Here is a 56,666-nt window from a genome sequence, read left to right on the forward strand (position 1 = left end):
ACGGCGGGAGGTGCGGTGATCCGGGTCGCCGTCATGGGCGCGGCCGGGTACCTGGGCGGCGAGCTGCTGCGGCTGCTGACCGGGCATCCGGGCGTGGAGGTCGTGCAGGCCGTCTCGACGCGCTTCCCGGGACGCCGCGTCGACTCCGTCCATCCGAACCTGCGCGCGCAGACCGAGCTGGTGTTCAGTCCCCCGGACGAGCCGGCCGCGTGCGATGTGCTGTTCACCGCGACGCCGCACCGCACGACCATGACCCTAATCCCGGGGCTGCGGGAGCGGGCCGGAACCGTCATCGACCTGTCGGGCGACTTCCGGCTGCCCGACCCGGCGGTGTACGAGCGCTACTACGGCGTCGCGCACGCCGCGCCGGAGCTGCTCGGCGCGTTCGTTCCCGGCATTCCCGAACTGTACCGGGACGAGCTTCGAACGGCGGATCTGATCAGCGTTCCGGGGTGCATGGCCACCGCGGCGATCCTGGCGCTGCGTCCGCTCGCCGGGCTGGTCGAGCCGGACGTGCAGATCGACGGCCGTACCGGGTCCAGCGGCTCGGGCGCCCTCGCCGGGGACGGCAACCTGCACGCCGAACGCAGCGGCGCGATGCGCGTTTTCGCTCCGGTGGGGCACCGGCACGAGGCGGAGGTGTCCAGGTTGACCGGGCTCAACGCCCGGATGAGCGCGACCGGTGTCGAGGCGGTGCGCGGTGTGCAGGTCGTCTGCCATGCGACCCATGCGACCGGGAAGGCGGACGAGCGGACCGTCCGGCGCGCCTACCGCGACCTTTATGCGGACGAGCCGTTCGTCCGGATCGTCGCGCATCGGCGCGGCACGCACCGGCTGCCCGATCCGAAGCTGCTGTCCGGGTCGAACTACTGCGACGTCGGGTTCGCCGTGGACGGCGACCGGATCACCGCGATCGCCGCGCTGGACAACCTGGTCAAGGGCGGGGCGGGCGCGGCGGTGCAGTGCCTCAATCTCCGGACCGGCCAGCCCGAGACCCTGGGCCTGGGGTTCCCCGGCCTGCACCCGATCTGATGGGCGTCGGCCGATGGGCGTGATGGTGGTCAAGTGCGGCGGCGCCGTCCCGGCCAGGCCGGTGTGCGCCGATCTCGCGGGGCGTGCCGGTGAGGTCGTGCTTGTGCACGGCGGCGCACCGGAGATCGAGCGGCTGTCCGCAGAGTTGGGCGTGCCCGCGCGGACGCTCCTGTCCCCCAGCGGCGTGACCAGCCGGCACACCGATCCGGCGATGCTCGACGTCGTCACGCTCGCCCTCACCGGACGGGCCAAACCGCGGCTGCTGCGCGAGCTGGCCGGCAGCGGCGTCCCGGCCGTGGGGCTGACCGGGCTGGACGGCGGGCTGCTGCAGGCCAGGCGCAAGGCGGCGCAGCGGGCCGTGCTGGACGACGGGCGGACGGTCGTCGTCCGCGACGACCACAGCGGACGCATCACCGGGGTGCGTCCCGAGGTGCTGCGCGTCCTGCTCGGCGCCGGGTTCGTGCCGGTGGTGTCGCCGCCCGCGACCGGCGAGGACGGCGCGCCGGTGAACGTGGACGCCGACCGGGCCGCGGCGGCGGTCGCGGCCGCGCTCGGCGCGGAGCGGCTCGTCCTGCTGACCTCGGCGCCGGGCGTGCTGCGCGACGCGTCCGATCCGGGCAGCCTGCTCGGCCGCTGCGCGCTGCCGCGCGAGGGGCCGGTGCCGCACGCGGCGAGCGGCGGCATGCACCGCAAGCTGGTCGCCGCCCGGGAGGCGCTGCTCGGCGGCGTCCCGCGGGTGGCGGTCTGCGACGGGCGGCTCCCCCGTCCGGTCACGGCCGCCCTCGGCGGCGCCGGCACCACCCTGGAGATCGCATGAGCCGGGACCGGATGGGCGCGGGACCAGACGGGCACCGGATCCGATGAGCGCGGAGGGCACATGAGCACCCCGGTCGACCTGCTGCACGAGATGCTGGCCATCCCCTCGCCGTCCGGCCGGGAGGACGAGCTGGCGCGGTTCCTGGAGAAGGCCATGGACGGCCTCGGCTTCGCCGCGCGCCGCGACGAGGCCGGAAACGTGATCGGCGACATCGGCGCGGGGAACGGCCCGCTGGTCATGCTGCTCAGCCACCTGGACACCGTGGACCGGCCGCTGCCCGCGCGCCGCGACGGCGACCGGCTGGTGGGGCGGGGCGCGGTGGACGCCAAGGGCCCGCTCGCCGCGATGATCAGCGCGGCGGCGGCGCGGCCGTCCTTCCCCGGGACGGTCCGGGTGGTCGGCGCGGTCGAGGAGGAGCGGCTGTCGCGCGGCGGCGAGCACCTGGCCCGTACCCTCCCGGCGCCGGACGCGCTGCTGGTCGGCGAGCCGAGCGGCTGGTCGCGGGTGGTGCTCGGCTACAAGGGCAAGATCGACATCGGCTACCGGGTGACCCGGCCCGCGACGCACTCCACCAACCCCGCCGCCAAGGCGACCGAAGTGGCGCTGGCGTTCTGGCACGACCTGCTGGAGGCGCTCGGCCCGGAACGCGACCACGGCGCGTTCGGGCTGCCTGCCGCCACGTTGCGCGGCATGCACGGGGACGCGGTCGAGGCGCGGCTGGACATCGACTGCCGCATCCCCGTCGGTTACGACGTCGCGGCGTTCGCCGAGCGGTTGCGCGGACGCGCGCATGGGGGCGACGTCACGATCGTCCGGGATGTTCCGGCGGTGCGCAGCCCGCGTTCCGATCCCATGGTGCGGGCGGTCTCGGCCGCGATCCGGCGGCACGGCGGCGAGCCGCGGCCGACGCTCAAGACCGGGACGTCCGACATGAACACCGTCGCGCCGCACTGGACGATGCCCATGGCCGCCTACGGGCCGGGGGACGGGTCGCTCGACCACGGCGACGACGAGCACATCACCATCGCCGAGTTCCTGAAGGGCGTGGACGTCCTCACCGCGACGCTCGACGAGCTGGCCGCGACGCTCTGACCGTCAGCGGATCGGCTGCCGGTCAGCGCGTCGGCTGCCGGTCAGCGCGTCGGCTGCTGGTCGCCGCGGACGATCCAGGCGGCGATCTGCGCGCGGTTCCCGAAGCCGGTCTTGGTCAGGATGTTCTGGACGTGCGTGTCGACCGTCCGGGTGGAGATCGTCAGTTTCTCCGCGATGGCCCGGCTGGTGAGGCCCTCGGCGACGAACCCGGCGATCTGCCGCTCGCGGTCGGTCAGCGCGGTCGCGGGCTCCGGATCGCCGGAACCGGCGTATGCGTCGGCGGTCCCGGCGGCGGTCGGCTCAGGCTCGGTGAGCGCGAAGTGCAGGGCGTCGTCGCGGGACATGGCCCGTCCGGTGGCGAACGCCTGCTCGAAGCGGGCGTCGCCGAGGGCCTCCCGGCAGCGGCCGATGTGCACCTGGTGCGGCAGGCCCGCCGCGAAGTCGGCCGTGGTGCCGATCCGGTCCCAGAACGCGTCGGAGATCCCGAACAGGGTCGCGGCGCGGACGTGCTCGCCCTGCCGGTCGGCGACCCAGGCCAGGGCGTCCAGCCGGTAGGCGAGGCCGTGCTCGTCGCCGGTCTGGAGATCCAGGCGGAGAGCGGCGGTGGCGGCCTCCCGGGCCGTCCCGGCGTCGCCGAACTCGACCTCGACGATGGCCCGCCCGAACAGCGACATCGCCTGGTAGAACAGGTCCCCGGCGGCGGTGCAGACCTCGTTCATCCGCACCAGCGACCTGCGCGCGGCCACCGGGTCGCCGTCCATGTACGCGACCGCGACGCCGTGCACGAACAGCGGATGCAGCTCGTCACGCAGGTAGCCGTGTTCGCGGAAGATCGCGCAGGCCGTGTCGGCCAGCGCCACGGTCCCGGGCTGTGCCGTCAGGAGTGCCGCGAACGCGCGGACGTGCGCGATGCTCCCGGTCACGGGCGATCCGTCCGGCACGAGGCTCTCCGCCTGGACCAGCAGGTTCTCCACCTTCTCCAGGTCGCCCTGCCAGAGGACGTAGAGGGCGCAGCGGCACAGCGCGAGCGCCCGGTCCGGGTCGCCCGGCGGCGCGGCGGCGAGGGCCCGTTCGAGCCAGGTCCGCGCCTCCCCGGGCAGCCCGCGCAGCAGCCAGAACTCCGGCAGGCGGGCCGCCATGCGCAGCGCGGCCCCGGCCTCGTCCGGCCGGGAGAGCGACCGCGCGAGCGCCGCCCGCAGGTCCGGGAGCTCCTCGCGGAGCCGGCCGACCAGCTCCAGCTGCCGGTCGCTCACCCAGTCCCGCTCGGCCTCCTCGGTCAGCTCGTCGTACCACTGCCGGTGCAGCCCGGCGACGCGGTCCTCCTCGCCGTCCCGGCACAGCCGCTCGCGCCCGTACTCGCGGACGGTCTGCAGCATCCGGTACCGCACCCCGCCCGCCTGCTCGCGGCGGACGAGCACCGACTTGTCCAGCAGGCTGTCGATCAGCGCGAGGACGTCCCCGGCGTCGATGCCGTCCGCTCCGGCGGGTTCCGGGTCGGCGCACACGCGCTCGGCGGCGTCCAGGCCGAACGAGCCGGCGAACACCGACAGCCGCGCCCAGGCCCGCCGCTCCTGCGGCGTGCACAGCTCGAAGCTCCAGTCCAGGGTGGCGCGGAGCGTCCGCTGGCGCGGCGGCACCGTGCGCGGCCCGGAGGTCAGCAGCCGGAACCGGTCCGCCAGGCGGTCGGTGATCTGCTCCGGCGACAGCGAGCGGACGCGGGCCGCCGCCATCTCGATCGCGAGCGGCAGGCCGTCGAGCCGCAGGCACAGCTCGGTCAGGACGCGCTGGTCGTCCGCGGGTCCGGGGCCGGCGCCGGGACCGCGGCCGGGGCCGTCCGGTGGCGCGGACGCGTCGACCGAGCCGGGCCACACGGCCGCCGCTCGCTCGCGGAACAGCCGGACGGCGTCCTCGATCGGCAGCGGCTCGACCGGCACCACCCACTCCCCCGGAACCTGGAGCGTCTGCCGGCTGGTCGCGAGCAGCACCGCGCGGCGGGTGCCGGTCAGCAGCGCGGCCGCCAGCTCGGCACAGGCGTCGATCAGGTGCTCGCAGTTGTCCAGCACGACCAGCGTCGCGCGGTCGCGCAGGTGGTCGGCGATGGCGCGGGAGACCGGCGCGTCCCCCAGGTGCCGCAGCCCGAGCCGATCGGCGACCAGGTGCGGCACCAGCGCCGCGTCGCGCAGCTCGGCCAGCTCGACGAACGCCACGCCGCCCGGGAACGTCCGTGCCTCCCGCTCGGCGACCCGCGCGGCCAGGCGGGTCTTGCCGACACCGCCCGGCCCGGTCAGCGTGACCAGCCGGGACGTGCTGAGCAGCCGCCGCACCTCGGCGGTCTCCCGCTCGCGGCCGACGAAGCTGGTCACCGCCACCGGCGGCGGCGTGATCATGACCGCGGGCCGCGCGCGGGCGCCCCGGACGCCCTCCCGGCCCGTCCTGTCGTCCCCATCAGCACCACCCGCTCGGTCGTGACGCGGGTTCACGGTAGTGGACGGCGCGACCGACCGCCAGGCGACCGCGACCGGCGAAGGGCGGGCGGGCCAGAAGCATGCCCCGGACCGGCGGTCCGCGCCATCGGCAGATCTACGTAGTCACCGCTGCGTGTCCGGTTCGTCAGTTCTACGGTTGCGCCCCTGGTCAGGGCGCGTCTACCGTGCTCGGACCACGGGACCGTCATGACCTGCGTCACACCGGTCCCGGGCGAGCGGACCCGGGTGGGCGGGCCCGCCGCCGACGGGTCCTGCCGCCTTGGCGGCGGGAGGGATGGCGATGCAAATGGAGAGATGCGCGCCGCGAGCCAGAGGGCCCGCAGCGGACGAACCGGCGCGGAGCGCCAGAGGTCTGCCGGACGCCGATCTGGTCGCGGCCGCGCGGGCGGGCGACGCGGGCGCCTCAGCCGAGCTGTTCGCGCGGCACCACCGGGCCGTCCTGGCGTACGCGTACGGGCTCGTCCACGACGAGCACACCGCCCAGGACCTGACCAGCGAGGCGTTCGCGCGGACGCTGGCCGCCCTGCGCTCGGGCGGCGGCCCGGTCACGGGCCTGCGGCCCTACCTGTACGCGGTGGTCCGCAACGCGGCCGTGGACTGGGCACGCAAGGCCCGGCGGACGGTGGTCACCGACAAGGTCGGCACCTGGGCCGACGAGTCGCCGGGCGCCGACGCCGCGTCCGCCGGCGGGATCGCCGACGCGGCCGAGCGGGTGACGGTGGTGCGCGCGTTCCGGTCGCTGCCGCACCGGTGGCAGGTCGTCCTGTGGCACACGGTGATCGAGGACGAGGGCGTCCGCGAGGTGGCGGGAACGCTGGGCCTGAAGCCGGGCGCGGTGACGCAGCTGTCCTTCCGCGCCCGCGAGGGGCTGCGCCGCGCCTACCGAGCGGCGAGCGCGCCGGACGACCCCTCCGCACCTTCGGCCTGAACCGCCCGGCCATTCCATTTCCGCAAAATAAATCTTCACTCTTTTGACTCGCCATTGACCACACGAAATGGCTAATTGACATTCGTCGCCGCCGCTTTTTATCCTCTCCAGGTTTGTGAATTTCGTTCAGGTCCGGCCGAGGGGAGGAAGCGCGTGGCAGCCGAATGGACGGTGCCCGGGTACCGGCGGATGCGGAACCTCGGGACCGGCGGCACCGGGCGGGTGGAGCTCGCGGTGGAGACGTCCTCCGGGAAGCCGGTCGCGATCAAGTACCTCGACGGGCGGCTGCTGGCCGACGCCGGGTTCCGGGCGCGGTTCCGGCGCGAGGCGGCGCTGCTCGCCGACCTCCGGCACGCGCACATCACGCGGCTGCACCGCTATGTCGAGTCGTCCGAGGGCGCCGCGATCGTCATGGATTTCGTGGACGGCCTGTCCCTCGCCGACCTGCTCCGGCGCGAGGGGCCGCTGCCCGTCCTCGCGGCGCTGGCCACCCTGAAGGGCTCGCTGCTCGCGCTGGCCGAGGCGCACGAGCGCGACATCGTCCACCGCGACTACAAGCCCGCGAACGTCCTGGTCACCAAGGACGGGACGAGCAAGCTCGTGGACTTCGGCATCGCCGTCCGCAGCGCGGCCGAGGAGCTTCCGGCGGGCACCCCCGCCTACATGGCCCCCGAGCAGTGGCAGGGCACGCCCGCCGTCCCGGCCACCGACGTCTACGCGGCGACCGCCGTCTTCTTCGAATGCCTCACCGGCCGCCGCCCTTACGCGGACGACGAGTTCGCCGCACTGCGGGACCTGCACATCTCCGGAGCCGTCCCGGCGGCCGAGGTCCCGCCGGAGGTGCGCGAGCTGGTGGACCGCGGCATGGCCAAGGCCCCTGCCGACCGTCCGGCCACCGCGTGGGAGTTCCTCCGCGAGCTGGAGGAGTGCGCCGTCCGCCGCTACGGCCTCGGCTGGGAGCAGCGCGGCATCGCACTGCTGTCCGGACTCGCCTTCATCAGCATCGTCGGAGCCATCGCCCCCGGCGCCAGCACCGCGCCAGGCACCGCAACCACCCGAACGAGACCCCGCGCCCTCAAGCGCCTAGCCACCCCCAAATCCCTGGCAGCCGTCACCGCCATCGGCCTAGCCATCGGCGCCGCCACCGCCCTACACCCCACCACCTCACAACCCTCAGCATCCCCCCAAGCCCCCACAACCCCACCCGCCCCCACCACCCCACGCACCGCCCCCAATCCCCCCGCCAACATGCCCGCGTCCCCCCAGCGCCCCGCAAGCGCAACGGCGCCCCGCACCGGCACAAATCCCCCAACCGCCAAAGCCCCCGCCCCGGCCGCCAACCCCATCAACGCAAGTCACGCACCTAGCGGGCCCCCCGTGACCGTCCAACCTCCCGCGCAAGCCCAACAGCCCAGCGCCACAAAGGTCCCTACTCATGGCGGACACCCACCAACCGCGCCCGCCGGGCCCCCCGTAACCGCGCAGCCACCCGCACCCGCCGGGCAACCCGTGAACGTTCAGGCGCCCGCACGCGCACAGCAGCCCAGAGACACGCGGCTTCCTACCCGTGACGGACGTCCCACGACGGCGACGGCCCCCGCACCCACCGGGCAGCCCGCGAGCGCACAGCCTCCCGCGACCGGCGGGCAACCCGTGAACGTTCAGGCGCACGCGCGCGCACGGCAGCCCAGCGATACGCGGCTTCCTGCTCGTAACGGACGTCCCACGACCGCGACGGCCCCCGCACCCACCGGGCAGCCCACGAGCGCACAGCCTCCCGCGACTGGCAGGCAATCCGTGAACGTTCAGGCGCACGCGCGCGTCCAGCAGCCCAGCGGCACGCGCGTTCCTGCCCATGACGGACGTCCCACGAGCGCGACGCCTTCGGCGCCCAACGGGCAGCCCCGGAGCGCACAGGCCCCTGCACCCAGCGGGCAGCCCCTGAGCGCGTGGCCTTCCGCGCCCGGCGGGCGGCCCGTGAACGTTCAGGCGTCCGCACGCGCACAGCAGCCCAGCGACACGCGCGTTCCTGCCCATGACGGACGTCCCACGAGCGCGACGGCACCCGCACCCAGCGGACAGCCCGCGAGCGCGCAACCTCCCGCGCCCGGCGGGCAGACCGTGAATGCCCAGGCACCCGCACACTCGCAGCAGCCCAGCGATACGCGGCTTCCTACCCGTGACGGACGTCCGGCGGGCGCGACGGCTCCCGCGGCCGATGGGAAGCCCGGGAGCGCACAGGCTTCCGCGCCCGATGGGCGATCCATGGGCGCGCAGCCTTCCGTGGTCAGTGGCCGGCGGCCTGCGGGCGGTCGGAAGTCCGTGAACGTTCAGGCGACCGAACGCGTCCAGAAAGCCAGCGATGCGAGGGTTCCTGCTCGTGGGGGACGTCCGACGGCTCCCGCGGCCGATGGGCGGGCTTCTGGGCGGGTGGAGCGGCGTGAGGTCGGGACGGTCTCGGGGCGTTCGCAGCGGGCTGGTGCGTCGCCGTCGGGTTCGGAGGCGGCGCAGTCGAATGGTGGTGGCGAGGCTCGGCATGCGCGGGCGTCGGCGTCCGGGCGGGGTTCGTCCGGTTCCGCGGGTGAGCGGGACGAGCGGCCCCGGGTGACCGTTCGGGGACATGCGGGTTAGTCGGCTAGGGGGAGGGTGAGGACGAAGTGGGCGCCGCCCTTGTGGTCGGCGGCGTAGAGGTCGCCGCCGTAGCGGCGGGCGATCTGGCGGGCTATGGGGAGGCCGAGGCCGCTGCCGCCTGGGTCGCGGCGGCGGGCGTCGTCCAGGCGGACGAAGCGCTCGAAGACCCGCTCGGCCTCGGCGGGGTCGATGCCGGGGCCGTCGTCGACGACCTCCAGGAAGGCGTGCGGCGGCCGGACGGTGACGCTGACGTGGACGTTGCGGGCATGCCGGGCGGCGTTGGCCAGCAGGTTCCCCAGGACGCGGGCCAGCCGGATCCGGGAGGCGAGCACGACCGCGCCGGGCGCGAGGTCGGTGGTCACGGCGAGGCCGGCGGGGACGCGGGCGACCTCCTCAGCGACCAGCCGGGACAGGTCGACCGAGTTGACCGTCGCCTCGGCGCCCGCGTCCAGCCGGGTCAGCTCCAGCAGGTCGTCGACGATCTCGCCGAGCCGCAGCGCGTCGGCGAGCAGCGCGCGCAGCACCGGCGCGGGGTCCTCGGCGGCGGCGTCCTCCAGCCGGGTGACCAGGCCGGTGATCGGGCCGCGCAGGTCGTGCGAGGCGTCGGCGACGAAGCGGCGCTCGCGCTCCACGACGCGCTGCACCTGGTCGGCCCACGCGTTCGCGGCGCGGCCGAGCGCCTCGATCTCGTCGCCGGTCGCCGGGACGCGCAGCCTGGCGGTCAGGTCCACCTCGTCCGCGGCGGCGAGGGCGTTGCGCATCGCGGCGACCGGACGGAGAGCGCGCCCGCAGATCCGGACCGTCGCGTAGGCCACCAGCGCGACCACGGCCAGCGCGCCGAGCAGGCCCAGCGCCGTCCCGAGGGCCGGGTTCGGGCTTAGGAGGCCGAGCGTCAGCGCGGCGGCGATCGCGAGGACCGCCGTCACCGGGACGGTCAGCGCGAGCAGCCGCCGGCGCGTGGCGCCGAGGGGCGGTCGGGCCGGATCCCGCGATCCACGCACAAGTCCCCCCATACCAGGCAGGATTCCCCGCCGGAGGCCCGGCGCCCTGCGTGCTGACCGTCCCCAGCCCGAATCTTGACCCGCTCAGGAATCGGCGGAGTCCGCTGTTCGGCGGCGGTGGGTGCCCGGTGTGTCCTGGGAGCCGCGGCTGAGCCGGGCGAGCAGGCGGGCCAGGGTCCGCAGATAGGTGTCGCGGGCCGCGCCGGAGTCCTCCAGCATCGCGAGCGCCTCGTCGATCTCCTCGGCGGTCAGGCCCGTCCACCTCGTGCCGTACCGGTCCCACAGCGCGGAGCGGTCCATCCGTCCCTCCTTCTCCCGCGCGCCCGAAATGCACGGGCGCGCCTGCGTCGTCACCATCGAGGAGGGGAAGGGCGGCGTGCGGCGGCGGACTCGGCCACCCCCGGACGCGAGACCGCGCGCCGCAGCCGTCACCAAGTACAGCGAGTGGCGGCGGTTGCGATATCCGTGAGATCTGACATCACCGATTCCCATACTCTGCGGGTATGGAGGCACGGCATCTCCGGTACGCGCTGGCCCTCGCCGAGCACGCGCACTTCGGCCGGGCGGCGGCGGCCCTGGGCATCGCGCAGCCGCCGCTGTCCCGGCAGATCGCCGACCTGGAGCGGGAGCTCGGCACGCCGCTGTTCCGGCGCACCGGCCACGGGGTCTTCCCAACGGCGGCCGGCGAGGCGCTGCTGGCGCGGGCCCGGGCCGTCGTGGCGGAGCTGGAGGCGATCGGCGGCGACGTCGGGCGGGCGGCGCGCGGCGAGTCGGGCGAGCTGCGGCTGGCGTTCGTCGGCTCGGCGCTGGCCGACCTGCTCCCGACCGTCCTCACCCGGTTCGGGACCGAGCGCCCGCGGGTCCGGCTGCGGCTCCAGGAGCGCTCGTCCGCCGGTTGCGCGGTCGCGCTGGCGGACGGCGCGGTCGACGCGATCGTCACCCGGGGCGCGCCGCGCGGTCCCGGCGCGGAGCGGACGCGGTCGGTCGTCGTCGGCCACGACCGCTTGGTGGCGCTCGTCCCGCGCGGCCATCCGCTCGCCGGGGCCGGGCCGCTGCGGCGCGACCGGCTGCGCGGGCAGACGCTCATCACCGCCCCGCCGGACGAGGAGCCCGCGACGGCCGACACGATGCCCGCCTTCAAGGCCGGGCGGATCGTCCACGCGCACGACGTGCACACCATCGCCGGGCTGGTCGCGTGCGGGGTCGGCCTCGGGCTCGGGCCGTCCTGCGTGCGGCGGGTGATCCGCTCGGACGTCCTGGTCCGGGAGCTGGACCCGCCGGCCGAGCTGCCGCCGCTCGTGCTCTCCCACCGCGACGACGACCCGCCGTCCCCGGTTCTGGAGGCGTTCCTGTCGGTCCTCTGGCAGCTACGCGTGCCGCCCCGGTAGGGCCGCCTCGCCTTCTCCAGGCCGGTCAGTGCCGCGCCTGCTTCAGGCCGGTCGGTGCTGCGCCTTCTCCGGGCCGGTCAGTGCTGCGCCTGCTTGAGGATGTCGAGGTGCTTCTGCATCTCGGGGATCGCCTGCTGGGCCATGCCCTTCACCACCGGGTCGGAGCCGTGGTTCACCTCGTACTGGGTCATCCCGATCGCCTGCTGATGATCCGTGATCAGGTCGGCGACCAGTTCGTTGTCGAAGGCCGGCCCGGTGAGCCCGGCGAGCTCCTGGCGCTTGGCCGCCTGCTCGGCCGTGGGCCCCGGCGGGAGCTTGACGTCGAGGCGGTGCGCGGTGGTGACGAGCGACTGCTCCATCTGGGTGTGGGCGTCCACCAGCATCGCGCCCTCGGACTGCACCTGCGGGCTGGTGCTCTTGCTGCGCGCCAGCTCGCCCAGCTCGCCCTCGGCGAGGTTGCCCTGGTGGGCCTGGCCGAGCCAGGTCCGGTCCTGCGCGGTGAGCTGACCGGTGGGCAGCGGCCGCACCGGCGAGGACGACGGCTGGGCGGCCGGCGCGCTCGCGCCGTAGCCGCAGGCCGCGCCCGCCATCACGATCACGGCCGCCGCGGCGGCCGCGGGCCATCGGGTGATCGACATGATCGGTTCACCTCACTCCCTCTCCTGATACCTGTCCCGCACCCGGGCGTTAAACGCGGCGGAAGCCGGGAAGGCACCCGGGATCACCCATGCGAAGGCACAGATCTGGAAAACCACGTTCAGGCCCCCGCGACCAGGAGGATCGTCACGATGTGGTCCAGCCGCTCGGCCGCATCTACAGTTGACGCCGTGAGGAAATCGACCGCCCGTTTGGGTGAGGTCATTCGAAAGCTGGAGAACATCCAGGCGTTCACCGACGAGGCGTTCTCCCGCATGAACGTGGAGGAGTTCCTCGACACCCTGCTGGAGCGCGTCCAGGAGACCCTGGAGGTCGACACCGCGGCCGTCCTGCTGCTGGACCGCCCGGGCGGGCACCTGGTGGCGACGGCCGCGAGGGGACTGGAGGAGGAGGTCGTCCAGGCCGCGCGGGTGCCGGTCGGGCAGGGCTTCGCGGGCCGGATCGCCGCCGAGCGGCGCCCGGTCGTCATCGAGGACGTCCCCACGGCCCACGTGTTCAACACCCTGCTCATCGAGCGGGGCCTGCGCGCGATGCTCGGCGTCCCGCTGATCTCGGCCGGCCGGCTGCTGGGCGTCCTGCATGTCGGGACGACCACGCCGCGCCGGTTCACCGAGGAGGACACCGAACTCCTCCAGGTCGCGGCCGGACGGGCGGCGACGGCCGTCCAGGCGCTTCTCGGGCAGTCCGAACGCGCCGCCGCCCTGGAGCTGCAGCGCAGCCTCGTCCCGGCGGCGCCGCCCGCGCTGCCCGGGCTGGAGCTGGCGGCCCGCTACCGTCCGGGCGCGGCGGACGTCGGCGGCGACTGGTACGACGTGTTCCCGCTGCCCTCCGGGGACGTCGGCATCGTCATGGGCGACGTCGCCGGGCACGGGCTCGGGGCCGCCGTCGTGATGGGCCGGATGCGCAGCGCCCTGCGCGCTTACGCGCTGGAGACCACCGACCCGGCCGTGGTGCTGAACAAGCTCGACCGCAAGATGCAGCATTTCGAGCCGACCGCGACGGCGACCGTCCTGTACGCGGTCTGGGATCCCGCCCGGGAGCGGATGCGGTTGTCCTCCGCCGGCCACTACCCCCCGATCCTGGCTTTGCCGGACGGCCCGTCGAGTCCTGTCGAGATGCCGAGCGACGTCCTCATCGGCCTGGACGACACGGTCCCTCGGCGCAGCGTCACGCTCGAACTGCCGCCGGGCGCCGTCCTGGCCTTCTACACCGACGGCCTGATCGAACGCCGCAACGCCTCGATCAGCGACGGCGTCGCGCGGCTGTGCGCGGCGATGCGCGCCGGCCCGCCGGAGCTGGTCAGCGCGTCCGTGATGGGCGCGATGATCGGCCGCCACCAGGCCGAGGACGACGTCGCCCTCCTGGTCATGCGCCGCGCCGCCGAAGGCATCGCCTGACATTCGGCGGTCCCGGGTCGTCGTATCGGCGAGAAGCCGAGATTCCAAAGGGAAGGCATAGCGATGACCACGACGGACGAGACCGAGCTCCGGCAGCACATCGACAAGGTGGTCGAGGGGATCGGCGCCAAGGACATCAAGGCCCTGGAGCGGCTGTACGCCCCGGGCGTCGTGTCCTTCGATGTCGAACCGCCGCTGCAGCACGTGGGGCGGGCGGCCAAGATGGAGAACTGGTCGCGAGCGTTCGCGTTCTTCGACGAGATCTCCTACGAGGTGCGCGACCTGGCGCTCACCGCGGGGGCGGACGTCGCGTTCGGGCACGCCTTCGGCCGGCTCAGCGGCACCCTCCGGCACGGCACGCCGACGGACGGCATGTGGGTGCGGGTCACCTTCTGCTTCCAGAAGATCGACGGCGCCTGGCTGATCGTCCACGACCAGGCGTCCGTCCCCTTCGACATCGCCACCGGCAGGGGCGTGTCCGACCTGGAGCCGTGACCGGCCGCAAGCCCCTTCGGCATGCCGGGCCGCCCGGGCTCAGGCGGGTTCGAGGCGCAGCGTGGTGCCCCGTGGACCGGGCTGCGTCATCGGCTCGGCCCACGGCGTGCTGCCGTACTTCTTGAGGTAGGCCGCGTCGATCTCGTCGTTGACGAACGGCTCGGTGGTGTTGACGAACGTGACGTCCCGGACCAGCCCCGCGACCTCGATCCTCCCGCGGTGGCTGGTCTCGGCCGTCCGGTACCAGTGTCCCTCGGGCCCGTTGGCCGAGCGGACGTACAGGTCGTCGCCGTTGCGGACGACCCAGATCGTGGTCGGGCGGCGCGCGGCGCCGTCGCGGCCCTCGGGAGCGATCCGGATCTCGGCCGCCTCGCCGATGCGGGTCAGGTCTTCAGCGCTCCATGTCTTCATCCCGGGGTGATTCCCCGCGGGCGGTAGGTTGCGGTCATGGCAAAGGCACGGCGCGGTCCGTATTCGAAGGGCATCGCCCGCCGTGCGGAGATCCTCCGGGTCGCGCTGGAGGCCTACCAGGCGTCCGGACGGCAGGGGCCGTCCCTGAAGTGCATCGCCGACCACGCCGGGCTCACCGAGGCGGGCGTGCTGCACTACTTCGGCAGCAAGGACGAGCTGCTCGTCGAGGTCCTGGTGGCGCGGGACCGCGAGTACGCCGAGAAGTACGACCTCACCACCGCCGAAGGCACCTGGGCGCTGCTCGCGCACACCGCGCAGACGCCCGGCCTGGTCAAGCTGTTCGTGGACATGACGGCCGCGGCGGCCGACCCCGCGCATCCGGCGCACGCGTTCATGCAGCGCCGGACCAGCGCGATCCTCGATCTGATCGCCCGCCGGTACGGGCCGGGCAAGGAGTGGGAGGCGCGCGTCCTGCTCGCCGCCGCCGAGGGGCTGCAGATCCGGTGGCTGCGCGACCCGTCCACCGACGTCATCGGCGATCTCCAGCGGCTGACCGTCGCGCTCGGCCTGGAGACCGGCTCCCCCGAACCGCTGTGAACGCCCGTCCGGACGGTGACGGGCATTGCCATCCAGACGGTGGCGGCCGTGGCCGCGCGGGCGGTGACGGCCGTGGCCGCGCGGACGGTGACGGGCGTCTCGGCGGCGGCATAAACCTAGCGGCGCAAGGTTTTTGACTTTAGGGTGGGCGGGCCGCGAACCAGGACGCGCGTTGGATCATCCCAGGAACGGGGACCCCATCCGCCCCACGGATGCGGGCCCGGCATGGACGGCGTACGAACCCGAGCAGACCAGAACGAGCTGGAGTGGGCCTATGACGCGCAGCGACACCGATTTCGACCGGGCCGGACGGGCCGGGTTCCGCGCCGCGCGGCCGCGCTGAGATCCGCGCGATGTATCAGGTTCAGCTCCTGGGAGCGCTCCGCCTCACCCGCGACGGGCACGAGCTGCGCCCGGGCGGTCCGCTGCAGCAGGCCGTCCTGGCGATGCTGGCACTGCGCGTCGGGCGACGCTGCGGGCCGGACGAGCTGGTCGACGGGCTGTGGGGCGACGCTCCCCCGAACCACGCGCTCGGAACGCTGCGCAACTACGCCTACCGCCTCCGCACGGTCCTCGGTAAGGACCAGGACGTCCTGGTGTCGGTGCAGGGCGGGTACCTTCTGGACCTTCCCGCCGACACAGTGGACGTCGTCCGGTTCGAGCGCCTGGCCCGCGACGCCGAACGGGCGCGGTCCGACGGCGACCTCGTCCGCGCCCGCCGCCTCTACGACGAGGCGTTGCCGCTGTGGCGGGGCGTCCCGCTCGCCGGTGTGGCCGGTCCGCATGCCGAGCACCAGCGCGACCGGCTCCGGCACCTCCATCTCGACACCCGCCTCGCCGCGCTCCGCTGCGTCGACGACCTGGGCGACCACGCGCGGGTCGCCGCCGACCTGGAACCGCTGATCGCGGCGCATCCGCTGCGCGAGGACCTGCGGGCCCTGCGCATGCGGGCCCTCTACCGGGCCGGGCGCACCGCCGACGCCCTGGCCGCCTACACCGAGGCGCACGAGGTGCTGTCGGACGAGCTGGGCCTCGACCCCGGGCAGGAGCTGTCGGAGCTGCGGGACCGCATCCTCGCGGGCGGCAGCCTGGACGAGGCCAGGACGGCCCAGCCCGTCCTCCCGTCCGAGGTGCCGGTCGGCGCGGTGCCGACGCCGCGCCAGCTGCCGCCCGTCCCGGCCGACCTCACCGGACGCGCCAAGCTGCGCGAGGCCGTCGTGGAGGCGCTGGCCCCGGACGAGGGCTGCGTCCCGGTCGCGGTGCTGACCGGGATCGGCGGTGTCGGCAAGACCACCCTCGCCCTGGACGCGGGCCACCGGCGCAGCGCCGACTACCCCGACGGCCAGCTCTACGCGGAACTGCGCGGCGCGGGCCCGGAGCCGGTCACGCCCGACGGCGTGCTGCTGGACTTCCTGCTCGCGCTGGGGATGCCCGCCGCCGAGATCCCGGCGTCGCTGGCGGCGCGCGCGGCGTCCTACCGGTCCCTGCTCGCCGACCGGAAGGTGCTGGTGGTGCTGGACAACGCGGCGAGCACCGCGCAGATCCAGCCGCTGCTTCCCGCCACGCCCGGCACCGCCGTGCTGGTGACGTCCCGGCGCCGCATCCTGCCCGTGGCCGGTGCGCGCCGGTTCGAGGTGGGCTTGCCGCCGCGCGCCGAGGCGCTGGCGATGCTGTCCCGGTTCGCGGGGGCCGATCAAGTGGCGGCCGAGCCGGAGAAGGCGGCCGAGCTGGCCCGGCTGTGCGGCTGGCTCCCGCTGGCGCTGCGCATCGTCGGCGCGCGGATCGCCGCCCGTCCCGAACGCGGCCTTCCGGCGATGCTCGCCCGCATGACCGACGCCGGGCGCCGCCTGACCGAGCTGCGCGCCGGGGACCTGTCGGTCGAGGCGTCCCTGGACCTGGGGTACGCGGCGCTGACCCCCGACCAGGCGCACGCGCTGCGCCGCTGCGCGCTGCTTCCGGGCGCGGGGTTCACCGTCCCGGTGGCCGCCGCGCTGCTCGACCAGCCCGAGCACCAGGCCGAGGACCTGCTGGAGCACCTGGTCGACGCGGGACTGCTGGAACCGCACGGCGCCGACCGGTTCCGCCTGCACGACCTGGTCCGGCTGTTCGCCCAGCGGCGCGGCGAGGTGGAGGACGGCGCGGACGAGCGCGACGCGGCGCTGCTGCGCGTCGGCGGCTTCCTTCTGGACGCGCTGGGCCAGGCGCTGTCGGCGCCCGCCACCAGCCTGGCGGTCGTCGCGCGGCTGTTCGCCGACGGGCGCGACGAGGCCGGTTTCGCCGACGGCGCGCAGGCGCACGCCTGGCTGCTCGCCGAGCACGACCTGCTGTGCTCGACGCTGGAGCTGATCCTCAAGACCGTCCCGGCGGGGCTGCGGCAGGCGGTGGACGCGCTGGCGCTGCTCGGTATCAGCGGCCTGTTCGAGGGCGGCGCCCACCAGGACGCGGTGGAGCGGCTCGTGGACCGGGCCGTCGATGTGGCCCGGGCCGCGGGCGACCCGACCGCCGAGACCCGCGCCCTGCACACCCGCGCCTGGGTGTCCTACCTGAACCGGGACATGACCGAGGCCGAGGCCGACCTGCGCACCGCGCTGCGCCGCGCGTCCGAGCACCGCGTCCCGCTCATCCCGCACATGTCCGGCGTGCTGCTGACGGTCATGCTCGCGGAGCTGGGACGGGTGGACGAGGCGGGCCTGGCGTTCGCCGAGGCGTCCCGGCACCCCTGCGGGGAGCTGCGGCCGGTCTCCACGGCGAGCACGTGGCGGAAGCTCGCGAGCCGGGACGGCCGGGAGAGGCAGGCGTGCGCCACGCCCGGCTGACCCGTCCCGCGACGCACCGCCGGCCGCCGCCCTCGCCGGGGGCGGCGGCCGGTCAGAGGCTGCTGCCCGCAAGGGAACGGCCGAAGAACTCGATCTCGGTGATGCCGACCTGGACGGTGGGTCCGGCGCCGTAGGCGGCCTCCAGCGTCAGCCGCGCCTTCACCACCTTGCGAGCCCGCAGCCGCAACTTCTGCGGGCCGGCCGCGTCGTCCAGGCGGAGCGTGCGGGTGACCGTCTTGCCGTCCGACGAGGTGAGCAGCGCCTGGATGACCTGCGGCCGGGCCTGCTTGGCGAACTGGTCGGGCTGCTTGGACACGCCGGGCGTGATGATCACGTTGAGCAGGTCGCGCGGCTGGCCGAACGTCACCTCCAGGAACTGGCCCGCGCCGCTGCCGCCGTAGCCGTCCCCCCAGAACGTGTCGTTCAGCCCGTCGAACGCCAGCTGCGGACCGTGCACCGGATCCGAGTGCGACGCCTTGGACGTGCTGACGCTGATCGGCGCGCGCTTGGCGAAGTGCGCGACGACCCCGTTCACGGCATCGTCGGAGTAGGCGACGCCCGTGCCGACCACGCCGACGCCGAGGATCGCGGCGCAGGTCATGCCGAGCACGCGGCCCAGCCCGCGGCGCAGGCGCGGCCGCTCCCCCGCCCACGGCGTCTCGGTGTTGCCGGGCTCCAGGATCCGCCGCCACCACGGGCGGGTGCGCGAGCCCGCCGGGTCGGCCGCGGTCAGGCTCATCGCGCACTTGCGGCAGAAGTGGCGGTCGCGCGGGTTGGGGGTGTCGCACCAGGGGCAGACGATGCCGCCGATGACGGGCTGGTCCTCCAGCATCCGCACCTGCGGACGGGCCGGTTCGGGCCGTCCGGGCAGCACCGGCGCCACGTGCGGGGCCCGCTGCGCGGCGGGCCGCTGCTCCTCCAGCGGGACGAGCAGGCTGCGCGCCCGCTCAGCGGTCTCGGGGCCCAGCTGCCGGTTCGAAGCGTCCTGGCTCGACTGCCGGTCCGCGGCGTCCTGGCTTGGCTGCCGTTCAGCAGCGGCCTTGTCGCCGGGCCGACCTTCCGGAGCCTCGGGGCCGAAGCGGCGGTTCGCCGGCGCCTCCGAGCCGGACGACGCGTCCGAGCCGGGCGCCTTCGCCGGAGCTGACGGGAGCCGCAGGTCCGCGCGGGTTTCGATGACCGGAGGGTTCGCCGACGCGGACGCGGGCGGGAAGGCGGTGGCGGCGGGCGGTTCGCGCCGGACGGGTGTCGGCTGCGGGCCGTCCCCGGCGAGCGCCCGCGAGATGGCCGACTCCCCGGCGGCTGCGGGTTCCTCGGCCGGGCCGGGCAGCGTCGGCGCCTCGCTCTCGGGTCCGGCCAGGGACGGCTGCGCGGGCTGGGCCCGGTCGCCCCAGTCCAGCACCGCGCCGCAGATGTCGCAGAACGATCCGGACTGCCGGGTCGCCCCGCATTCCGGGCAGGTGTCCTTGGCGGTCATCGCCCGCTCTCCTCGTCGGTCGTGGTCGCAGCGTCAGGGCCGGTCGCAGCGCCGGGGCCGGTCGCAGCGTCAGGGCCGGTCGCAGCGCCGGTGGCGGCCGCCCGCCGGACCGGCGCGGTCAGCGGCAGGACGTGGACGCGGTAGGGCACGTGGGCGGGGCGCGCGGCGGCCACCAGGTCCTCCAGCCGCCGCACGTCCACAGCGCCGGGGTCGGGCACCTTCAGGAAGACCTCCAGGCGCGGCTCGGGCTCGCCGGGGATCACGCCGAGCGGGCGGGCCGACCAGGCGGCCCCGCCGCTTTCGATGATCTCCGGGTCGACGCCGAACGCCAGCCGGATCGCGGCGGCGAGGCCGCGCCGGGTGCCGCGCAGCCGGTGCAGCCGGGCGGCCATCGCGACCGTCCCCCGCGCCTGCAGCTCCGGTTCGTCCCCGGACAGCTCAGCGCCGACCCAGCCGCCGAGCCACGTGACGAAGTCGGGCGGCGCCAGGTGCGGGGAGAAGTAGGCCTCCAGGCAGTCCAGCACCGACAGGACGGGGGCGAACACCTCGTCCAGTCCGGCGGTGAAGCGCTGCGCCAGGTCGTCCTCGGCGAACACGGCGGGCAGGTGGTCGGCCAGCGGCCACGGCGTGCCGAGGCCGTCCACGCCCTGCCTCACTGCTTGCCGCCCAGCACGCGGACCTTGTGGTCGTGGGAGAACAGCAGCGCGGCGGCCGAGATGTCGATCCGGTCCACGGCCTCGCCGCGCTTGCCGGTGAGCGGGTCGGCGGCGTGCAGCCGCACCTCGTCCACCAGCTCGACGCCGGGGACGCGCTGCAGCGCCGCGAACACCTCGCCCGCCTGGAGCGGGCGGCCGAACGGCCAGCCGCGGCCGTCCGCGCCGCCGGTCAGCGGGTCCAGGTGCGCGTAAAGGGCGGCGAGCGCGGCGGCGCGGACCCGCTCGGCCTCGGCGGAGGCGAACGCGTGCAGCGTCGCGACGACCGTGACGCCCTGGTAGAACGGCGGCCCGACGGCCAGCCGGACCCCGATCGGACGCCGGTCGTCCAGGTAGCGGGTGATGCGGGCGAGCAGGTCGTCGCCCGGGACCAGGTGCTCGAACCGGAGCCGCCCGCCCGCGTCGGGGACGGCCTGCGGCACCACCAGCACCCGCACCGCGCCGACGCCCGCCTCGTCCACCGGCAGGCAGCGCAGCCGGGCCGCCTCGGGCGCGGCGCGCCGGGCCAGCTCCTCGTAGTCGCGCGGGGTGACCGCGCGGTCCTGGGCGCGCAGCGTGATCGGCGCGCGGCGGCGCGCCTCGTCGAGCGTCTCGGCGTCGACGCCGCCGCGCGCCGCCTCCCGGTTGGTGACGCGGGCGACGTACGGGATGGAGCTGCGCAGCACGCACAGCGCGCCGCGCGCGACGTTGCCCGCGTGCCCGCCGCCGGTGCGGTAGGACCGGGCGCGCAGCACCGCGCCCTTCTCCGGGACGGCCCCGTACTGCCGCAGCCCGCCGTCGGCGAGCCGCACCGCCGGGCCGAACGACACCTCGCCGGTCGCCGAGTCGAGGCGGACGTGCCGGTCGTCCGGGCCGGACGCGGCGAAGTGGTCGACGACCTGCCAGGTCGTCCAGCCGTCGGCGGCCGACGACTCCAGCACCAGCGGCGGCGATCCGGCCACGACGGGCGTGCGGGACAGCTCGAAGCGCTGCCCCGGCACCCCGGCGGACTCGCCGAGCGGCTCGTCGGTGACCAGCTCGGCGTGCACGGCCCCGGTCGTCCCGCCGATCGTGGCGGCCTCGGCCGACCGGACGGTCGGCGACACCGAGTAGAACGGCTGGCCCGGACGCGGCTCCAGCACGCGGCAGCGCAGCCAGCCCGCCTCGTGCGCGCCGAGCCGCGACACGATGTGCCCGGCCGGGACGTGCAGGACGATCTCGCCGGGCCGGTTCAGCCCGCCGGTGCCGTCGCCGTCCACCTCGCACTCGCGCCAGCCGGTCGCCGTCCACGCCTCCCACACCAGCGGCGGCTGGCGCGGGTCGACGCCGACGCCGTCCACGCGGCTGTCCAGGCGCAGCAGCACCGCGCAGGACGGCACCGCCGCGGTCAGGCCGAACGCCAGCACGTCGCCCGGGCGCGGCGGCCCGCCGAAGCAGTCGACGTCCTTGCCCTCCAGCAGGTCGGCGGTGCGGTCGGTGAGCGGGCCGTCCTGGCGCTGCACGCCGAGCCGGTCCAGCTCGCACGGGACCACCTCCAGCGCGTCCTCGGTGGTGAAGACGGTCGACTCCTCGGTCTCGGTGCGCGCCGTCGCGACCTCGGTGTGCGGCGGCAGCGTGACCGGGAGCTCCTGCGGCGCCGACAGCCAGAACGTCACGTCCGTGCGGGCCGCGGACGGCGGCAGCAGCGTGATGCCCAGCAGGTCCAGGAACGCCAGGTAGTTCTTGTCCGGGACGCGGTTGAGCCGGTAGACGATCTGGTCGGCCATGTGCGCGACGGCCTCGATCAGCGTCACGCCCGGGTCGGACACGTTGTGGTCGGTCCACTCGGGCGCGCGCCGCTGGATGTAGCGCTTGGCGTCGTCGACGAACTGCTGGAAGTGCCGGTCGTCGAGGTTGGGCGAGGGCAGGGCCATCAGCCGGCAGCCCTTTCGTCGGTCGCGGAGGGGTCGGCGGGGTCGGCCGGGCCGTCGTGGCGCGGGATCACGTAGAAGGGGAAGACCAGGTTGCGCGGGTTGTTGGTGCCGCGGATCCGGTACCGGACGTCGATGTAGAGCACCCCGACGTCCTCGGCGTCGGCGGTGACCAGGACGTCCTCGACCTCGATGCGCGGCTCCCAGCGGTCCAGGCTCGTCCGCACCTCGTACCCGATGCGTCCGGCGGTCTCCTCGTTGACCGGGGCGAACACCATGTCGTGCACGGCGCAGCCGAACTCGGGGCGGGTGGGCCGCTCGCCCGGCGCGGTCGCCAGCACCAGGCGCATCGCCTCCTCGATCTCCCGCTCCCCGGTCACCAGCGCGATGCCGCCCGAGGCGCTGACGCGCATCGGGAAGCCCCAACCCGCGCCGACGAACTGTTCCCCCATCGTTCCCTCTCGTCCTGTCCTTGCCGTGCGCCGTCCGCTGCCGCCGCCGGTCAGGCGGGGATGACCATGACGGGCATCTCGTTCTGCTGGATCACGCCCATCACGTTGACCTTGCCCTGCACCTCGACCATCCCGGTGATCTTGAGCATCGCGGCCTCCATGCCGATCTCGGCGCCCTTGATGTCGATCGCCGCGCCGTTCACCTGCACCGTCGCGCCGCCGTCCACGGTCACGCCGCGCGCGCCGCGGATCTCCACGGTGCCGTCGCTGTGCACCTTGACGCGGGTGCCGAGCTCGTTCAGCTCGACCGACATCCGGTCGTCGCCGCTCGACACCGTCACGCCGCGCTTGCCCGGGGCGTCCAGCATCTCGATCCGCTGGCCGCTGCGGGACGCCAGCGCGCGCCAGTTCACCTTGCCGCCCGCGCCGACCAGCGGGAGGCGCTCGTAGCGCGGCGGCTTGTCGACGCCGTTGTAGAGGCCGCCGAGCACGTACGGGTGGTCGAGCGCGCCGCGGTCGAAGGCGACCAGCACCTCGTCGTTCACCTCGGGCATGATCAGCGAGCCGCCGCCGCGGCCGCCGAACTGCACCACCCGGGCCCAGTCGCTGACGTACTTGTCGTCCAGCCAGGGGAAGCGCAGCCGGACGCGGCCCTGCCGGCGCGGGTCCTGCACGTCGGTGACGATCGCGATCACCACGCCGTCCATGCGCGGCGCGGGCTGGCCGCCGCCGGACGCGAGGCCGAACAGCGAGCGGTGCTGGCGTCCGGTCACCGTCACGTACGACTCGTACCGCTCGCCGCCCGCGAACACGTGCCGGACGGTCGTGACGGTGTACTTGCCCTCGAACGGCTTGCCGATCCCGTTCAGCGCCACCGGCAGCCCCGGCCGCAGCTTCGGATCGCCCCGCACGATCGCCTCCACCTCGGCGAACGCCGCGCTGACGTCGGCGGCCAGCGCGTCCGCCGCACCCTTGACCTCGGCCTGCCGGTCGTAGGGCACCGAGGTCTCGACCAGCGTCGCCGGTCCGAACTTCCCGATCGCCACGCCGCCGGTCGTGCCGATCTTCAGCTCGGGGTTGCTGGTCGCGGGCGCGCGGGAGGTCAGCGGCTGCTTGCCCGCCACGTCCCAGCCCCGGACCTCGACCTCCTTGACCTGGTCGGACGCCGTCACCCCGGTCCGGACGCGCAGCAGGTTCACGCCGAACTCCAGCACGTGGTGGCTGTCCTTGGCGTGCGTGCCCGCGCCCGGCGCCCCGGACGCGTCGGCGGGCTTGACGAACTGGAACCGCCCCTTGTCGTCGAACGACATCTCCACGTCGTTCTCCTGCGCCAGCCGGGTCAGGAAGTCCCAGTCGGTCACGTTCGGCTGCGTGATCAGCTCGTAGACGGTCTTCGTCGCGTCGATCTTGCCGATCTTCAGCCCGTCCCGGGCGGCGAGCCGGCGCGCGATGTCGGAGGCGGTCATGTTGACGTAGCCCTCGACGCGGCGGTGCCGCAGCAGCCGGTGGCCGGGGTCGTGCCCGCGCACCACGCTGTACTTGCCGGTGCCGTCGCAGTCGGCCTCCAGCGCCGTGACCTCGCCGGTGAACAGCGGTGAGCCGCCGTCCTTGCCGACCGCCAGCGCGCGCAGCACCACCTTCGACCCGATCGTCACGCCGAGCCGCCCCAGCACCCTCTGGTGCGGGTCGCGGAAGGTCAGCTGGAACGCCGCCGGGACGTTCACCGACGCGTCCACCCAGCCCTCCACCAGCAGCGGCTTGACCGTCGCCGGCAGCGGCGCGCCGTCGATCGTGACGGCGAGCAGGTTGGTATAGGTTCCCTCGGACATGTGCCCCCCGGTTCTAGGCGTGGATCTCGTCGGCGGCGGGCAGCAGCAGCTCGCGGCCGGGCCGCAGCCGCATCGGGTCGTCGATGCCGTTGGCCTCCGCGATCACCCGCCAGGCGGTCGCGTCGCCGTACTCGCGCCAGGCCAGCGAGGCGAGCGTGTCCCCCGCGACCAGCCGGTGCACCCGCTTGGCCGACAGCGCCCCCGACGTCGGGTTCTGCCCGGCCGTCAGCTGCGGGATCTCCGCCAGGCTCAGCCGGCACGTCGCGCGGACCGGCTCGCCGGTCGTGTCGAACAGCGTGTAGGACGCGCTGACCTGCTGGACGTACGCGACGAACCGGACGGTGCTGAACTTGCCCCACTCGAAGATCACCCACGGCGGGGACGGCCGGTCCGGCAGGCTGGACGGCGTCACCCGCAGGCACGAGAACAGCGTCTCCACCGCCTTGCGGACCTTCGCGTCCCCCGGCTTGTCGGAGCTGTCGAGGAACATCTCCAGGTCCAGGCTCTGCTGGTCCGAGCCGAGGAACTCGGCCTTGCCCGCCACCCGGGACGCCACCGTCGGCGTGTAGCTCCACTGCGCCGACCGGGTGATCTCCAGCTGCGCCGGGTTGAACTGGAAGGGGATCTTCTTGATCACGCCGCCCGGTGTGGTGGAGTCGCCCGCGGGCGGCTCGTGCACGCTGAGCGTCGCCTTGACGTGGCTGGTGCGCCCGCCGGCCATCAGGCGCCCCCCGCCCCGGTGAAGCCGTGGTGCGCGAGTTCGAGCACCTCGGTCGCGACGGTGTTGGCGCTCGGGTCGAGCGTCGGTCCGGTCCAGGTCACCGGCAGCACGTCCAGCAGGCCCCAGCGCGCGACCAGCTCGCCGTTCGCGCGCAGCGCCTCGATCTGCGCGGTCGGCCGCTTGATGCCGGTCGACACCGAGGAGATCCAGGTCATCACCTTCACGGTGTCCTCGTTGATCGGGCGGGTCAGCCGCACGTTGGAGTGCCGCACCCGGGTCGGCAGCTGCCACACGTGCCCGTTGTTGCCGCCCTCCTCGCGCAGCTCGACGTCCACCTGCGCCGCCAGCCCGTCGCAGCCGTTCCAGCTCCCCAGCGACTCGCCGTCGATGGACAGCCGGAAGTACAGGCTCGACCCCGGGTCCTTGGTGGTGCTCATCGTCGTTCCTTCTTCTCTGTCGCCTGGGCCGTCCGGCCGTCACCGCCGCGGATCACGCAGCCTCCCCACCCGTTCGCGGTCCAGCCGCAGCTCCGTCCGCAGCAACCGGGAGAGCGGTCCGACCAGGCGGCGCGCCAGCTCGTCCAGGTCCGGCTCCCGTTCCTTTCCGTTGCCGCCGCGCTTCGGCTCGTTGCCGCCGCTCCGTTTCGGCGCCGGGGACGACGAGGCTCGCGTCACCGTCTGCCCACCGCCGCCTGGCGGATCGTGCGGCGGACGGGAGGACTCCGCCGGGATCGTCCGCTGGAACGCCATCGGCGGCGGCGCCTGGACCGCCGGGAAGGACGGACCGGCGTTGCTCCCGCTGCGGTCGTGGTCGCGTCCGGCCGTCCGCTGCACCGGCAGGCTCGCCGAAGCCCGCGCCGTCGCCGCGACCGAGCCGACCGACGCGCTCCGGTTCAGCGGGACGACCATCGAGGGCGCCGCGTCCTCCCGGACGCTGCCGCGCCGGGGCCGAACCACGGCCCGCTGAACCGGCGCGTCACCCGCCGTCTCGGTGCTCGCGGGCGGGACGCTCGGCTTCCCGCTTGCGGGCTCGGACGTCCGGGACGCGCTCGACATCGCGTCCAAATTCCTCTGGATCGGCAAGCGCCGCGACGCAATCGGCACGACCTGCGCCACCGGCCCCGTCCCAGGGACGGCCGGGCTATGCGTCAACGGCATCCCGAGAACAGGCCGCGCCGCAACACGCCTGGACGCCCCGGACGTTGTCGCGTCCGCCGTTCCAGCGCCGGCCGCTTCGGGCGAAGCCATCGCCTGCTCACTCGTCGCGTTCAAAGGCGAGGCAGTGTGTTCCGTCCGGGACACGCTCGGAATGGCCCCGCCCGCGCTCACCTCGCGCTGGACAGGCATGCCCTGGCTCGCGCCAGGTTCCGACGGCTGGACTCCGTCCAGTGGACGGCTTCCAGCGGGCGGCCCGCTCAAGGGCGCGCCCAAACCAGAAAGCGCAGGGCTGTTGCCCGCACGCCGCGCACGCTGCACCGGCATCCCCGCCTGCGGCGAGGACCAGCCGGATGTAGCGCCACCCGCGACGTCGCCACCGCTCACACCCGGACCGGACGCGCTGCCCACCGAGTTCGGCGAGGCGGAAGGCGTCGAGTCGCGCGGGACCGATGCGTCCCCGCTGGCGCGAAGCCCGGACGCCTGGCCACCCTCCAGCGGACCGCTTCCAGCGGACGACCCGCTCAAGGGCGCACCCAAACCAGAACCCGCGGGGCCGTTGCCTGAACGCCGCACCCGTTGGACAGGCATCGGACCGGACGCGCTACCTGCCGAGTTCGGCGAAGCGGAAGGCCTGGACTCGCGCGGAACGGATGCGTCCCCGGTGCCGCTAGGGCCGGACGCCTGGGGGCCCTCCAGCGGACGGCTTCCAGCGGGCAGCCCGCTCAAGGGAGCACCCAAACCAGAACGCGCAGGAGCGTTGCCGGCACGCCGCACACGCTGCACCGGCATCCCCGCCTGCGGCGAGGACGAACCGGATGCAGAACCACCCGGGACATCGCCACCGCTCACACCCGGACCGGACGCGCTGCCCACAGAGTTCGGCGAGGCGGAAGGCTTCGAGTCGCGCGAAACGGATGCGTCCCCGCTGGCGCGAGGTCCGGACGCCTGGCCACCTTCCAGCGGACCGCTTGCAGCAGGCGACCCGCTCAAGGGCGCACCCAAACCAGAACCCGCGGGGGCGTTGCCAGCACGCCGCGCACGTTGCACAGGCATCGCCCCACCCGGCGAGGCCGAGCCGGCCCCAGCGGAGGCGGAGCCACTCGGCGTCCCCTGTCCCGCCACGCTCGGACCGGGCGCGCTGCTTGCCGAGTTCGGCAGGACGGAAGGCTTGGTCTCCCCTCGATCGGGCGCGTTCTCGGTCCCACGAGCCTCGGACGCCTGGGCACCTTCCAGCGGACGGCTTCCAGCGGGCGGCCCGCTCAACGGCGCACCCAAACCAGAACGCGCAGGGCCGTTGTCGGCACGCCGCACACGCTGCACCGGCATCCCCGCACCTGGCGAAGACGAGCCAGCCGCGGCGGAGGCAGAGCCGCCCGGGGCATCGCCGCTCACACGCGGCGTCCCCTGCCCGGCCACACCCGGACGAGACGCGCTGCCTGCCGGATTCGGTGAGGCGGAGGGCTTGGAGTCGCGCAAGCCAGACTGCGGACCACCCTCGCCACCACTTGCGTTCACTTCGCGCGGGGCGGGTGCGTCCTCTCTGGCGCGAGGTCCCGGCGACCCGGTTCCATCCAGCGGACGGCTCCCAGCGGGCGGCCCGCTCAAGGGCGCACCCAAACCAGAACGCGCAGGGGCGTTGCCACCACGCTGCGCGCGTTGCACCGGCATCGCCGCGCCCGCATCCTGACCGACCGGACTCGGGGCGATCGACTTGGTCACGGGCGCGCCGGGTTGCGCGGCGCTCCCGCTGCCACTTCCGCGTGTCTCCCGCTGGACCGGCTCGCTCAACGGCGCGTCCAAGCCAGGACGGGCGGGGCCACTGTCCTCACTCCGTGCCCGCTGCACTGGCATGCCGCCAGAGGTGTTCGATGCGGGCGGCGGCGTTCCTGCTGGTCGCGCCGTCCGACTCGGCCGCGCGCTGCCTACGGCGCTCAGTCCGGGCACCTCCGGGTCATGGCTCACGGGGGCGGCCTTGCGTTGCACTGGGGCCGTCCCGGTCGGGGCTGTGGACGGCGGCGTGCCGTCCGCCGCGGAGCGGGGAGCAGACGCGGCGGACGTGGCCGACGAAGGCCCGGAGGTGCCGGAAGCGGGCGTGGCTGCGGCACGGACGCGGCGGAGCGAAGGCTGGTTGACGCGCGCCGTGGTCAGCGGCGTCCGCCCCGTCGTCCGCCGTACGGGCCGTGCCGATGGCGATCCACTAACGGCAGCGTTCGCTGTCGCGGGAGCTGTCCCGGCTGCCGCGGGCGTCCGTGCCGGGACGTCTGCCAGGAGGGAGGGCGCAGGTGCCGCCGGGGCATGGTTCGGCCGGGCAGGGGAGGTCGGCAGCTGGCCACGGGAAGTGGGCGTGCTGGTCGGCGGGCGCGCCGGGGACGCGGGAAGCGCTCGTGGCGCGGACGACGCGCCTGGCGTTGCGCGGAGAGGGGTCGCGCCGGGCGTCCGGGACGCGGGTGAGCGCGGCGCGGACGTGGTGGGCGCGGTCCTGACGTGGCGCAGCGGGACGGGCGTCGGGCGCGGTGACCAGGGGGTCTCGGCTCCTGCGGCGCTCGGCGCGGTCTCGGCGCGGGCAGGGCGGACCAAGGGCAGGGCGGCGGCGCCCGGGCCGCCGAGCGCGACAGGGCCGCCGACAGGACGGGCCATGCCGCGCACCAGCCCGGACGGCGCCTCGGGACGCACCAGGTGCGTGAGGTCGCCGGACAGCAGCGGCCGCTGCCAGGTGGACAGGGCCGCCCCGAAGCCCGGATCGGCCACGGGACGCAGCGGACGGACCGGTGCCGGAGCGGCAAGCCGCGTCCAGCCCGGTTCGTCCGCCCGTCCGGCCGCCCCAGCGGGAGACTGGGCGGCCGGAGCCTCATGTCCCGCGGCCGCCGGGCCCGGCGCGGCCGGAGCAGCGGGGCCCGAAGCGGCCGGGGTCGGCGCGCGGCGGAACAGGTCACGGATGGCCACGGGTCACCCGTCCGCTTCGGCGGCGGCGTTCGCGCGGTTCACGAAGCCGACGATGTGCCCCAGGTAGCGGCGCCGGTCGAGGTGCTCCAGGTCGAGGATCTCCCCGCGCGACCAGTGGAAGTGGTAGGCGATGTACGCGACCTCCTCGTGCAGCCGTTCGGGCGCGTACGTCACGATTCCCCCAGGCGGCTCCCGCCGAGGTCCACCTCGAACGCCTCGTCGCAGGACGGGCAGGTCACCTCGGCGCGGGTGTGCCCCTCGGCGTTGATCTGGCGGTAGAAGTCCTGCAGGAACGCCAGGTCGGAGGCGAACATGTTCTCCACGACCCCGTCGTGCACCATCGGCAGCGTGCCGAGCCGGGTGATGACCCGGCCGAGCAGCACCACCGACAGGTACGGCGGGTTCTCGCGGACCCGCACATCCTGCAGGGGGACGAGCTCGTCGCGGGCGGTGGCGAGGCGCATGGCGCCGTGCCGGTGCACGGCGCCGTTCTCGTCGACGAAGCCGCGCGGCAGCTCGAACTCGAACTCGGTGCGCATCGGCTCGTCCCGGACCGGCCCCGCACCCGCCGTGGCGAACGGGGGGGACGCCGCGCCGGTGGCGGAGTCGGGCCGGGACGAGGGCTGCGCGCCCGGAGCGGCGTCCGGGACGACGGGGGCGGAGCGGCGCATCACTCGATCGTCAGCTCTTCGAAGGTGATCGTGACGGTCTCGGTGAGGGCGGCGTTGCCGCCGGCCTCCAGCTGGCTCGCCTCGATCTTGCTGCACCAGGCGTTGCGCATGTGGTACCGCTTGACCGGGTTGTTCTGGTAGTCCATCACGATGATGCTGGCGTTCTTGCGCGCCGAGCCCATGTTGCCCTTGATGGAGTCCTTGATCCAGGTCGTGAACGCCTGGCTCTCGGTCTGGCCGCGCACGACCGTGCACTCGCCGGCCTGCGCGACGCCGGGCATCTTCTTGGTGACCGGCTTGCCCTGCGCCGAGTTCTGCTTGAACTCGATGACGTCCTGCGAGTAGGTCAGCCCGGTGACGCTCTGGAGGTACTCCACCATCACGCCGTCGATCTGCAGGCCGAAGTTGTGCGACGCAACGGCGTCGCCGCCCTGGAAACCCATCGTTCCTCTTTCAGGTCAGGAAGGTGCGAAACGTCCGGGAGGGTGGTGCGGCGCGTCCGGGGCCCCGGGAGGCGGCCCCGGACGCGCCGCGGCGACTCACTCCTCCAGCTCGCCGCCGCCGGAGATCTGGGCCAGCCGGAACACCACGAACTCGGCGGGCTTGACCGGCGCGACGCCGATCTCGCAGACGACGCGGCCGAGGTCCACCGACTCGGGCGGGTTGGTCTCGGCGTCGCACTTGACGTAGAACGCCTCCTCGGCGCTGGAGCCGAACAGCGCGCCGTCCCGCCACTCGGTGACCAGGAACGCCGACAGGTTGCGCCGGATGCGCGCCCACAGCGCCTCGTCGTTCGGCTCGAACACCACCCACTGGGTGCCGATCAGGATCGACTCCTCCAGGTAGTTGAAGTACCGGCGGACGTTCAGGTAGCGCCAGGCCGGGTCGGACGACAGCGTCCGCGCGCCCCAGACCCGCACGCCGCGTCCGGGGAAGGACCGGATGCAGTTGACGCCGATCGGGTTGAGCAGGTCCTGCTCGCCCTTGGTGACCTGGAGGCCGAGGTCGACGGCGCCGCGCACCACCTCGTTGGCGGGCGCCTTGTGCACGCCGCGCTCGGTGTCGCTGCGCGCCCAGATCCCGGCCATGTGCCCGGACGGCGGCATCATCGCGGCCTTGCCGGTGGACGGGTCGAACGCCTTGATCCACGGGTAGTACAGCGCGGCGTAGCGCGAGTCGTAGCCCGCGGTCTCCAGCCGCCACTCGCGGATCTGCTTGGCGTTCAGGCCGGGCGGCGGGTCGATGATCGCGACCCGGTCGCCCATCAGCTCGCAGTGCGCGATCATGCCGAGCTGGACGGCCTTGACGCCCTCCATGTCGATCGCGCCGTGCTCGTAGGCGCTCATCAGGTCGGGGCAGGCGACCATGGTGACGGCGTCCAGGGCCTCCAGGCCGCCGAAGCCGGTGCGGTCGGAGGTGTCGCCGAGGTAGTGCTCGGGGCTGACCGGCTCGCGGCCGGACACCGGCGCGGCGGGCGCGGCCGGGCGGGCGACCGCGACGGACTGGTTCTCCGGGCGGGCGAGCTGCCCGGCGCCGGCCGCCTCGGTGACGGTGATCAGCTTGGACCGCTCCTTCACCTGCGTGACCAGGTAGGTGCGGGTGTTCTTGCGGGTGGTGACGAGGAAGTTCTCGACCGGCTCGCCGTCCACCTTGACGATCAGGCGGAAGCGGTCGTCGGACGCCTTGTCCGCGCCCTTGTCCCCGGCCTTGTCGTCCTTGGCGTCGGTGCCGGAGGTGTCGCCGTCCGCGACCTCGACGGTGATCTCGCCGGCGGCAGCCGCAGCGGGCAGCGCCGCGACGTGGAAGCCGCCGAGCCGCGCGGGCTGCGCCGGCTGGAGCGCGCGCGGCGCGCCCTGGCCGTTCCCGTCGGTGCCGGCCGGCGCGCCGCCGACGCGCACCACGTAGCAGGTGGTGCCGCCGTTGTTGAAGAACCCGTAGACCGAATGCGCCAGGTAGTAGCCATCGGTGAAGTCGCCGAAGGCGGCGACGTACTGCGACCAGTTGGTGACCAGCACCGGCTCGTTCAGCGGCCCCTCGGGCGCGAACCCGACGAAGGCCGCCACCGAGGTGCCGACCCCCTCGATCGGCCGCGACCCGCTGGCCACCTCCTCGACATAGACGCCCGGCGACAGGTACGAAGGCATGCTCGGCTACTCCCCGAAAAGGACGGACCTCTGACCCTTCGAGCCTGCCGTCCCGCCCGCGCCGCCCCCACGTCCGAACGGACGCTCTACCGGGCAGCGCACCGTGCCCGTTCGGCCCCGCTCCCAAACCCGCGGACGCGGGATCGGCCGGCCCCGGCCCGGAGCACCGCGGACGTGGGGGTCAGTCGATCTCGGCTGGGAAGCCGCGCGGTGCGGCGCCCACGCGCGCGGTCGCGCCGGACGCCTTGTCCTTCTCGACGTAGTGCGCGCTGTACTCGAAGCCCTCGGCGACGACGCCTTTGGAGATCTTCCGGAATGTCGCGCGGTCGGCGGGGTCGGGGACGTCGTCGAACGCGCCGTCCTTGCGGACGTCGAACTCCACGCCGTACCAGACCGGATGGCCGGGCACGCTGCGGGCCTGGCTCGCGCAGGCGTCGAGCATCCGCTTGAGCGGCTCCTCGAAGTCGCTGTTGAAGCGGCCGTTCGTCCGCCCGGTCATCGGGGTGAGGTTCTCGCTGACGCCGGGCCCGCCGAGGTTGTCGTTCCACAGGTGGCCCTTGATCCAGCGCTCCCAGCCGCACTGCGCGTTCAGCTCGTCCACGATGGTGCAGGCGTCCCGCCGGGGCCTGCTGCCCGCGTAGGTCGAGCCGGGCGCGCGCATGCCGGGGCCGAGCGTGACCTTGACGGACGTCCCGCCCGTCCGGGGCGTGTGCGCGCCGTAGGACGCCCTGGACCAGACCTTCTGCCGCTCCCACGACCCGTGGGTGGCCAGCCGCGCCGGACGCTCGTCCTCGTCCACGGTCCGCTGGACGGCCGAGCGCGCCGCCATCACCCGCGCGACCGCGGCGTTCCCGGCCGTCCGCTGCAGCACCCCCACGGGCAGCGGCAGCCCGCCTCCCCGCCCGTGCACCTGCCCGAGCGGCTGCGCGTGCACCTGGCCGCGCATCTGTCCCGGCTCCTGCGCGTGCGCTTGGCCGGGCGCCTGCGCGTGCATCCGGCCGGGTACCTGCCTGTGCGCCTGGCCGAGCACCTGCTCGTGCATTTGCCCTGGTAGATGCGCGTGCACTGGGCCCACTCCCCCCACCGGCGTCCGCCGGTCCTCGTCCGCTGTCCGGCAGTGCTCGCCCGGTGTCAGGACGCCAGTTTGGCGCCGATGAGGCCGACGGCCGCGTCCCGTCCGCCCTCGGCCTTCAGCTCGGTCCAGTCCAGGCCGAGCCCGTGCAGGACGCCCTTCGCGCTGAGGACGGTCTGCCCCTCCACGACCGGCGCGTCCTCGACGCTGGTGGCGACGTGGCCGGAGTCCTCCTCGCGGGCGAGGTCGAACAGCGTCCCGGCGACGATCTCGCGCTTGCTCGGGCCGAGCTTGCGGAAGACGTTGATGGTCAGCAGCAGCCGCTCGCGCGTCGGACGCTCGACGCCGTTCTCGTCGGTCTTCGCGGCCTTCCAGCGCTTGTTCAGGAACTTGCTGGTCTTGTAGGCGGCGAGCATCAGGCCGAGGCTGGCGGCGAGGCCCGCGAAGGCCCAGCCCACCGGCGTCGCGGCCAGGGCGCCCGCTCCGGCGACCGCGCCGGTCGCGACGGCGATCGAGGCGGCCAGGCCGGCCGCGCCGCCGATCGCGGCGGAGAACGCGCTCGCCGCGGACAGGCCCTTCTTCCACACCCCGCGCTTGTTCTTCTTGTGCGCGTACTCGGCGACCGCCTCCAGCAGCGCCTCGCGGCAGGCCGCCTGCGTCGCCAGCGCCTCGGCCTTCTTGGTCTCGAACGCCTTCAGCTCGGCCTCGGCCTGGGTGAGCGAGTCGCGCAGCTGGAACAGCATGTCGATCGTCTGCGCGGACTGCGCGTCCATCGGCAGGCCCGGGTGCGGCGCGAAGTCCGGGTCGTCCACCAGCTTGTTGACCTTGGCCAGCAGGTCGGCGATCTCGTCGCGGGTCTTGATCTGCTCGTCGATCAGCTCGGTCAGCACGGTCGCGGTGTTCTTCGCGCCCTGCAGGACGTCGATGCGCTTGCGCAGGTCGTTCGCGTCGGTGACGTCCCGGTCGCCGAGCAGCTTGGCCAGCGCGTCCGCGCGCTTGCGGGCGTGGTCGGCCTTCCGGCTGTCCCGGACGCCCTGGACGAGCGAGGCGACCAGCGTGAACGCGCCGCCGCCCGCCGCCGCCTTGGCCACCACGGCGGACGAGACGCCGAGCAGGCTCTGCACGGCGCTCGCGAGGTTGGTGGCGTTGCCGACCGTGTTGGCGGCGTTCTGGGTGAACTCGCCGCCCGCGACGTTACGCTCGCGCCGGGCGCCGTGGTGCTGCGCGGTTCCCGCGGCGGTCCCGCCCAGCTCGCGGTGCGCGCCGTAGAACTTGGAGCCGCTGGAGACGGCCCCGGCCACGGCCCCGCCGAGGCTGAGCACCGCCCCGGCGACCGCGCCGGAGGTGCCGGACACGGTGCTGGCGTCCGGGTCGCGGAAGCCGCTCCCGACGGTGGACGCGGTCGGCATCGTGGTGCTCTGGCCGGGCAGGTCCAGGACGTCCTTGGCGGTCCCGCCCAGCTCGCGCCAGTCGGCCCGCTCCTTCACACCGCCCTTCGGCGCCCGCTGGACGCTCGGCCGCGCGCCGGCCGAGACCCGCTGCACCGGCCCGCCGCCGGGCGTCTGCCGCGCGCCGCCCTCGCCACCGGCTCCGCGCGACGCGTCCTGGACGGGTGCGGTGGACATGACGCGGGCCGCGTTGGCCTCGGCCTCGCGCTCGAAGCGGTCGGACGGGTCGCTGACCTTCAGCCCGTCGCCCGAGTCGGTCCCCGCCACGGGGCCGGAGCGCTGCTGGATCACGTGGGTCAGCTCGTGCGCGAGCATCGTCCGTCCCGCCGAGGAGGCGGTGTCGTAGCGGCCGCGCTGGAAGACGATGTGCGCGCCGGAGGTGAAGGCGTGCGCGTCCACCGCCTCGGCGGCTTCGTGGCCCACCGCGTCGGTGTGCACGCGGACGTCGGAGAAGTCGGCGCCCAGGCGGGTCTCCATGTCCGCCCGGACGGCCGGGGCCAGCGCCGTCCCGGGGCGGCGCAGCGCCTCGTGCACCGCCGAGCGCTGCACCGGGTGCCCGCATCCGGCACCGTGCGTGTGGGTGTCCTGCTCGTGCGCGTGGGCGTCCTGCTCGTGCGCCTGCGCGACGGCCTGGTTGCCCGCGAGCCGCTGCAGCGCCAGGAACCGCTCGGCCGCCGGGCCTCCGGAACCGGCCTGGCGGACCTGCGGCGGCGGCACCGCCCGGGGACCGCGCTCGACGTTCTGCGGACGGCCGTGGTCGCGCACGATGTCGACTCCTCCGGATTTCAGACAGGTGGTCCCGCCATGCTGCGGAGCGGGGCGCGCGGCGCGCCAGGGCCGTCCGGGTGGTCGTGCGGGCAGTGCCGGTTGCCCGCACGACCCCGGTCTCCGGTGGTCCGGCCGACCGTCCGGACGGCGGCCCGGCGTCCGGTACCAAGGGGCACGGCGTGCTGCCCCCGCATCTGCCCGCCGGGACATCCCGGACGTCACGGAGCGTGCTTAAAGTGAGGGCGGTGAGTATTTGGACGTCCCTCGAACCCGCCTCGGTCACCGTGGATCCGGGCAGCACCGGATCGGTCACGCTGCGCCTGCGCAACACCACGGACCTGGTCGAGGAGTACCGGATCACCGTCGCCGGCGCTACCGGGCGCTGGGCCCGCGTCGAGCCCGGGATCGTCCGGCTCTACCCCGGGACGACCGGCACCGCCGAGATCACCTTCGCGCCGCCGCGCAGCCCGGACGCCGCCGCCGGCTCGCACCCGTTCGCGGTCGAGGTCAGCCCCGCCGAGCAGTCCCAGCTCAAGACGGTGGTCGAGGGCACGCTGACGCTCACGCCGTTCACCGAGGTCCGGGCCGAGCTGCTCCCCCAGACCGTCCGCGGACGGTTCGGAGCCCGCCCGAAGTTCGCCGTGGACAACTTCGGCAACACCAAGGTCACCGCGTCCCTGCTCGGCAAGGACAACGGCGGCCAGCTCAGCTTCACGCTCCAGCCCGCGCACGTCCAGATCGAGCCGGGCCGCGCGGCGTGGGTGAAGGGACGCGTCCGCCCGCCGCGGGTGTCATGGTTCGGGTCGCGCGAGTCCCACCCGTACAGCGTCGACGTCCAGCGCTCGGGCGAGGACCCGCTGTCGGTGCCCGGCACCTACGTCCAGCTGGCCGTCCTCCCCCGCTGGCTGCTGGCGCTGTTCTCGCTCTTCCTCGCCGGCGCGCTGGCGTTCGCCGCGGCGTGGTTCGCGTTCATCCCGCGCTTCGACTCGCGCACCCGCGAGGGCTTCCAGGCGCTCAACCCGACCGGCAACCAGGTCACCATGCCGACCCCGACCGCGAACACCCCGACGAACGACCCGTCCGACAAGCCGAAGGACAAGCCGTCCGACAAGCCCGACGGCAACGGCGGCGGAGGCGGCGGGCCGAAGAAGCACAAGCCGTCCGTCAACTGGGTCCACCTGGTCAACACCCGCAACGGCGGCTGCCTCGACAACGCCAGCGACGGCCACTCGGTGTACGTGATGCAGTGCAACGAGGGCGACAACCAGCGCTGGGCCTGGCTCAAGACCGGCGGCGACTGGCGGCTGAAGAACAAGAAGAACGGCCTGTGCCTCAACACCTCCGACGACACCGGCTACCTGAAGTACTCCTACGCGGCGAACATGGTCGACTGCAAGGACGCCGACATCTGGACCCGCAAGCCCGACTGCATCCGCAACCCCAAGCGCAACGCCTGCCTCGACAACGCCGACGACGGCCACGCCGTCTACGTCTTCGTCCCGAACCAGGGCGACAACCAGCGCTGGCGCACCATCAACTGACCGGACCGGCCAGGAGTGTGTCAGTACTCCATGTCGCCGGGGAGGAGGCGGCCCATCTTGCGGTACTCGCGGCGGGCGCCGGCCAGGACGTCCGGCATGGACACCGGACGGTCGGCACCTGCCGCCAGGTAGGCGGCCGTGGTCGCGGCGCCGCGGATCGCACCGCCGGACAGTTCGAACTCGCGGGCGCAGCGGTCCAGGTCGATGTCGTCCGCGCACGGGACCGGCGGGGCGAGGGCGTGCTCCCAGAGCGCGCGGCGCTGGCGCGCGTCGGGGAACGGGAAGTCGACGACCAGGTCGAGGCGGCGGGTGAACGCGTCGTCGATGTTGGCGCGCAGGTTGGTGGTGAGGATCGCGATGCCGTCGAAGGACTCCAGCCGCTGGAGCAGGTAGGCGCTCTCCAGGTTGGCGTAGCGGTCGTGCGAGTCCTTGACCTCCGAGCGCTTGCCGAACACCGCGTCCGCCTCGTCGAACAGCAGCACCGCGTCGAGCCGTCCGGCCTCGGTGAAGATCTTCTCCAGGTTCTTCTCGGTCTCGCCCACGTACTTGTCGACGACGGCCGACAGTTCCACGACGTAGAGGTCCAGGCCCAGGTCTCCGGCGACGACCTCGCTCGACATCGTCTTGCCGGTGCCCGACTCCCCCGCGAACATCGCCACGACGCCTCGTCCACGGCCGCCGCCGGCGCGCAGCCGCCAGTCGCCGAGGACGCGGTCACGGTGGCGGGCTCGGGACACCAGTTCCAGGAGTTGTCCGCGCTGCTCGTCCGGCAGGACCAGGTCGTCCCAGCCGACGGCCGGACGGATTCGGCGGGCGTGCTTCTGCAATCCGGTCGCGTTCTGGAGGCGCGCTCCCCTGTGAAGGTGGACGGGCGCCAGCGGGACGTTCTTCACAGCCGCGTAGTCGACGGCCGCCCGGACGGCGCTGCGGATCTGCGGGGTGTCGAAGCGGTAGGTCGCGGTCGCGGCGGCGAGGTCGAACCCGAGAGCGTCGATGTCCACGCCCGCCCGGGCCAGCTCCGCCTCCCAGGCTCCGGCGGTCGGACGAGCCTCGACCTCAAGCACCAGCGGCTGCGTTTCCGACCACGCCGGGTCGAACGGCTGCGCCCCCGCCAACAACACCGGCACCCGCCCTCCACTTGTTGCTGTGGTGAAGGCGCGGACGAGGGTTCCGGTGGCGGACGTGCCGTCCAGCGGCCCGACCACGATGCCTGCACCGCGCAGGCGCGCTTCGCGCACGAGGGTCGGGACGAGCGACGCGTCCAGGACGCTGGGATCGGCGCGCAGCTGCTGCAGTCCCGCGACCGCCAGCGCATGGGAGGCCGCCGCGACGCCGGCGCCCGGACGTTCTTCACGTAGGTAGACCAGGGACGTTCCGGTGCCGGACAACCAGCGGGCCAGCCCGGTCGGGTCGTCCGGTTCGGTGGGGCGGACGTTCTCAAGGACGGCTGTTCCGACCAGATCGCCATCGAGGGTGTCGCCGCCGAGGATGTGGTCGATGATGCGGTCGGGGACGCGCACGGCCCGCCCCAGGAAGGGGCGTTCGGGTTCCTCCACGACCAGGAGGCGGCCCGCGACCAGCGGCGCGCCGGGAGCGAACCGCGCTCGGGCCGCGGCCGATCCGGCCGGGGAGCCGCACAGGTCGAGCGCGAGCCCGACCGTCGCGCGGCGGCGGCTCACGTCGTCGTTCAGGTAGCCGTACAGCGACTCGAAGGAGCGGTCGACGTCGGGCGCGGCGGCGATGAGCAGGATCTCGACGTCCAGCGCGTCCAGGCCGAAGGCGGCGGCGAGCCCGAGGAGCCGCGCGCCGTCCTCTGCGAGGTCCTGGACGGCCTGGTCGTGGACGGCGTCCCGATACGGGAGCGGCGCGCCCTGATCGGCGAGCCACTCCGCCGTCTCCGGCGCGAGGTACAGGCCGCGGAACGGGTCCTGGGCGGTCGGATCACCGGCGCTGCGCCGCTCCACCAGCAGCCGGACGCGCTCGCGCAGCAGGGCTATCCGCCGCTCGATATAGGACGCCGATCCCGTCAGGTCGTCCCCGGGGACCGTACTGTCGGGGCCGGACGTGGGGTCGTCAGGGACCGGGTCGTCCAGGTCCAGCGGGGCGGTCACTTGCCGAACCTGCTGGTGCGGAGCGGCGGGTCGGGCAGGCGGCCCTCGATGTCGCCCACCGTGACGGCGATGCTGTCGGTGACGGCAGGGCCGACCTCGTAGTCGGGCGACACGGGCATCGGCGCGGTGACGACGACGTCCAGCGACGGCTTCAGCTCGCCGCCGAGCGCCGACCAGATGTCGGCGATCGACCGCGACTCCGGCGGCGGGACGGCCGCGGTCACCGGCACCGCCAGGCCCAGCTCGGCCAGGACGCCGCCGGGCGGCAGCGCCTCGGCGGGCAGCACCTCGTGCCGCAGCAGGCACGCCAGCACCGCCGACAGCAGCCGGTGTTCGTCCTCGGGACGCTTCGTCCACGCCGTGACCAGGTAGGACAGCCGGAAGAAGCGGGGCGGCTGGCGGCGCGCGACGACCCGTCCGTCCGGGCCGTGCACCGCGAACGCGCCGCGCTCGCGCCGCGTGACGTCCTCGCGGATGTCGTACAGGTAGGCGTTGACCGTCGGCGTGTTGCGCTGGGCGGCCCAGTCGCGGTTCGGCGCCTCGAAGGCGACCCGGACCTCGCCGGACGGCAGCGCCCGGTCGGTGACCACCGTGCGGAGCGCCTCGTCCACCTCGTGGATCATCTAGATGTACCCCTCACGGATGGCGTAGGCGACGGCGTGCGCGCGGTTCCGCAGGTGCATCCTGCTCATCAGGCCGTGCAGGACGTTCTTGACGGTGCGCTCGGAGTAGGACAGCTTCGCGGCGATCTCGGCGGTGTCCATCCCCTCGGCGACCAGGCCCAGCACCTCCAGCTCGCGCTCGGCGAGCCCGGCGGAGGTGAAGCCCTGGGCGTGCAGGACGCCGCGCTGCAGCCGCCCGACCTGCTTCAGGAGCCGGCCGAGCAGGTCGGGCGGGAGGTCGGCGCTGCCGCGCGCGGCGGCCAGCACCGCGCGGGACAGCGCGTCGGCGCCCGCCTCGCGCCGCCACAGGATCGCGACGACGCCGGCCTCCACCGCGTCCAGGAGCTGCGCCTCCTTGATGTCGGAGACGACCAGGACGGTCCGCGCCCGGCCGGTCCGGGAGGTGCGGCGCAGCAGGCCGCGCGCCGTGTCGTCCAGGGTGTCGGCGACGACGACGGTGACCTCCGCGTCGTCGTCGGCGGCGAGGTTCAGCTCGGGGCGGCCGCGCAGCCCGGACGTGACGCCCGCCAGCGAGATCGGGTCGGGCGCGTGGACGGCCACGCGCACCGCCCCCACGGTCGTTGTGGTCACTTGGCGCTTCCCTTCTCGGCCGCGACCGCCGCGCCCTGTTCGGACGGATCGGACGGTTCGGACGGCCCTGCGGCGGGCTTCGGCGCGCGGGGGTCCAGGGCGGGTTCGGCCCCCCGGACGGTCCCGTCGCCGCGGACGGACCAGCGCGTCCCGGATCCGGACACCTCGCCGAGCGCCACGATCGCGCCTCCGGCCGGGGCGTCGCGCGGTGCGCGCATGTCGTCGGCGACGAACACCACGCGTCCGCGTTCGGTGTCGTCCTCGGCCTCGGGGACCGGGCCGACGTCGACCGTCCCGACCGTCCGGATGCGCACGCCCGTGCTCCAGGGGCATCCGAGCAGCCCTTGGGCGATCGCCCGCGCACCCTTGCGGACGGCCGAGCGCGACCCGGCGAGCGACACCGGTCCGGGGACCGCGAGCAGGTTCACCCACGTCCCCGGCTCGACCGGCACGAGCAGCGGGAACGGCGCGGGCGCGTTCCGCACGTCGTCGGTCAGCTCGGTGATGTCGGTGACGGGCAGCCGCCAGCGCGTGCCGTCCACCGTGGACGCCCACGGTTGCGGCGCCTCGGCGTCCGGCTCGGCCAGGACGACCACCAGGTCACCGTCCCTGAGCGCCACGGCGCGGACGCGCGGCAGCGGCTTGCCGAGTTCGGCGCAGTCGACCGCCAGCAACCGGAGGCCGCGGTCGATCGCGCGCAGGTCGTCCGGCCCGACGGTCACCTTGATCGGACGGGCGACGGCGCCGCGCTTGCGCCGCGCGACCAGGAACCCCGCGACGAGGAAGGCGAGCAGCAGCACCGCTCCCACCGCGCCGGCGACGGCAGCGATAGTCCCGGACTTGTCCTTCTTGTCGTGGCCCGCCGGTCCGGTGGCCGCCACCTGAACCTTCCCGTCGCCTTGCGCGACCTGCGGCAACGGCAGGTTGGACGCGCTCGGCTGGGCGGCGGGCGGCAGGCTCGGCGCATCGCTCGGGGACGCGGTGTCCTGCGTGTCCTTCGGCTCCGGGCTGTGCGTTTTCTTCTTCTTGTGCGGGGCGCTCGGGCTGGTCTTGTGCGGGGGCGGCGCGTCCTTCGCGGTCGCTCCGCAGGCCGCGGTACGGCTCGGGTGGTACCGGATGCCGGTGACCTGGCCGTCCGGAACGTGGTAGTTCCGCTGGCCGGGGCCCAGGCACGCGATCAACCCCTGGTAGGGCGAGTCGCGGTACAGGCCCATGTAGCCGTGGCCCCGGTTGACCGCCGAGCGCGTCCGGTCGTTCCACGCCTCCCCGGCCATGTCGTGGTCGTAGTCCGGGTTGTTGGTGGCCCAGAGGCCGTCCTGCTCCCCGTTGTCGCCGAACACGCACGACCAGCCGGGCGAGCACACCGAGAACGCCTCGGCGGGCGGACCGAGCATCCCCAGGACCACCGCCACGGCGGCCGCGACCACGACCGACGCCTTCCACGACCTGCTCAACCCCGAGCCCCGTTGGTTCACCCGGACAGTCTTGAGGGCACTGATCAACAACCGATAAGCAACCCATCACCGCCCGATCGCCCCATCACGCGTGCCCTCCCGCCCCCAAGGCCCGGGCGGCGGGGGCAGGGCGTCAGCGGCGAGGGTCCGTGCTCCAGCGGGTGTCGAGGGAGGCGTGCCGGAGCTTGCCCACCAGGCTCACGTGCAGCGTGCGCGGGGTGTCGTCGTCCGGGTCCTTGGTGATCGAGAGCGTGCTGTGCCGCACCGACAGCTCGTTGGCGTCCACCGTCATGCCCGGCGCGAGGGTCAGAGCCACCTTCCCGCCCTGCACCTTCAGGTCGATGAGCAGCTCGGGCGCGCCGTACACCGCCTCGGACAGGTCCAGCGTCACCTTGCTCCACGCGGTGCGCACGTCCAGCCGGTGCGGCAGCGTCCACCGGCCCTCGCGCCGCGCCGAGCCGTGATGCTCCTTGATGACGAGCCGTTCGGGCTGCGTCCAGTCGGACGGCATCGCAAGCGCTCCGCCTGGGCTTTGCGCGAGGGGCCGGAGTTCCGGGACGACCAGGTCGGTGATGAGCGGGGTCAGCGCATCGAGGGTGCGGGCGGTCAGCGCGGCGTCCAGGCGCTCGCCGAACTCGTCCGGGTCGAGGCGGCCGTCCCCGACGGCGGCGCGCAGCAGTTCGATCGTCCTGTCGCGGTCCGCGTCGGACGCGCGCAGCGCTGGGGTACTCGGCGACGATGCCGACATCATGCCTCCTCGGCGGGCTGGAGTTGCCGACCGGTCGTTGGTTGCCGACCGGTCGTTGGTTGCTGGCCGGTCGTTAGCTGCTGACCGGTCGTTGGTTGCTGACCGGTCGTTTCAGCTGGTCTTGCGGCGGTAGGTGGCCATGGCGGCGGCGTACGCGACGACGAGGATGCCGGCGCACCAGGCGAGGGCCGTCCAGATGCCGGTGTGGACGGGCTGCTGCGCGAACAGGTCGCGGATCGCGTTGACGATGGACGTCACGGGCTGGTGCTCGGCGAACGCGCGCACCGGGCCGGGCATGGTGTCGGTCGGCACGAACGCCGAGCTGATGAACGGGAGGAAGACGATCGGGTAGGAGAACGCGCCGGCGCCGTCGGGGGTCTTGGCGGTGAGTCCGGGGAGGACGGCGAGCCAGGTCAGCGCCAGGGTGAACACGGCGAGGATGCCGATGACCGCGAGCCAGGCCAGCACCCCCGCCCCGGTGCGGAAGCCCATGAGGACGGCGACGAGCACGACCAGCGCGAGCGAGACCATGTTGGAGACCAGCGAGGTCAGCACGTGCGCCCACAGCACGCTGGAGCGCGTGATCGGCATCGACTGGAACCGCTCGAACAGCCCGCTCTTCAGGTCGGTGAAGAGCCGGAACGCGGTGTAGGAGATGCCCATCCCGACCGTGATGAGCAGGATGCCGGGCAGCAGGTAGTTCACGTAGTGCTTCGACCCGGTGTGGATCGCGCCGCCGAAAACGTAGACGAACACCAGCATGAGCAGGATCGGCGTGATCGCGACCGTGAGGATCGTGTCCAGGCTGCGGGTCACGTGGCGCATCGTCCGGCCGGTGAGCAGGACGGTGTCGCCGAAGAATCGTGTGGTCATCGTTGTTCCCCGGGGGTGGGTGCCGTGGTCGGTGCGTCCGCCGCGCCGGAGTGGTGGCCGATGACGGCGAGGAAGACCTCTTCGAGCGACGGCTGCTTCTCGACGTACTCGGCCTTGGCGGGCGGGAGGAGTCGTTTCAGCTGCTCAAGGGTGCCGTCCGCGATGATCCGCCCCTGGTGGAGGATCGCGATGCGGTCGGCGAGGTGCTCGGCCTCGTCCAGGTGCTGGGTGGTGAGCAGGACGGTCTTCCCCTGCCCGGCCAGCTCCTTGACGCTGTTCCAGACCTCGACGCGCGACTGGGGGTCGAGGCCGGTGGTCGGCTCGTCCAGGAAGATGACCGGCGGGTCGCCGATGAGGCTCATGGCGATGTCGAGGCGGCGCCGCATGCCGCCGGAGTACGTCCCGACCCGCCGTCCCGCCGCATCGGTGAGCTGGAAGCGGTCCAGCAGGTCGTCGGCGACCCTGGCCGCGTCCTTCACGCGCCGCAGCCGCGCGACGAGCACGAGGTTCTCGCGTCCGGTGAGGATCTCGTCGACGGCCGCGAACTGCCCGGTGAGGCTGATCGCCTCCCGCACGTCCGCCGCCTGCGCGAGGACGTCGAACCCGCCGACGGCGGCCGTCCCGGCGTCGGGTCTGAGCAGCGTCGAGAGGATCCGCACGACGGTCGTCTTGCCCGCGCCGTTGGAGCCGAGCAGGGCGAACACGCTGCCGGACGCCACGCTGAAGTCGACTCCGCGCAGCACGTGCAGGTCCTTGTAGGACTTCTCAAGCCCCTGGACCCGGATCGCTTCCGTCGTCATTCGCAGAACACCTTGACCTTCGAGCCGGGCTCGTCCACGTCCACGATCACGTCGCCGAGGTGCTCGATGAGGTCCTCCAGGTGCTGCGGCTTCAGCTCGGTGAGGTCGATCGGCACGCCGGCCTTGTCCAGCTCCGCGTTCGCCTTCTCCAGCGCCTGCGGCGGGACGAGGCTCGCGAGCCGGACACCGGCCCGCAGCAGCTGGATCGGGACGCGGATGTTGATCCGGGTCGGCCCTCCGGACGCCTCGTCCTCGGCGTTCACGACCACGCGTATGTACTTGGGCCGTCCGGCCGCGGCCGGACGGGCCTCGGCCACCGGCGCCGGCTGCGCGCGTTCGAGGGCGACGAGCAGCCGCTCGGCCTCGTCCGCGGTGATCTTGCCGTCGGCCAGCATCTCCAGGATCTGGCGGCGCTGCTCGCTCGTCACTGCTCTTCCCTCATCTGACGCTCACCAGCACGGCCGTCCGGCCCTGCTCCATCTCGAACCGGGTGCCGGGCAGCGCCCGGAGCACCTGCCAAACGGCGCGCAGCACGCCCATCGGACGCATCCGGTACACCCGGCACGCGACCAACCCGGCGACGACCCCGACCACCAGCAGCGGCGACAGGACCAGCGCGACCGGCACGACCGGGACGTACAGCCGCATCCAGCGCCCGCTCCGCCTCCGGTGCCGCACCGTGACCAGTTGCGGGATCACCCCGACCCCTCCAGCTCGGCCAGCGCCTCCTGGACGTCGATCTCGCCCCGCTGCAGCCGGTCGACCACGTCGGACGCGCTGGGCCCCGGATCGTCCTCGACGAACTCCAGCCCCGCCGCGATCCGGTTCAGGCGCGCCTTGACCGTCGGGTAGCTCACCCCGAAGATCCGCTCCATCGCCTTGATCGACCCGTGCTGCCGCACGAACGCGGCGACGAACACCTGGTCGTCCACCCCGAGCCGGGCCAGCTGCGGCGGCTCGAACTCCCCCTCGATCGCCACCCCGCCGTCCACGAGCCGAACCCGCTCCACCACGAACTCCCGCCCCCGGGTGAGATCCGTCAACTCCTGCCAGTCCAACCAAGCCCCCTCACGACCTCACAACCTCTGACCCATCAAGTTCTACCTTGATTTTCTCAACTCAGTCAACGCCAACCCTTAATTTTTTCAATCCCCACCTTCAGTAATCCAACCCAGCCTCGGAGTCGCGACGCGCATGCACTGGGGCGCTGTAGCGGGGTGGGACGCGTCCGCTGCGGGGAGGGGCCGGGGGGCTGGCTTGGGGCGGGCGCGCGCCGGACGGGGGTGGGGAGTTAGGGGTGGGGCGGGGCGAAGGGGGCGGGGGTGGTGAAGGCGTGATGGGTGAAGTTCTGGGCTATGCGGTGGTGGGCTGCGGTGTCGGGGTGGAGGGCGTCGGGCAGGGGGAACTCGGCGTGGTCCTTCTCGCCGTAGAGGGTGCGGCCGTCGAGGTAGTGGAGGTTGGGGTCGTCCGACGAGCGTTGCTGGACGATTCGGGCGAGTTCGTCGCGGATGATGTTGAGGGTGAGGCGGCCGGCGGCGCGGTCGGCGGGGTCGCCGGTGGCCTTGAAGCGCAGGGTCTCGCCGTCGAAGTCGGGGGCCAGCGGGCCGGGGGTGTCCTCCTGCACCGGGCACAGGATGGGCGAGACGACCAGGAGCGGCGTCCTCGGGTGGCCCTCGCGGAGGGTGTCGAGGAAGCCGTGGACGGCCGGGACGAAGGCGCGCCGGCGCATCACGTCGCCGTTGACGATGTTGATGCCGATCTTGAGGCTGATCAGGTCGGCGGGGGTGTCGCGCATCGTCCGGGCGGTGAACGGGTCGAGCATGGCGCTGCCGCCGAAGCCGAGGTTGACCAGCTCGACGCCGGCCTGCAGCGCGGCGAGGGCGGGCCAGATGGCGGTCGGGTGGGTGGCGTTCGAGCCGCTGCTGATGGAGCTGCCGTGGTGCAGCCACACGCGGCGTCCGGACGGCGCCGGTTCGGTCGGGGCGTTCGTGCGCAGGACGACCAGCTCGGTGATCTCGGTGTGCGGCAGCCAGATCTCGATGGACTTGTCGCCCGCGGGCAGGTCATGGAAGCGGGCGGTACCGACCGGGCCCTCAACGAGTTCGGCGGCGCCGGTGAACATGTCGGTGATCGTTCGGACGTTCCCGCCGGTCACGGTGGTCTGGGCGGCGAGGTCTCCGTCGATGAGCAGGTCGTACACGCCGTCCGGCGGGGTGGGGAGCCCTCGGTAGGCGCGCTTGGTGGGCAGCGTGTCCAGCTCGATGGCCGTGGCGCTGGTGCGGAAGGCCAGCCGGACGCCGGACGGGAGGGCCTCGGCGCCGGCGAGCTGGGCGTCGGGGATCTGGCGGCGGGCCCAGGCGGGCAGCCGGTGCGGCAGGACGCCGTGCTCGGTCGTTTCGAGATCGAGGAACCCGCGCAGGATGTCCGCGGTGATGGGCGTGGTGATCCAGTCGGTGCTCATCGTCCGTCCTTCGGCGTTCGTGCGGCCGCGCGGGGCGTGGCCTGGTTGCGGAGCAGGGCGTCGAGGGAGTCGACGATCCAGTCCCAGGACTCCTGGGAGTCGACGGCGGTGTGGCTGAACCCGCCGGCCGCCTCCAGGCTGATGTAGCCGTGGAAGACGCTGCCCAGCATCCGGACGGCGTGGGTCTGCGCCGGTTCCGCCAGGTCGTAGCCGCGCAGGATCGCGCGCGTCATCTGCGCGTGCCTGACTCCGGCGCTGGCCGCCGCCGTCTCCGGGTCGAGCCGGAGCCGAGCGGCGTCGTACCGTCCGGGATGCTCGCTCGCGTAGGTCCGGTAGGCGTCGGCGAACGCGGCGAGGGCGTCCTTGCCGGCGCGTCCGGCCACGGCGTCGGCGACCCGGTCGGCGAGCTCTTCGAGGGCGAGGAGCGCGATCCGGGTCCTCAGCTCGTCGGAGTTCTTCAGGTGCGAGTACAGGCTCGCGACCTTCACATCGAACCGCCGCGCGACCGCGGACACCGTCACCTGCTCGAACCCGACCTCATCGGCCAGCTCCGCCCCGGCCCGGGTCAGCAGCTCGGGTGTGAGTCCTGCTCTAACCATAACCCTCTCTCCTTCTAGCTACAGCTAGTATGTGTCTACCTAAAGCTTTTAGGCAAATCGGCGGTTCGCCGACTTGTCGGGGCTCGCTGGCAGGATCACGGCCATGCCCCTCGACAATCCGAAGGCACGGTTCGACTCGGCGCTCCCGCAGTCCGAGGCGTGGGCGGCTCCGCTGCGCGACCTCATCGACGCACGCCACACCCGCGAAGCTCGGGCCGGTCTCGTCCGGCACCTGGCGGGGTTCTCGGGCCCGCGCCCGTCCCAGAAGTGGCGGCGGACGTGCGCGTCCCTGGCCGAGGGCGCTGGGGCCGTGGGCGCTCTTGCCGCGTCCCTGCACGTTCTCGCGACCGAGCAAGCGCCGTTCGGGGCGGACGCGTATGACGGCGGCCACGGTCACTTCGTCCATCCGGATCACAAGGCGCTGGCCTGCGGCGTGGTCTGGGCCGCCGCGCTGACCAGTGGCGCGAGCGCGGTGTCCGATCTGCACCGGCTCGTCCTGCTGACCGGGAACTTCAAGCAGTACGTCTCGTGGGACGCGATGCTGGCCGGCGCGACGCTCAACGCGCTCGGCGCGGTGGACGCCCCGGCCGGGCTGGAAGCCCTCAGTGACCTGGACCGGCGCATCCGCCACAAGACGCTGCGCAAGCAGTTCGACGCCGCGATCGAGACGGCCGCCGCCCGCCAGGGTGTCACGCGCCGCCAGTTGATCGAACGCGCCGTCCCCGATCACGGTTTGTCCCCCGGCGGCACCCTCACCCGCGAGGTCGGCGAGCACCGCGTCACCCTTGCGATCGAGAACGCCACGACCGTCCGTCTGAGTTACGCCGCGCCCGGCGAGCAGCCACGCCGTACTGCGCCCGCAGCCATCAAGGACGCGCCGGAGCTCGGCGCGTTGAAGTCCTTGGCCAAGGAGGTTCGCGGTGCGTTGACCGTCGAGCGCCGCCGCATCGAGGCGCTGATGTCCGCCACCGATGCCGAGTGGCCGTACGAGGAATGGGCCCGGCACTATCGCGACCACCCGCTGGTCGGCGTCATCGCTCGCGCCCTGATCTGGGAGTTCGAGGACGAGACGGGCGAGTGGCACGCCGCCCTCCCCGGCGACAGCCCCGGCACGCCGCTCCATGCCCTGCCTGCGTCAGACGCGCCCGCCGCCTCGGACGACGCACCGACCGGCGACGTGTCAGCGGTGGCCGGGGACGCGCCGATCGGCGGCGGGGGCGATGCGTCCGGTGGCGGGTTGCGGGTGCGGTTGTGGCATCCGGTTCGCCGGACGCCTGATGAGATCCGGGCCTGGCGGACGACGATCACCGACAGGGAGATCCGCCAGCCGTTCAAGCAGGCCTTCCGGGAGATCTACCTGCTCACACCCGCCGAGGAGGCGACCGGGACGTACTCGAATCGCCTCGCCGGCCACATCGTCCACTACAACCGCTTCTACGCGCTGACCAAGGAACGCGGCTGGCGGTCCAACTACCTCGGGCCCCACTACGCCGGGGCGTTCGGTGAAGCGCGCGGGACCTTCGACGACGGCCGCTGGGAAGCGGTCTTCGACCATGTCCCGGCGACGGATGCGTTCGACGTGGCTCCCGAACACGCGTCCACCGACCAGGTGAGGTTCCGGCGGCGCGCGGGCAAGGGCTGGGCGGAGGCCGAGCTGGCCGATGTCCCGCAGGTCGTGTTCAGCGAGGCGATGCGCGATGCGGACCTGTTCGTCGGCGTCACCTCGATCGCCGCCGACCCCGACTGGCTCGACCACGGCGACGACCGTTTCGCCGGATACTGGCGGACGACGGCGTTCGGTGAGCTGACCGACAGCGCCCGCACCCGCAGGGCCGCGCTCGAACGGATCGTCCCGCGCCTGAAGATCGCCGACCGCTGCGAGCTGCACGACCGCTACCTGCGAGTCCGCGGCGACCTGCGCACCTACAAGATCCATCTGGGGTCGGCGAACATCCTCATGGAGCCCGACGACAGTTACCTGTGCATCGTCCAGGGCAAGAGCACGGGCGCGGGACGCGTCTTCCTGCCCTTCGAGGACGAGCGCCTGTCGCTGATCCTCAGCAAGGCCGCCCTGCTGGCCGCCGACTCCCGGATCGACGACACCTCGATCCTGGCCCAGATCACCCGGGGGGCGCGATGACCGCCGTCACCTTCCGCGACGAGAGCGCTGGTGGCGCGTCCCTGGCCGAGTTCCAGGTCACCGGGCTGCCCGCCTCGATGACCGTCCGGGAGTTGATCCGGCTCCGCGTCCGCGAGGAGGTCGCCCGGCACAACGCAAGGCCCACGAACCGCTTCAACGGCCTGGTCAGGCCGGACGACGCCGAGATCGAGCTGAACGGATACCGCCTGCGCGAGCCCCGCGTCCTCGACTGGGAACGCCAGGCGGACATCGCCGAGGAGTCGTTCCGGCGCAACGGCTTCTTCATGCTGGCCGGGGACCGCCAGATCGACGACCTCGACGAGTCCGTCGACCTGACCGCGAACCCCGACCTGGTGTTCATCAAACTCCTGCCACTAGCCGGAGGCTGACCACTCAGACGGCGTCACTCGCCGGGGGCTGACCGCTCAGAGGACGCCGCTCGACGGCGGCTGACGGCTCAGAGCGCATCCGAGTAGAGAACGGAGAGGAAGCGAATCAGAAGAGCCTCTCGGGTGGCGGGCGGGAGCGCGTTCAGGACGGTGTTGACGAAGGCCATCTCCGGCTCGCCGGGACCGTCCAGCTCGACGCCGACGGCTTGGAGGAGGCCGGCGAATTCGGCGTCGGTCATGGCGTCCAGGTCGAGGGCCTGCAGCGCGTCGACCAGGTCGGACGGGACGTCCGGCGGGCCTGCCTCGCGCGCGGCCTCGGCGGCCTCGGCGAGCGCCGCCAGCAGGGCCTCGACGTCGGTGACGCCGGTCAGCGTGAAGTGCAGGTTGGCCGGAATCCCCTGGTAGCCGAGCTGCGGCTGGAAGAACCAGCCGCGCGCGCGGGCCTCGTCGGCGAGGACGAAGACGTCCAGCGCGGGATCGTCGGAGGTCACCGCGACGAGCGGGACGGCCGGATCGCCGAGCACCCGGAGACCGGGGATCGCCGCGACGCCCTCGCGCAGCCGGTCGGCCGCCGCCATCGCGGACGCGGCCAGCTCGCGGTATCCGTCCGCGCCGAGCGTCCGCAGCGTCGCCCAGGCCGCGGCGAGCGGACCCGCACTGCGGCTGCTCTGCACGGTCGCATTGATCACCGTGTAGCCGGGCCATTCGGCGGACGCGTAGTAGGCGCGTCGGCGCAACGCCTCGTCCGCGAACAGCACGACCGATGCCCCCTTCGGCGCGTACCCGTACTTGTGCAGGTCACAAGACAGAGACGTGACGCCCGGCACGGACAAATCGAACGGCGGGACGTCGCGTCCCTGCTCGCGCAGCCACGGCAGAACCCAACCGCCGACGCACGCGTCCACGTGGCAGAGCACTCCCGCGTCGGCAGCGATCGCAGCGATCTCCTCGACCGGGTCCATGACGCCCTGCGGGTAGGACGGCGCGGAGCAGACAACCAGGATGGTCCGCGGCGTGATCGCATCGCGCACGGCATCCGGATCCGCGCGGAACGTCTCGGGATCGACCGGGACGGTCACCACGTCCACGCCAAGATAGTGCGCCGCCTTCCGAAACGCCGGATGCGCAGTCGCCGGCACAACAATCTCCCCCCGCCCCTGTCCAAGCGCCCCTGGCCCCAACACCTCCGGCCCGCTCACCCCCAACGGGCCCGCCCCAAGACCAGACGAACCAGCACCGGACGAACCCCGCCCGGCCACACCCACGCCAGACACGCCCGGCCCGGACGCGCCAGGGCCGAACGTGTCAGGCCCGGACGGGCCAGGACCGGACGCATCCAGGCTGGGCGCACCCGGGCCGGACGTGCCAGGGCCGGACTGGGCCGCGAGAGGGTGAGGTGCGGCTGCTTCCCGTTCGGGATGCAGGTTCGCGGGAGGCCGGGGCGCGGCTGGCTGCGACACGTGCAACTCGGGTGCGCGCGATTCCACCGCAGGAGGCCGCGACACAGGCAGCGGAGACACGTGCGTCTGGGACGCGTGCGCGTCCAGCACGTCCGGCTCCGGCACATGCGACTGAGGTGCGCGCGGCTGCGGTGCGGGAGGGTGCGGCACCTGCGACTGAGACACGGGTGGCGCGGACACGTGCGTCTGGGACGCGTGCGTCTGGGACGCGTGCGCGTCCAGCACGTCCGGCTCCGGCACATGCGACTGGAGTGCGCGCGGTTCCGGTACGGGAGGCTGCGGCACCTGCAGCTGAGACACGGGCAGCGGAGACACGTGCGTCTGGGACGCGTGCGCGTCCGGCTCCGGCACGTGCGACTGAGGTGCGCGCGGCTGCGGTGCGGGAGGTTGCGGTGCGGGAGGTTGCGGCACCTGCGGTTGAGAGACGGGTAGCGGAGAAACGTGCGGCTGGGACCCGGTTGGCTCGGCTCCGGGTGGCTGGGGTGCGGGGGGCCGGGACGTGATGGTTCGTGCGTCTCGGGCTGCCTTGACGGCGAGCATGATCGACTCGGTGCCGCCGCTGGTGAAGATGCCGGGCGTGGACGCGTCGCCGCCGAGGCGTGACGCGACGGCCGCGACGATCTGGCGCTCCAGCGCGACGATGCTGGGGAACGCGGTCGGGTCCAGGCAGTTGACCTCCAGCAGCTCGCGATGCGCGGTCGCTGCGAGGTCGTGCACGGCGTCCCGTCCAGTGTCATAGACGTAGGCCGTGACCCGGCCGCCGCGTACGGGCAGATCCGCTTCGCGAAGGCGCGCGAGTTCAGCGAGAACCTCGGTCGCCGAACGTCCAGCCTCGGGCAACGCCGTCCCAACGGAATTGGTTTCACCCGAGACGGTCTCACCTGAAACTGACTCAGCGGAGACCGTCTCACGCGAGACAGATCCCATCGAGACCACCTCGCTCGGGACGGGTTCAGATGAGACAGTTCCGCTGGAGACAGACTCGTTCGAGACCATCCCGTCCGAGACGGGTTCATCTGAGACAGTCCCGTTCGGGACGAGCCCAGTAGGTGCGGCCCTGTCGGGAACCGGTTCCGATGCGACGGTTTCGCCCAGGATGGGCTCGGACGCCACGAGCTCGGTCGGGACGGGCTCGGTTGTGATCGCGCTCGAAGGGGTGGGATCAGGTGAGACCGTCTCGGACGAGACCGTCTCAGCTGAGATGGAAACCGGTGGGGTTGTCTCGCGAGAGAAGGTCTCAGGCGAGACAGTCTCGGGTGGGTCGGATTCAGGCGGCATCGGGCAGGGGCTCCCTGGTCGGTTGGTGGGCGGCGGCGAGGCTCCGGTAGGCCAGCAGCATCGGGACGCTCAGCAGCAGGAGGGCGGCCGGGACCAGGGTGTATCCCCCGGTCAGTCCGGTCAGCGCGGAGCCCGGCTGCCGGACCGGCGCGTCCAGGTCGGACGAGTGGAACGACGTCACCGCGAGGATCAGCGCGAATACACCCGGGCCGAGGGCCATCGCGCCGGTCTCGGCGGCTGTCCAGATGCCGGTGAACGCGCCGGACTGCGCCTGTCCGGTGCGTCCGGCATCAGCTCGGACGGTCTCGGGCAGCAGCGACAATGGCAGCAGTTGCAGTGCGGCGTAGCAAACGCCGACCAGAGCCGTCAGCACGAGGACGAGCGCTCTCGATCCGGACGTGATGGCGGGCATCAGCGCGGCGTCCGCCGCGGCGAACAGGGCGACCGCGGCCAGGTAGCAGCCCACGTGTCCGTATCGCGCGGCCAGTCTCCGCCACAGCGGGACGGCGAACGCGCTCGGCCCGACCATGCACACGAACATGACCGAGGTCAGGCCGTGGTCGTCCAGCCGGTACACCGCTATGTAGGGCGCTCCGGCCAGCATCACCGCGACGGCGAGGGACTGCGTGGCGAACGCGCCGAGCAGCGCGAAGAACGGGCGGTTGCCTCGGGCTGCGCGGAGCGCGGCGACCAGGCCGAGTGGGCGCGGACCCGGACGCGCCGGAATCCAGCGCGTGGCGAGTGCGCTGACCACCATCGCCGCGCCCATGAGAAGCCCGACTGTCACGCCCATGACGGCGTGCCCGCCGCGTCCTCCCCCGGCTGCGTCCGACAGCGCGGGGGCCGCACCGCCGGCGAGGAGGATCCCGACCGTCAGGCAGACGATCCGCCACGCCATCGCGCGGCCCCGTTCGGCGGGAACCTCGGAGATTTCGGCGGGCAGCGCGACGTAGGGAACCTGGAAGCAGGCGAACGCACTGGCCGCGAGCAGGAACGCCACTCCACACCAAGCTGCGGCGAACCCCGCTCCCCCGATGGGCGCAGCGAACATGGCGGCGAACAGCGGCGGCAGGCTCAGCGCCCCGATCAGCAGCAGCCGAGTGCGGCGCCCCGTGCGGACGGCCTCCCGGTCGCTCGCAGCCCCGACAACCGGGTTGAGCAGGACATCCCAAGCCTTGGGGACGACCAGCACGGCGCCCGCGATCCCTGCGGCAACGCCCATGACGTCGGTCAGGTAGTAGAGGAGGAGCAGTCCGGGCACGGCCGAGAACACGCCCGTCCCCACCGAGCCGATCCCGTAGCCAAGCAGCCGCCGCCGCGACAGCCGACTCACGCCCCGACTCCCAAGGACGCCCTCACCAGCCGTCCCGTGCGCCCCCGGAAGGAGACCAAAGCCGTCGCACCGTCCGCTACCGACCGCCGGCGCAGCGACCCGGTCACGACACAACTCCCAATGGCACAAGCGCCATGCGTCGCATCCAGCCCGGAACCAGATGAGCGCCTTCGCATCCGCTACTACTCGCCACGGCGGCAGGGCGAGCGGCAGGGACGCGGTCAACATGCGCCGCATACACAGCCGAAAGCAGAACGGCGCGCTCGGGTCGTTCGTCCGGTGCCGTTCGCGACCGATGCGGCAGGCCACTCATGGGGAGCAGCTGCGGGTGGCAGTCGCCTCGCATCGAGTGTGGACGCGGGGAGCAACCAGCGTGCTGGCATCGTCCAGGCCCGTTCGCCGCTGGGGCGCCAACTCGGGCATGGGAAGCGTTCTGGACGGTGGTAGCCGCGGGCTGCGAGCGCAACCGCAAGCTGAACAGCACGTCCGCGTCATCTGGTGCTGCTTGGCATCGGCGTGTGTGGACGGTCATGGGGAGCGGCTGACAGTGAAACTCATCTCTCACCACGTGTGGGCGCGGAGAAGGATCGGTGTGGTCGCGTCGTTCTGCGCGGTTCGCCGTAGGGGCGGCGGGGCGGGCGCGGGGAGCGTCCCGAGGGATGGCCGGCGTGGGCCGTAGGCGCGGCTGAAGGCGGATCGGCGCGGTCGCGTTGGCTGGGGTTGCTTGGTTTGGGGGCCAGGGGGTGGTCATGGGGAGAGGCCTAGGGTGGCGGTTACCATGCGGCGCATGTGGGCGCGGAAGCGGATCAGGGCGCTCGGGTCGTCCATGCGGTGACGTTCGCCGTCGCCGCGCAGCACGCCGCCGCGCGCGAAACCGTGCGTGCACCAGATGACGCTCCACACCAGGTACTCGATGTCGACATCGTCTCCGGCGGCCTTGCCGACGGCGTCCGCGACCATCTCCATCAGTGGCTGGACGTAGGCGTTCTCCAGGTGCGCGACGTCCGAGGCGTCCGATAGCCAGCGGTGCATCCACAGCGCCGGGATGTCGGGGTTGTCGGCGCAGAAGTCGACATACCGGTCGAGCAGGCGGAGCACGCCCGCGACGTCCGGGGTGATGTCCGCGGTCGCCTGCTCCAGGGCGGCGCGTTCCCGCTGGTGCGCCCGCTCCATGACGGCCAGGTACAGGTCCCGCTTGTTGCCGACGTGGTAGGCGACCGTGGCGATGTTCAGCCCGGCCGCCTCCGCGATGAACCGCGTGGACGTCCCGTCGAACCCCAGCTCGGCGAAGAGCCTGGTGGCGACCTCAAGAATCCGCTCACGCGCGGAGTCCCCGCTCATGCCGCCAACCTAGAGCCCGATTACGGTCTCCGTCAATCACTTGATGGAGAGCCTCATGCAGGCGTTGGGGCGATCGATGCGGCTTCGGGCGGAGGTTCGGCTTGGGTGGCACGCGTCCGACTGGCTGGCTTTCCGCTCAGTGCTCGTTGGTCCGCGGGTGAACGTGCCGCGGGCCGTTGGTCGCCGTGAATCCCGGTTGGCGCGCGCCGGATCGCTTGGTAGGTGGCGTGCGGGTGGAAGTGGGCCAGCGCTTGGCCCGGGTGGCGGGGTCGGGTGGTTGCCGTGGGTCTGGTCTGTGGCTGGCGAACTGGTTCATCGGCGGCCTCCGGTGGGCGGAGGCTGGCGCGGTGGTGCGCGGGAGGGGGCGGGCGGCGTTCGCGAGCAGCTCGATGTTCGGAGGTGGGGCTCGGGAGGGTGTTGGCGGAGCAGGCGTGTGCGGGGCGGGCTGGGCGTTGGCGCAGAGCTGGTGGCGGCAGGGGTGTGCGGGGTGGGGCTGGGCGGCCGCGCGGGACTGGTGGCGGTTCCGCGGGGCGGGGTTAGGCGGGGTGGGGGTCGGCGTGGATTTGTTCGCGGAGGATGTCGGCGTGGCCGCAGTGTTGGGATAGTTCCCGGAGCATGTGGAGGTAGATCCAGCGGAGGGGTAGGGGGCCTCGGCGGTTGCCGTGCAGGGTGTCGTCCAGGCTCAGGGCCGATGTGGCCCGGCGGGACGCGGCGCAGGCCTCGCGGTAGGCGCGCTGGACGGACTCGACCGTGTCGCCGGGGTGGAGGTCGAACGACTCGTCCGGCGTTTCGGGGATGCCGATCTCGCTGCGGGGGCGGCAGGTGACCGCCTCGTCGAACCAGACCTTCTCCACGAAGGTCGCGTGCTTGACCAGTCCCAGCAGGGTGGTCTTGGACGCGACGAGCGAGCGGCGCGCCTGCTCCTCGGTCAGGCCGTCCAGGGAGGCGTGCATGTGCGCGCGGTGCTCGTCGAGGAAGGTCTCGAACTGGTCGCCGAGCGCGGCATGGAAGGCGGCCGGTTCCATCGTGGGGCGGTCGGGCATGGCAGCAACCCTAGAGGATGCGGCCGGCTCGTGATCAGCGGTGGGCGGGGGCCGCCGGGCGGCCGAAGGCGTCGTGGCCCAGGACGCGGAGGAGGCTGAGCTGTTCGGCGGTGCTGGTGCCGGGGGCGGGGGTGAAGATGACGAGGCGCTGGTCCTCGGCGGGGCTGAGCAGGACCTCGCAGTCGAGGTCGAGGGGGCCGACGGCGGGGTGGTCGACGCGCATGCGGCTGCTGCGGCGGACGGCGACCTCGTGCAGGTCCCAGAGCCGGGCGAACTCCTCGCTGGTGGCGCGCAGGCGGGCGACCAGGCGGGTGGACGGCTCGTCGCCGCCGCGGCGGGCGCAGGCGGCGCGGAGGGCGGCGACGTGCTCGCGGCTCTGCTCCTCGCGCTGCTCGTCGTCGTAGATCGTCCGGATGGCGGGGTCGGTGAACCAGCGCCAGACGTAGTTGCGGTCCTGCTCGCGGACGGAGCAGATGCAGCCGAGCAGGGCCTCGGCCATGGTGTTGCGGGCCAGCAGGTCGCCGATGTCGTTGGTGACGTGCGCGGGGGTTTCGGTCAGCTGGTCGAGCAGGTGCAGCAGGCCGGGCCGGACGTGCTCGCCGGCGAACCGTCCGGCGGGCGGGTGGTGGCCGGCGAGCAGGTAGAGGTGGTCGCGCTCGTCGTCGCTGAGCCGCAGCGCGCGGGACAGGGCGGCGAGGATCTGCAGGGACGGCTGCGGGCTGCGGGCCTGCTCCAGGCGCATGTAGTAGTCCGCCGACATGCCCGCGAGCTGCGCGACCTCCTCGCGGCGCAGGCCGGGGGTGCGGCGGCGCG

Annotated in this window: 50 protein-coding genes (2 of these 50 only partly in view); 14 read left to right on the plus strand and 36 right to left on the minus strand. The window is 73.4% G+C overall.

The window, feature by feature from the left end:
• The 4 genes in view from lysX to FHU30_RS38430 are tightly spaced (at most 60 nt apart) and all read left to right on the plus strand, a layout consistent with a single transcriptional unit that may run on beyond the window.
• A protein-coding gene (gene lysX, locus FHU30_RS38415; protein WP_253882498.1) for a lysine biosynthesis protein LysX crosses the window boundary here: on the plus strand, window positions 1-19 show its 3' portion. The gene continues 896 nt to the left of window position 1, outside the view; 19 of the gene's 915 nt are visible here — the last part of the coding sequence; its start codon lies beyond the left edge, outside the window; it ends in the stop codon at window positions 17-19.
• Entirely contained in the window at window positions 16-1,032 is a 1,017-nt protein-coding gene (gene argC, locus FHU30_RS38420; RefSeq protein WP_253882499.1) for an N-acetyl-gamma-glutamyl-phosphate reductase, read from the plus strand. Before lysX ends, argC begins: the two co-directional genes overlap by 4 nt.
• A gap of 13 nt (window positions 1,033-1,045) precedes the next feature.
• A complete protein-coding gene (locus FHU30_RS38425) occupies window positions 1,046-1,849 on the plus strand; it encodes a [LysW]-aminoadipate kinase (RefSeq protein ID WP_253882500.1) in 804 nt (267 codons plus the stop codon).
• A 60-nt stretch (window positions 1,850-1,909) separates the two neighbouring features.
• The gene (locus tag FHU30_RS38430; RefSeq protein WP_253882501.1) at window positions 1,910-2,941 is read left to right on the plus strand and encodes a M20/M25/M40 family metallo-hydrolase; all 1,032 of its coding nucleotides are present in this window, start codon (window positions 1,910-1,912) and stop codon (window positions 2,939-2,941) included.
• 41 nt (window positions 2,942-2,982) lie between these two features.
• Here FHU30_RS38430 and FHU30_RS38435 read toward each other — a convergent pair whose 3' ends face one another.
• A complete protein-coding gene (locus FHU30_RS38435; protein WP_253882502.1) occupies window positions 2,983-5,310 on the minus strand; it encodes a LuxR C-terminal-related transcriptional regulator in 2,328 nt (775 codons plus the stop codon).
• Window positions 5,311-5,707: 397 nt separating this feature from the next.
• Between FHU30_RS38435 and FHU30_RS38440 the strand changes: the two genes are divergently transcribed.
• Together FHU30_RS38440 and FHU30_RS38445 are read left to right on the plus strand one after the other, a co-directional pair.
• On the plus strand, window positions 5,708-6,355 hold the full coding sequence (locus FHU30_RS38440; protein WP_253882503.1) for an RNA polymerase sigma factor: 648 nt from the start codon (window positions 5,708-5,710) through the stop codon (window positions 6,353-6,355).
• Between the two features lie 153 nt (window positions 6,356-6,508).
• Window positions 6,509-8,986, plus strand: a complete 2,478-nt coding sequence (locus FHU30_RS38445) for a protein kinase domain-containing protein (protein WP_253882504.1) — start codon at window positions 6,509-6,511, stop codon at window positions 8,984-8,986.
• Here the strand turns inward: FHU30_RS38445 and FHU30_RS38450 are convergent.
• Both FHU30_RS38450 and FHU30_RS38455 read right to left on the minus strand, forming a co-directional pair.
• Window positions 8,983-9,987 carry a sensor histidine kinase gene (locus FHU30_RS38450; protein WP_253882505.1) on the minus strand — a complete coding sequence of 335 codons (1,005 nt, stop codon included), beginning with the start codon at window positions 9,985-9,987 and terminating at the stop codon, window positions 8,983-8,985. The genes FHU30_RS38445 and FHU30_RS38450 overlap by 4 nt on opposite strands.
• Before the next feature lie 84 nt (window positions 9,988-10,071).
• Window positions 10,072-10,287, minus strand: a complete 216-nt coding sequence (locus FHU30_RS38455; RefSeq protein ID WP_253882506.1) for a hypothetical protein — start codon at window positions 10,285-10,287, stop codon at window positions 10,072-10,074.
• A gap of 203 nt (window positions 10,288-10,490) precedes the next feature.
• Here FHU30_RS38455 and FHU30_RS38460 point away from each other — a divergent pair, with 203 nt between their 5' ends.
• Window positions 10,491-11,375 (plus strand): LysR family transcriptional regulator, encoded by an 885-nt coding sequence (locus FHU30_RS38460; protein WP_253882507.1) that lies wholly within the window; start codon window positions 10,491-10,493, stop codon window positions 11,373-11,375.
• A gap of 77 nt (window positions 11,376-11,452) precedes the next feature.
• Here the strand turns inward: FHU30_RS38460 and FHU30_RS38465 are convergent, their stop codons facing one another.
• A complete protein-coding gene (locus FHU30_RS38465; RefSeq protein WP_253882508.1) occupies window positions 11,453-12,013 on the minus strand; it encodes a DUF4142 domain-containing protein in 561 nt (186 codons plus the stop codon).
• A 189-nt stretch (window positions 12,014-12,202) separates the two neighbouring features.
• Here FHU30_RS38465 and FHU30_RS38470 point away from each other — a divergent pair, with 189 nt between their 5' ends.
• Both FHU30_RS38470 and FHU30_RS38475 read left to right on the plus strand, forming a co-directional pair.
• Window positions 12,203-13,429, plus strand: a complete 1,227-nt coding sequence (locus FHU30_RS38470) for a PP2C family protein-serine/threonine phosphatase (RefSeq protein ID WP_253882509.1) — start codon at window positions 12,203-12,205, stop codon at window positions 13,427-13,429.
• 63 nt (window positions 13,430-13,492) lie between these two features.
• A complete protein-coding gene (locus FHU30_RS38475; protein WP_253882510.1) occupies window positions 13,493-13,924 on the plus strand; it encodes a YybH family protein in 432 nt (143 codons plus the stop codon).
• Window positions 13,925-13,963: 39 nt separating this feature from the next.
• Here FHU30_RS38475 and FHU30_RS38480 read toward each other — a convergent pair whose 3' ends face one another.
• Window positions 13,964-14,335, minus strand: a complete 372-nt coding sequence (locus FHU30_RS38480) for a DUF2255 family protein (RefSeq protein ID WP_253882511.1) — start codon at window positions 14,333-14,335, stop codon at window positions 13,964-13,966.
• A gap of 36 nt (window positions 14,336-14,371) precedes the next feature.
• Here FHU30_RS38480 and FHU30_RS38485 point away from each other — a divergent pair, with 36 nt between their 5' ends.
• Together FHU30_RS38485 and FHU30_RS38490 are read left to right on the plus strand one after the other, a co-directional pair.
• On the plus strand, window positions 14,372-14,932 hold the full coding sequence (locus FHU30_RS38485) for a TetR/AcrR family transcriptional regulator (RefSeq protein ID WP_253882512.1): 561 nt from the start codon (window positions 14,372-14,374) through the stop codon (window positions 14,930-14,932).
• A gap of 353 nt (window positions 14,933-15,285) precedes the next feature.
• Entirely contained in the window at window positions 15,286-17,748 is a 2,463-nt protein-coding gene (locus FHU30_RS38490) for an AfsR/SARP family transcriptional regulator (protein ID WP_253882513.1), read from the plus strand.
• 52 nt (window positions 17,749-17,800) lie between these two features.
• Here the strand turns inward: FHU30_RS38490 and FHU30_RS38495 are convergent, their stop codons facing one another.
• The 14 genes from FHU30_RS38495 to FHU30_RS38560 form a co-directional block, all read right to left on the minus strand.
• Window positions 17,801-19,222, minus strand: a complete 1,422-nt coding sequence (locus tag FHU30_RS38495) for a discoidin domain-containing protein (RefSeq protein WP_253882514.1) — start codon at window positions 19,220-19,222, stop codon at window positions 17,801-17,803.
• Complete coding sequence (locus FHU30_RS38500) at window positions 19,219-19,866, minus strand: phage tail protein (protein WP_253882515.1); 648 nt, start codon at window positions 19,864-19,866, stop codon at window positions 19,219-19,221. The genes FHU30_RS38495 and FHU30_RS38500 overlap by 4 nt, the downstream gene beginning before the upstream one ends.
• An 8-nt stretch (window positions 19,867-19,874) precedes the next feature.
• Window positions 19,875-21,827, minus strand: coding sequence for a putative baseplate assembly protein (locus tag FHU30_RS38505; protein WP_253882516.1), 1,953 nt, complete (start codon window positions 21,825-21,827; stop codon window positions 19,875-19,877).
• The gene (locus tag FHU30_RS38510) at window positions 21,827-22,276 is read right to left on the minus strand and encodes a GPW/gp25 family protein (RefSeq protein ID WP_253882517.1); all 450 of its coding nucleotides are present in this window, start codon (window positions 22,274-22,276) and stop codon (window positions 21,827-21,829) included. The genes FHU30_RS38505 and FHU30_RS38510 overlap by 1 nt, the downstream gene beginning before the upstream one ends.
• A 50-nt stretch (window positions 22,277-22,326) precedes the next feature.
• Entirely contained in the window at window positions 22,327-24,105 is a 1,779-nt protein-coding gene (locus FHU30_RS38515) for a VgrG-related protein (RefSeq protein ID WP_253882518.1), read from the minus strand.
• Between the two features lie 13 nt (window positions 24,106-24,118).
• Complete coding sequence (locus tag FHU30_RS38520; protein ID WP_253882519.1) at window positions 24,119-24,826, minus strand: CIS tube protein; 708 nt, start codon at window positions 24,824-24,826, stop codon at window positions 24,119-24,121.
• The gene (locus FHU30_RS38525; RefSeq protein ID WP_253882520.1) at window positions 24,826-25,263 is read right to left on the minus strand and encodes a phage tail protein; all 438 of its coding nucleotides are present in this window, start codon (window positions 25,261-25,263) and stop codon (window positions 24,826-24,828) included. Before FHU30_RS38525 ends, FHU30_RS38520 begins: the two co-directional genes overlap by 1 nt.
• A 39-nt stretch (window positions 25,264-25,302) precedes the next feature.
• Window positions 25,303-25,881: a hypothetical protein gene (locus FHU30_RS38530; RefSeq protein ID WP_253882521.1), complete on the minus strand. Its 579-nt coding sequence runs from the start codon at window positions 25,879-25,881 to the stop codon at window positions 25,303-25,305.
• 3,048 nt (window positions 25,882-28,929) lie between these two features.
• Window positions 28,930-29,100: a DUF6760 family protein gene (locus FHU30_RS38535; RefSeq protein ID WP_253882522.1), complete on the minus strand. Its 171-nt coding sequence runs from the start codon at window positions 29,098-29,100 to the stop codon at window positions 28,930-28,932.
• Window positions 29,097-29,597, minus strand: a complete 501-nt coding sequence (locus FHU30_RS38540) for a hypothetical protein (RefSeq protein WP_253882523.1) — start codon at window positions 29,595-29,597, stop codon at window positions 29,097-29,099. Before FHU30_RS38540 ends, FHU30_RS38535 begins: the two co-directional genes overlap by 4 nt.
• Window positions 29,597-30,040: a phage tail protein gene (locus tag FHU30_RS38545; protein ID WP_253882524.1), complete on the minus strand. Its 444-nt coding sequence runs from the start codon at window positions 30,038-30,040 to the stop codon at window positions 29,597-29,599. Before FHU30_RS38545 ends, FHU30_RS38540 begins: the two co-directional genes overlap by 1 nt.
• 96 nt (window positions 30,041-30,136) lie before the next feature.
• Window positions 30,137-31,741, minus strand: coding sequence for a phage tail sheath family protein (locus FHU30_RS38550; RefSeq protein ID WP_253882525.1), 1,605 nt, complete (start codon window positions 31,739-31,741; stop codon window positions 30,137-30,139).
• 181 nt (window positions 31,742-31,922) lie between these two features.
• Entirely contained in the window at window positions 31,923-32,783 is an 861-nt protein-coding gene (locus FHU30_RS38555; protein WP_253882526.1) for a hypothetical protein, read from the minus strand.
• Between the two features lie 89 nt (window positions 32,784-32,872).
• Entirely contained in the window at window positions 32,873-35,026 is a 2,154-nt protein-coding gene (locus FHU30_RS38560; protein WP_253882527.1) for an eCIS core domain-containing protein, read from the minus strand.
• A 248-nt stretch (window positions 35,027-35,274) separates the two neighbouring features.
• Between FHU30_RS38560 and FHU30_RS47420 the strand changes: the two genes are divergently transcribed.
• Window positions 35,275-36,570, plus strand: coding sequence for a ricin-type beta-trefoil lectin domain protein (locus tag FHU30_RS47420; protein ID WP_253882528.1), 1,296 nt, complete (start codon window positions 35,275-35,277; stop codon window positions 36,568-36,570).
• 20 nt (window positions 36,571-36,590) lie between these two features.
• On the opposite strand, the gene FHU30_RS47425 is transcribed toward FHU30_RS47420, so the two are convergent.
• From FHU30_RS47425 to FHU30_RS38625, 12 genes are all read right to left on the minus strand, one after another.
• Window positions 36,591-38,681, minus strand: a complete 2,091-nt coding sequence (locus tag FHU30_RS47425; RefSeq protein WP_253882529.1) for an ATP-binding protein — start codon at window positions 38,679-38,681, stop codon at window positions 36,591-36,593.
• Window positions 38,678-39,304 (minus strand): Pvc16 family protein, encoded by a 627-nt coding sequence (locus FHU30_RS38575; RefSeq protein ID WP_253882530.1) that lies wholly within the window; start codon window positions 39,302-39,304, stop codon window positions 38,678-38,680. Before FHU30_RS38575 ends, FHU30_RS47425 begins: the two co-directional genes overlap by 4 nt.
• Window positions 39,305-39,934 (minus strand): helix-turn-helix transcriptional regulator, encoded by a 630-nt coding sequence (locus FHU30_RS38580; RefSeq protein WP_253882531.1) that lies wholly within the window; start codon window positions 39,932-39,934, stop codon window positions 39,305-39,307.
• Window positions 39,931-41,388: a peptidase inhibitor family I36 protein gene (locus FHU30_RS38585; RefSeq protein WP_253882532.1), complete on the minus strand. Its 1,458-nt coding sequence runs from the start codon at window positions 41,386-41,388 to the stop codon at window positions 39,931-39,933. Before FHU30_RS38585 ends, FHU30_RS38580 begins: the two co-directional genes overlap by 4 nt.
• Window positions 41,389-41,521: 133 nt before the next feature.
• Window positions 41,522-42,139 (minus strand): DUF1707 SHOCT-like domain-containing protein, encoded by a 618-nt coding sequence (locus tag FHU30_RS38590; RefSeq protein WP_253882533.1) that lies wholly within the window; start codon window positions 42,137-42,139, stop codon window positions 41,522-41,524.
• Window positions 42,140-42,247: 108 nt separating this feature from the next.
• The gene (locus FHU30_RS38595; protein ID WP_253882534.1) at window positions 42,248-43,009 is read right to left on the minus strand and encodes an ABC transporter permease; all 762 of its coding nucleotides are present in this window, start codon (window positions 43,007-43,009) and stop codon (window positions 42,248-42,250) included.
• Window positions 43,006-43,809 (minus strand): ABC transporter ATP-binding protein, encoded by an 804-nt coding sequence (locus FHU30_RS38600; RefSeq protein ID WP_253882535.1) that lies wholly within the window; start codon window positions 43,807-43,809, stop codon window positions 43,006-43,008. Before FHU30_RS38600 ends, FHU30_RS38595 begins: the two co-directional genes overlap by 4 nt.
• Window positions 43,806-44,237, minus strand: a complete 432-nt coding sequence (locus FHU30_RS38605; protein ID WP_253882536.1) for an SHOCT-like domain-containing protein — start codon at window positions 44,235-44,237, stop codon at window positions 43,806-43,808. The genes FHU30_RS38600 and FHU30_RS38605 overlap by 4 nt, the downstream gene beginning before the upstream one ends.
• 10 nt (window positions 44,238-44,247) lie before the next feature.
• The gene (locus FHU30_RS38610; RefSeq protein WP_253882537.1) at window positions 44,248-44,508 is read right to left on the minus strand and encodes a hypothetical protein; all 261 of its coding nucleotides are present in this window, start codon (window positions 44,506-44,508) and stop codon (window positions 44,248-44,250) included.
• Complete coding sequence (locus FHU30_RS38615; protein ID WP_253882538.1) at window positions 44,505-44,852, minus strand: DUF2089 domain-containing protein; 348 nt, start codon at window positions 44,850-44,852, stop codon at window positions 44,505-44,507. The genes FHU30_RS38610 and FHU30_RS38615 overlap by 4 nt, the downstream gene beginning before the upstream one ends.
• 248 nt (window positions 44,853-45,100) lie before the next feature.
• The gene (locus tag FHU30_RS38620; RefSeq protein WP_253882539.1) at window positions 45,101-46,270 is read right to left on the minus strand and encodes an SGNH/GDSL hydrolase family protein; all 1,170 of its coding nucleotides are present in this window, start codon (window positions 46,268-46,270) and stop codon (window positions 45,101-45,103) included.
• Window positions 46,267-46,869, minus strand: coding sequence for a TetR/AcrR family transcriptional regulator (locus tag FHU30_RS38625; protein ID WP_253882540.1), 603 nt, complete (start codon window positions 46,867-46,869; stop codon window positions 46,267-46,269). Before FHU30_RS38625 ends, FHU30_RS38620 begins: the two co-directional genes overlap by 4 nt.
• Before the next feature lie 103 nt (window positions 46,870-46,972).
• Here FHU30_RS38625 and FHU30_RS38630 point away from each other — a divergent pair, with 103 nt between their 5' ends.
• Together FHU30_RS38630 and FHU30_RS38635 are read left to right on the plus strand one after the other, a co-directional pair.
• Window positions 46,973-49,009, plus strand: a complete 2,037-nt coding sequence (locus tag FHU30_RS38630; protein ID WP_253882542.1) for a DUF4132 domain-containing protein — start codon at window positions 46,973-46,975, stop codon at window positions 49,007-49,009.
• The gene (locus tag FHU30_RS38635; protein WP_253882543.1) at window positions 49,006-49,398 is read left to right on the plus strand and encodes a beta/alpha barrel domain-containing protein; all 393 of its coding nucleotides are present in this window, start codon (window positions 49,006-49,008) and stop codon (window positions 49,396-49,398) included. Before FHU30_RS38630 ends, FHU30_RS38635 begins: the two co-directional genes overlap by 4 nt.
• A gap of 68 nt (window positions 49,399-49,466) precedes the next feature.
• Here FHU30_RS38635 and FHU30_RS47430 read toward each other — a convergent pair whose 3' ends face one another.
• The 5 genes from FHU30_RS47430 to FHU30_RS38665 form a co-directional block, all read right to left on the minus strand.
• Entirely contained in the window at window positions 49,467-52,136 is a 2,670-nt protein-coding gene (locus FHU30_RS47430; protein ID WP_372504035.1) for an aminotransferase class V-fold PLP-dependent enzyme, read from the minus strand.
• Window positions 52,126-53,469: an MFS transporter gene (locus FHU30_RS38650; RefSeq protein WP_253882545.1), complete on the minus strand. Its 1,344-nt coding sequence runs from the start codon at window positions 53,467-53,469 to the stop codon at window positions 52,126-52,128. The genes FHU30_RS47430 and FHU30_RS38650 overlap by 11 nt, the downstream gene beginning before the upstream one ends.
• Before the next feature lie 747 nt (window positions 53,470-54,216).
• Window positions 54,217-54,810 (minus strand): TetR/AcrR family transcriptional regulator, encoded by a 594-nt coding sequence (locus tag FHU30_RS38655; protein ID WP_253882546.1) that lies wholly within the window; start codon window positions 54,808-54,810, stop codon window positions 54,217-54,219.
• Window positions 54,811-55,346: 536 nt separating this feature from the next.
• Window positions 55,347-55,853, minus strand: coding sequence for a DinB family protein (locus tag FHU30_RS38660; RefSeq protein ID WP_253882548.1), 507 nt, complete (start codon window positions 55,851-55,853; stop codon window positions 55,347-55,349).
• A gap of 34 nt (window positions 55,854-55,887) precedes the next feature.
• Window positions 55,888-56,666 carry the 3' portion of a helix-turn-helix transcriptional regulator gene (locus tag FHU30_RS38665; RefSeq protein ID WP_253882549.1) on the minus strand. The gene runs 82 nt beyond the window's last position, so only the last 779 of its 861 coding nucleotides appear in the window; its start codon lies beyond the right edge, outside the window; it ends in the stop codon at window positions 55,888-55,890.

This window comes from Actinomadura rupiterrae, assembly GCF_024172125.1.
GTDB classification, from domain to species: Bacteria; Actinomycetota; Actinomycetes; order Streptosporangiales; family Streptosporangiaceae; genus Spirillospora; species Spirillospora rupiterrae.

Bases quoted from the DNA above. Each gene is read 5' to 3' on its own strand.
- FHU30_RS38625 (WP_253882540.1), bottom strand. From the start codon at position 46,869: ATGGTTAGAGCAGGACTCACACCCGAGCTGCTGACCCGGGCCGGGGCG.
- FHU30_RS38495 (WP_253882514.1), bottom strand. From the start codon at position 19,222: ATGACCGCCAAGGACACCTGCCCGGAATGCGGGGCGACCCGGCAGTCC.
- FHU30_RS38575 (WP_253882530.1), bottom strand. From the start codon at position 39,304: ATGATCCACGAGGTGGACGAGGCGCTCCGCACGGTGGTCACCGACCGG.
- FHU30_RS38525 (WP_253882520.1), bottom strand. From the start codon at position 25,263: ATGAGCACCACCAAGGACCCGGGGTCGAGCCTGTACTTCCGGCTGTCC.
- FHU30_RS38515 (WP_253882518.1), bottom strand. From the start codon at position 24,105: ATGTCCGAGGGAACCTATACCAACCTGCTCGCCGTCACGATCGACGGC.
- FHU30_RS38545 (WP_253882524.1), bottom strand. From the start codon at position 30,040: ATGGGTTTCCAGGGCGGCGACGCCGTTGCGTCGCACAACTTCGGCCTG.
- FHU30_RS38425 (WP_253882500.1), top strand. From the start codon at position 1,046: ATGGGCGTGATGGTGGTCAAGTGCGGCGGCGCCGTCCCGGCCAGGCCG.
- FHU30_RS38475 (WP_253882510.1), top strand. From the start codon at position 13,493: ATGACCACGACGGACGAGACCGAGCTCCGGCAGCACATCGACAAGGTG.
- FHU30_RS38530 (WP_253882521.1), bottom strand. From the start codon at position 25,881: ATGTCGAGCGCGTCCCGGACGTCCGAGCCCGCAAGCGGGAAGCCGAGC.
- FHU30_RS38630 (WP_253882542.1), top strand. From the start codon at position 46,973: ATGCCCCTCGACAATCCGAAGGCACGGTTCGACTCGGCGCTCCCGCAG.
- FHU30_RS38540 (WP_253882523.1), bottom strand. From the start codon at position 29,597: ATGCGCCGCTCCGCCCCCGTCGTCCCGGACGCCGCTCCGGGCGCGCAG.
- FHU30_RS38635 (WP_253882543.1), top strand. From the start codon at position 49,006: ATGACCGCCGTCACCTTCCGCGACGAGAGCGCTGGTGGCGCGTCCCTG.
- FHU30_RS38430 (WP_253882501.1), top strand. From the start codon at position 1,910: ATGAGCACCCCGGTCGACCTGCTGCACGAGATGCTGGCCATCCCCTCG.
- FHU30_RS38505 (WP_253882516.1), bottom strand. From the start codon at position 21,827: ATGGCCCTGCCCTCGCCCAACCTCGACGACCGGCACTTCCAGCAGTTC.
- FHU30_RS38620 (WP_253882539.1), bottom strand. From the start codon at position 46,270: ATGAGCACCGACTGGATCACCACGCCCATCACCGCGGACATCCTGCGC.
- FHU30_RS38655 (WP_253882546.1), bottom strand. From the start codon at position 54,810: ATGAGCGGGGACTCCGCGCGTGAGCGGATTCTTGAGGTCGCCACCAGG.
- FHU30_RS38520 (WP_253882519.1), bottom strand. From the start codon at position 24,826: ATGGCCGGCGGGCGCACCAGCCACGTCAAGGCGACGCTCAGCGTGCAC.
- FHU30_RS38485 (WP_253882512.1), top strand. From the start codon at position 14,372: ATGGCAAAGGCACGGCGCGGTCCGTATTCGAAGGGCATCGCCCGCCGT.
- FHU30_RS38510 (WP_253882517.1), bottom strand. From the start codon at position 22,276: ATGGGGGAACAGTTCGTCGGCGCGGGTTGGGGCTTCCCGATGCGCGTC.
- FHU30_RS38555 (WP_253882526.1), bottom strand. From the start codon at position 32,783: ATGCACGAGCAGGTGCTCGGCCAGGCGCACAGGCAGGTACCCGGCCGG.
- FHU30_RS38440 (WP_253882503.1), top strand. From the start codon at position 5,708: ATGCAAATGGAGAGATGCGCGCCGCGAGCCAGAGGGCCCGCAGCGGAC.
- FHU30_RS38550 (WP_253882525.1), bottom strand. From the start codon at position 31,741: ATGCCTTCGTACCTGTCGCCGGGCGTCTATGTCGAGGAGGTGGCCAGC.
- FHU30_RS38490 (WP_253882513.1), top strand. From the start codon at position 15,286: ATGTATCAGGTTCAGCTCCTGGGAGCGCTCCGCCTCACCCGCGACGGG.
- FHU30_RS38595 (WP_253882534.1), bottom strand. From the start codon at position 43,009: ATGACCACACGATTCTTCGGCGACACCGTCCTGCTCACCGGCCGGACG.
- FHU30_RS38465 (WP_253882508.1), bottom strand. From the start codon at position 12,013: ATGTCGATCACCCGATGGCCCGCGGCCGCCGCGGCGGCCGTGATCGTG.
- FHU30_RS38600 (WP_253882535.1), bottom strand. From the start codon at position 43,809: ATGACGACGGAAGCGATCCGGGTCCAGGGGCTTGAGAAGTCCTACAAG.
- FHU30_RS47430 (WP_372504035.1), bottom strand. From the start codon at position 52,136: ATGCCGCCTGAATCCGACCCACCCGAGACTGTCTCGCCTGAGACCTTC.
- FHU30_RS38480 (WP_253882511.1), bottom strand. From the start codon at position 14,335: ATGAAGACATGGAGCGCTGAAGACCTGACCCGCATCGGCGAGGCGGCC.
- FHU30_RS38455 (WP_253882506.1), bottom strand. From the start codon at position 10,287: ATGGACCGCTCCGCGCTGTGGGACCGGTACGGCACGAGGTGGACGGGC.
- FHU30_RS38590 (WP_253882533.1), bottom strand. From the start codon at position 42,139: ATGATGTCGGCATCGTCGCCGAGTACCCCAGCGCTGCGCGCGTCCGAC.
- FHU30_RS38660 (WP_253882548.1), bottom strand. From the start codon at position 55,853: ATGCCCGACCGCCCCACGATGGAACCGGCCGCCTTCCATGCCGCGCTC.
- FHU30_RS38460 (WP_253882507.1), top strand. From the start codon at position 10,491: ATGGAGGCACGGCATCTCCGGTACGCGCTGGCCCTCGCCGAGCACGCG.